The organism is Roseobacter sp. (genome assembly GCF_024639605.1).
Lineage (GTDB): Bacteria > Pseudomonadota > Alphaproteobacteria > Rhodobacterales > Rhodobacteraceae > Roseobacter.
Map to the genome: position 1 here is coordinate 1 of NZ_JAHEHZ010000002.1, position 56069 is coordinate 56069.

Consider the following 56069-nt stretch of genomic DNA (forward strand, 5'->3'; position numbering starts at 1 on the left):
CGGACGGGCAGCGTATCGTCTTTTCGCTGAGCCAGGGCGGTAATACTGATATATATGCGCTCAACCTCAGCGGCGGCGCACCGGTGCGCCTGACCTCGGCGCCCTCGATCGAGACCGCGCCAAGCTTCTCACCCGACGGCAGCCGGATCGTTTTTGAAAGCGACCGTTCCGGCTCCCAGCAGCTTTATATCATGCCGTCCACTGGTGGAGAGGCCACGCGCATTTCCTTCGGTCCCGGGCGATATGGCACACCGGTCTGGTCGCCGCGCGGCGATCTGATTGCCTTTACCAAACAGAACGGCGGGCGGTTTCATATCGGGGTCATGCGCACGGATGGGGGAGAAGAGCGCCTTCTTACGGCGTCTTTCCTTGATGAGGGACCCACCTGGGCGCCCAATGGCCGGGTGATCATGTTCACCCGTGAAACCCAGGGCGAGGGTGGGCGGTCCTCGCTTTATTCGGTTGATATCACCGGTCGGAACCTGCGTCCTGTACGCACCCCGGAGGGCGGATCTGACCCGTCCTGGTCGCCGCTGCTGAAATAAAACGAGGCACAGCTCCCCGTTCCCATGACGGTGGTGCTGTGCTAGGAACTGAGACAATAATAAGAGCAATCAGAGCTGAGAGACACAGAGCATGAAACTGACAACAAAAATCGTTCTTCTGGTGGCCGGCCTTGCGCTGGCAGCCTGTACAAATCCTGACCGCTTCGGTGCAGACGGCGCCGGCGGAGCGGGCGGTATCGGTGGCCCGCTGGTGCCCGGCAGCGTCAATGACCCGACCTCTACGGCATACTTCAACCAGACCGTGGGTGACCGCGTCCTTTTTGCCGTGGACCAGTCTGACGTAACTTCCGAGGGTCAGGTCACTCTTGACGGACAGGCGCAATGGTTGCTGAGCAACACTGATTACACCGCCGTCATCGAAGGCCACGCAGACGAGCAGGGCACCCGCGAATATAACGTGGCGCTGGGCGCGCGACGCGCCAATGCAGTACGTGAGTATCTGATCTCACGCGGGGTGGCCGGCAACCGTCTGCGTACCGTCAGCTATGGTAAAGAGCGTCCCATCGAGATTTGCAGCAACGAGGCCTGCTATGCCAAGAACCGCCGCGCGGTTACGGTGCTGGCCGCTGGTATGACGGGGTGATCTCATGCGCCTGATCGCCGCCTTTTTCGTGTCAGTTGCTTTGCTGGTTCCGGCCGCAGAGGCGCAGGACCGCGAGCAGACCCTGGCGGATATCCGTCAGGAACTGAACGTTCTTTACGTGGACATGCAGAAACTGCGCCGTGAGCTATCGACGACCGGCGCGCCCACCGTGCAGAGCGGCGGCGGAACGGTGCTTGAACGCGTGGCGGCTATCGAGGCGGAAATGCAGCGCCTGACCTCCAAAACCGAAGAGCTGGAATTCCGGATAAACCGGATTGTCGAGGATGGTACCAACCGGATCGGGGATCTTGAATTCCGTCTGGTGGAGCTTGAAGGCGGTGATATCGGCAGCCTTGGTGAAACCACAACTCTTGGCGGAGACAGTGGCGCGCCGCAGGGCGGCAGTTCAGCCGCAGCACCCGTCACCGGCGGGGGTTCAGCGCCGGTAGTTGATCCCGGCACGGGCATGCAGCTTGCCGTGGGTGAAGAAGACGACTTCAAGCGCGCGCAGCAGTCTCTGGCCAACGAAGACTACCGTACGGCGGCAGACCAGTTTGCCAGCTTCAAAGATACCTATCCGGGCAGCCCTCTGGCCGCCGGTGCCGGGCTCGGTCGCGGTGAAGCGCTCGAAAAAACCGGTGATGTGAAAGAAGCGGCCCGGGCCTATCTCGACGGCTTCAGCGCGGATCCCACCGGTCCGGTTGCGGCTGAGGCGCTCTTCCGGCTTGGCCGGTCGCTGGGTGCGCTGGGCCAGACCAACGAGGCCTGCCTGACGCTGCGCGAAGTCGAAGCCCGTTTTCCCGGAAACCCGTCTGTGTCTCAGGCGCAGGCTGAGATGGCTGCACTGAACTGCGGCTGAGCCATGTCCGCTGAGCTTATCAGGGCGGTGCGGGATCACCTGCCGTCCGTTCTGCCCGGCAGGCTTGGGGTGGCAGTATCAGGCGGCAGCGATTCACTGGCGTTGCTGTCCCTTTTGCAGGAAATATGTGCCGGTTCAGCCACCGCGCTTATGGCTGTGACTGTGGACCACGGGTTGCGGCCCGGGGCATCCCGCGAAGCCGCAGATGTGGCGGCGCATTGCGCGCGGCTCAATATTGCGCATGAAACCCTTGTCTGGTCCGGGTGGGATGGCCAGGGCAACACCCAGGATGCTGCCCGTCGCGCGCGCTACGGCCTGATTGCGGGATGGGCGCAGAGGGAAAGTATCCCTGCAGTGACCCTTGGGCATACGCGAAACGATCAGGCGGAAACGGTCCTGATGCGGCTCGCACGGGGTGCCGGTGTCGACGGGCTGTCTGCGATGTCGGCGCGGCGTGAAGCACACGGGGTGGTCTGGCTGCGGCCGTTGCTCGGCACCGGGCGGGACAGGCTCAGAGAATATCTCTCAGGCAAGGGCATCGTCTGGTCAGAGGATCCCTCGAACGATGATGACAGCTATGACCGCATCCGGGCGCGTCGTGCGCTGGAGTTGCTGTCGCCGCTGGGACTTGATCCGCAGGTGCTCTGCGCTGTTGCGGATAACATGCGCAGCGCCCGTGATGCGCTGGACCGGCACCTGATCGACAAGGGGCGCGACATCGTGGCTGTATGCGCCGGGGCGGTCTGCATCGACCGGGCGGGGCTAAGTTCTTTGCCCGCAGAGTCGCGGCGGCGTCTGCTCTCAGGTGCGCTGCGCTGGATCAGCGGTGCGGCATATGCGCCGCGCGCGTCTGCCGTTACGGCCTTTGCGCAGGCGCTCGAAGAAGTCGGAAGTGCGACACTTGCGGGCTGTCATGCACGCCGGGTTAAAGACAGGTTGTGGATTTTCCGTGAATTCCGCGCTGTGGCCGGTCTGGAGACTTCGCATGATGCCTTATGGGATGGTCGCTGGCGGCTCAGCGGGCCGGTTCCGCCAGAGGGTGCAACACTCCGGGCGCTTGGCCATGCAGGGCTGAAAGACTGTCCCGCCCGGCGCACCGCCGGACTGCCGCGCGACCTGCTGCGTGCGTCGCCGGGGCTCTGGCTGGGCGAAAGGCTTCTTTGCGCCCCGCAGGCCGGTTTGCAGGCAGACTGGCAGATCAGCGCAGAAGGCGCGCGGGATGCCTTCTTTGCCGCACTTTTATCGCATTGAAGATGTTGGATGAGTGTCTATCTTAACGACAACAAGATATGATAGAGATGCGCCAACAGCGCAGTAATCAGGAGAATTTCCTTGGGTAACGCACGTAATATCGCCTTTTGGGTCGTATTGTTTCTGCTGATACTGGCATTGTTCAATCTGTTCAGTGGTTCAGGCAATACACTGCAAAGCCGCGAGATCAGCTATTCCGAATTCGTCGATGCCGTCGAATCGGGCCAGGTCAGCAATGTCACCCTTGACGGAGAGCAGGTTCGCTTCCGCCAGGCGGATGGCACCGACTATGTGGCGATCCTGCCGTCTGATGCAGAGATCACGTCGCTTCTCATCGAAAACGACGTGCCGTTGCGCGCGGAACAGCAACAGCAGTCGGGTTTCCAGACCTTCCTGATGTCGCTTCTGCCCTTCCTGCTGCTGATCGGTGTGTGGATATACTTCATGAACCGCATGCAGGGCGGTGGCAAAGGCGGTGCGATGGGCTTTGGCAAATCCAAAGCCAAGATGCTCACTGAAAAACATGGCCGTGTGACATTTGACGACGTGGCCGGCATCGATGAAGCAAAAGAAGAGCTTGAGGAAATCGTAGAATTCCTGCGCAATCCGCAGAAATTCAGCCGTCTGGGCGGCAAGATCCCCAAAGGTGCGTTGCTTGAGGGCCCTCCGGGTACCGGTAAAACACTGCTGGCGCGTGCGATTGCGGGCGAGGCGGGTGTGCCGTTCTTCACCATTTCCGGTTCAGATTTTGTCGAGATGTTCGTGGGTGTGGGTGCGTCCCGTGTGCGCGATATGTTTGAGCAGGCCAAGAAAAACGCACCGTGCATCGTGTTCATCGACGAAATCGACGCCGTCGGTCGTCACCGTGGCGCAGGCTACGGCGGCGGTAATGATGAGCGTGAACAGACGCTGAACCAGCTGCTTGTTGAGATGGACGGTTTTGAGGCCAATGAGGGCGTGATCATCATCGCCGCAACCAACCGTAAAGACGTGCTCGACCCCGCACTTCTCCGTCCGGGCCGCTTTGACCGTCAGGTCACGGTCGGTAATCCGGACATCAAAGGCCGCGAGAAAATCCTCGGCGTTCATGCCCGCAAAACACCGCTGGGTCCTGATGTCGATCTGCGGATCATTGCGCGGGGTACGCCCGGATTTTCTGGTGCGGATCTGGCCAACCTCGTGAATGAAGCCGCCCTTGGTGCGGCACGCGTCGGCCGGCGGTTTGTGTCGATGATCGATTTCGAGAACGCCAAGGACAAGATCATGATGGGGGCTGAACGCCGCTCTATGGTCATGACTGATGCACAAAAAGAGATGACTGCCTATCACGAGGCCGGCCATGCTCTGGTGGGTATCAAGCTGCCGAAATGCGACCCGGTCTATAAAGCGACGATCATCCCGCGTGGTGGTGCGCTCGGTATGGTGATGAGCCTGCCGGAAATGGACCGTCTGAACATGTTCAAAGATGAATGCCACCAGCGCCTGGCGATGACAATGGCCGGCAAGGCAGCGGAGATTCACAAGTACGGACCCGAAGCTGTGTCGAACGGGCCTGCGGGTGATATCATGCAGGCTTCGGGCCTTGCCCGTGCCATGGTGCTGCGCTGGGGCATGTCTGACAAGGTTGGCAATATCGACTATTCCGAAGCGGCCGAAGGGTATTCCGGCAACACGGCCGGTTTCTCGGTCTCAGCAAATACCAAAGAGCTGATCGAGGAAGAAGTTCAGCGCTTTATCCAGGACGGTTATGAGTGGGCGCTGAAGATCATTCAGGAGAACGAGAAAGAGTTCGAACGCCTGGCCCAGGGTCTGCTCGAATATGAGACTCTCACCGGAGAAGAGATTAAACGCGTGATGAACGGCGAGCCGCCCGTGCCGCCGTCTGACGAAGCCGACAAACCGGACAGCGGCTCAGCACCGAGCGTTACCGGTATTCCGAAAGCCAAGATCAAAGGCAAAAAGGCGCCACCCTCAGACGATGGAATGGAGCCTGAGCCGTCAGCCTGATCAACTGGTACGGCTGACAGGACAAAATCAAGGGCCCCGCTCCGGCGGGGTCTTTTCTTTTGCGGCGGTTTCCCGGCAGAGTGAGCCAGACAGCTGACCCGGAGATGTGCCCATGCCCGCCCTGAAACCTACCAGAATAACCGGTACCGTGACATGGCTTGGCCGCGTCACGGATCAGGAAACCGACCTGCGTTCTGAAATCCTGACCGAAGCCAGGCTCAGCTTCGCCGGCCTTGAGGGCGAGATGCACAGCGGAATGACGCGTCCCTCCTGTTCGCGCATGCTCCCACAATATCCGCGCGGTACCGAAATCCGGAATGTGCGGCAGCTGACAATCCTGTCACGCGAAGAACTTGACCTGATCGCTGCGGATATGCAGACCGGCGCGCTTGATCCGATGCTGCTTGGTGCGTCAATGGTGATCGAGGGGATCCCGGATTTTACCCATGTCCCGCCGTCCTCGCGGTTGCAGCTGCCCGATGGTGCCTGTCTGACGGTGGATATGGAAAACCGGCCCTGCACCTATCTCGCGCGCGATATTTCCAAAGATCATCCTGATCTCGGACCGCGGTTCAAACCGGCGGCTAAAAACCGGCGCGGAGTGACGGCCTGGGTCGAGCGGGAGGGACGGGTCGCCGTGGGCGATACAATCACACTGCACATCCCCGATCAGCCGGTGTGGGCTCATCTGCAGGACGCGCGTAGCTGATATTCGTTTCCGAAAAAAACGCCCGAAGCCTTTCCCGCCGCTCACAGTGGCGGAAATGTCGGAATTGCTCTCACCAGAGCGGCCCCGTCCCCTGTATGCAGGAGCGGACAACATCGCCCGTTGCGGGCACTCTCAGGGGATTCTTTCATGGCCTATAAATCCGACATTGAAATCGCACGTGCCGCGTCGAAAAAACCGATTCAGGAGATCGGGGCGAAGCTGGGGATCTCCAGTGACGATCTGCTTCCCTACGGCCATGACAAAGCAAAGGTAAGCCAGAAGTTCATCAACTCGGTCCAGGGAAATGCTGACGGCAAGCTGATCCTGGTGACGGCGATCAACCCCACACCGGCCGGTGAGGGCAAGACCACAACTACCGTGGGGCTGGGTGACGGTCTCAACCGGATCGGCAAAAAAGCAGCCGTCTGTATCCGCGAAGCCTCGCTGGGCCCGAACTTCGGAATGAAGGGGGGCGCGGCCGGTGGCGGCTATGCCCAGATCGTGCCGATGGAAGAGATGAACCTGCATTTTACCGGCGATTTCCACGCGATCACCTCGGCCCATTCGCTGCTCTCGGCGATGATCGACAACCATATCTACTGGGGCAACGAGCTTGAGATCGACACCCGTCGTGTCGTCTGGCGCCGCGTCGTGGATATGAACGACCGTGCGCTGCGCCAGATCACTACCTCGCTGGGTGGCGTGGCCAACGGCTTCCCGCGTGAGACGGGTTTTGACATCACCGTGGCCTCTGAGGTTATGGCGATCCTTTGCCTGTCCAAAGATCTTGCCGATCTGCAAAAGCGCCTGGGTGATATGATTGTGGCCTACCGCCGTGACCGCTCGCCGGTTTTTGCCCGCGATATCAAGGCGGATGGTGCGATGACCGTACTTTTGAAAGACGCGATGCAGCCAAACCTCGTGCAGACGCTCGAGAACAACCCGGCCTTTGTGCACGGCGGTCCTTTTGCGAATATCGCGCATGGCTGCAACTCGGTGATCGCGACGACCACGGCGCTGAAACTCGCAGACTATGTGGTGACAGAAGCAGGTTTCGGTGCGGACCTCGGCGCTGAGAAATTTCTGAACATCAAGTGCCGCAAGGCCGGTCTTTCGCCATCCTGCGTGGTTGTCGTGGCCACCGTGCGTGCGATGAAGATGAACGGCGGCGTGGCCAAAGCCGATCTGGGTGCGGAAAATGTCGATGCGGTGAAGAACGGCTGCGCCAACCTTGGCCGGCATATCGAGAACGTAAAATCCTTCGGCGTGCCGGTGGTTGTCGCTATCAACCACTTTGTCACCGACACCGATGCCGAAGTGCAGGCAGTCAAGGACTATGTCGCGAGCCAGGGATCTGAGGCCGTGCTCTCGCGCCACTGGGAACTGGGTTCGGAAGGCTCGGCAGATCTTGCAACCAAAGTCGTTGAAACCATTGAAAAGGGTGAGGCAAAATTCGCGCCGATCTATCCCGATGAGATGAGCCTTGCCGATAAGATCAATACGATCGCCACGAAAATTTACCGGGCGGATGAAGCCCAGATGGATCAGAAAATCCTCAGCCAGCTCAAAGACTGGGAAGACCAGGGCTACGGCAACCTGCCGGTTTGTATGGCGAAAACGCAGTACAGCTTCACCACCGATCCCACACGACGCGGCGCGCCCGAAGGGTTCGACATTCCGGTGCGCGAAGTTCGCCTGAGTGCCGGTGCCGGTTTTGTCGTCGCGATCTGCGGAGAAATAATGACGATGCCGGGTCTGCCACGCGTACCGTCGGCCGAGAGCATCTGTCTGAATGCTGATGGCGATGTCGAAGGTCTGTTCTGATCGGTTTTCGTCACGAGACAGTGTTCGGAGGGCAGGGCTGCTTGCCCTCCGGCAGATCCACCCGCAAGCTGGCATTGTGATTTACCAAAGGATACCATCATGACCAGACTGATCTCTTTCGTCGCCGCGCTGATCTTTGCCGGGATGGTTGCGGCCGAAGACAGATACGTGGGCTACTATTACCCTGACATCACGTCTGAGGAGACATTTGACAGGGTGATCCGCGCCAGCGAAGGCGCAGGCAAAGCGGTTCGTCTGGATTTCATCAACGTGCTGACCACAGCACAGCTCGAAGCGCCTGAAAGCCCGCGCTTTGTGTTCTTTGCCAAGGGCAGTGACGCCGGCACGCTGATCCTGACGGCCCTCGATGATGACATCTTTTCAAGCATTTACCGGGCCCGTGCCATCATGGCGCAGCTCACGGTGAGCGTGCGAAAAGGCGGATTTTTCCAACAGGAGGATCTGCAATATGTGGCGACATTCTATGATCTGCTGCAGCTGATGCAGTTTGATGAGATGATCATCACGGACGGCGGGACCTGGTCCCACCGGGTCACTTTCACCAGATAACAGGACAACACCATGACCGCCAGGATCATCGACGGAAAAGCCTTCGCTGCGCGCGTGCGCGAAAAGGTCAAAGACCATGTGACGCGACTCAAAGAGGATCACGGAATTACGCCGGGTCTTGCTGTGGTGCTCGTGGGCGAAGACCCGGCCAGCCAGGTTTACGTGCGCTCAAAAGGCAAGCAAACCGTTGAGGCAGGCATGAAATCGGTCGAGTACAAGCTTGATGCCGACACCTCGGAGGAAGATCTGTTGAAAGTAGTTCAGCAGTTAAACGATGATCCTGAGATCCACGGCATCCTCGTGCAGCTGCCCCTGCCAAAGCACCTGAACGAAGATCTTGTGATCGGATCCATAGATCCGGCCAAGGATGTCGACGGGTTTCACATCTCCAACGTCGGGCTCCTCGGCACGGGTCAGAAATCGATGGTACCCTGCACGCCGTTGGGTTGCCTGATGATGCTGCGTGATCACCACGGATCGATCTCGGGGATGGATGCGGTGGTCATCGGTCGATCGAACATCGTGGGCAAGCCGATGGCGCAGCTTTTGCTGGGTGACAGTTGCACGGTCACTATCGCGCACAGCCGGACCAGGGATCTGCCGGAAGTCGTGCGGCGCGCCGACATCGTTGTCGCCGCCGTCGGGCGGCCCGAGATGGTGCCGGGCGACTGGATCAAGCCGGGCGCGACGGTGATTGACGTCGGGATTAACCGGCTCGATGCGCCGGAAAAAGGCGAAGGCAAGACCCGGCTTGTGGGAGACGTGGAATACGAAAGCTGTGCCAAGGTGGCCGGTGCGATCACTCCTGTGCCGGGCGGTGTCGGGCCGATGACCATTGCCTGCCTGCTGGCCAATACGGTTACCGCCTGTTGCCGCGCCAACGGGCTGCCCGAGCCGGAAGGTCTGACGGCGTAAACAGTTTCAGATCAGCGCATTACCGGCACCATAGTGCCCTGAAGCACAGCAATGAGAACTTCCTCGTCCTGCGTGACCGAATGCACGTCTGCGGCAACCACAACCAGCCGGCGACCCGGTTTGATGACCCGTCCGGTGGCACGCAGAAAATCACCCCCGGCAGGTGCGAGCAGGTTGATCTTCATCTCAGCGGTGAGAACTTCCATGTCCTGCGGGATCGTGGTGAGCGCGGCATAGCCCGCAGCACTGTCGCCGATGGAAAACGTCAATCCGGCGTGGCCGTATCCCTGCTGCTGACGGCTGCCAGGCAGTACCGGGGCTGTGATGATCACTTCGCCTGGTGCGATTCCGCTCAGCTGTGCGCCCAGAGTTGTCATCATCGACTGCGCGTGAAAACTCTCATGGATCCGCTGTTTTGCCTCATCCTTCATCGGGTCATTTCCTGTCTTGGCATGGGAACACAGGTCGGTACCGGCCCGGTCAGAATGGCAAGCGCGCCAGGCTGCATCAGACGGCACAGCGTGTCGCTGTAACTGCGCAGTCCGCCGGTATAAGTGCCATAGGCCGGCAGGATCAATCGCTGTGCGTCGCATAAAAAGGCAGGCCGTGTCACGCGGCGTCCGCGCGTCTGCACATGCGCCTTGGGGTGATAGTGGCCTGACACTTCGCCGGTGCCATGCGGTGCAGCGATATGCCGGAAGGTGAGCGGCCCGGTAACGAACTCTGCCAGATGTGTGCCGCCAAAGCCCTGCGGGCCCGGGTCATGATTTCCCTCGATCCAGACCCATTCGCGCCCGGCCTGCAGAGTGGCAATCCACAACTGTTCCTCTTCCGTCAGGGACGTGGCGGCGGTCAGATCGTCAAAACTGTCACCAAGGCAGATGACGCGCCGGGCACGTGTGGCCTCCAGATCGGCACTCAGCCGCAGCAGCGTGTCGCGGGTTTCGTAGGGAGGCAGGTGCTGACCACTGCGCCGGGCCACCCGTTCGGATTTGCCGAAATGAAGATCAGACACACAAAGCAGATCCTCATCCGGCCACCAGAGGGCGCCGGATCCGAGCGCGCGTAATGCAGCACCGGCAAAACGGAAATCGTGATAGTTCATGCTTTGTTCATGGCGCATCTGCCGCCCGGGATCAAGCGGTCAGTAGCCCACGCGCCATTTCGGTTTATCAGAAGGGGGCGGGGTCAGCATGGCAAGTCCGGAGGTCTGCATCAGCCTGGCGGCCTCCTCTGCCAGCAAACGTTCTTCAGCGGCGCCCTTCACCGGCACACGGCCCATTTCCAGCAGCATCGGGGCGGCGAGCGGACTGACGCGGGTGAGGATTTTATGATCGATACGGCCGGCCACGCGCTCTGCCATCTCTTCGATGCGCCCGAAATCCACGAGGCCTCGCAGGGCTTCTTCGCGGGTGATGTCCAGCAAAAGGTGGTCCGGATCGTATTTCAGCAATGTGTCATAGAGAATATCCGAGCTGAAGGTTGCCTGGCGTCCGGTTTTGCGTGCCTGGGGCGTGTTGCGCTGAATAAGGCCCGCGATTGTAGCGCTGGCGCGAAAGGTGCGTTTCATCACGGCATTTCCGGCAAGCCAGGTGTCGAGGCCTTCCCGCAGAGCGTCGAGCTCAAAAAGTGGCGCAGGGTCAGTGAGCCGGTCCAGCCCCCAGATCAGCGTGGCGTAATCCGTAGCAACAAAGCCCAGCGGATTGAGGCCGAGTTCTTCCATGCGTTTTGTCAGCAAAAGCCCCAGCGTCTGCTGGCCGTTGCGCCCGGCAAAACCGTAAATCGCGGTCTGTTCGCGCCCGTCATGCGGAAAGCTTTCGATCAGAAGGCGTCCGGGGCGTGGCAGCTGACTGACCTCGCGCTGCAAAGACAACCAGGCGGCCGTGTGCGCTGGCAATCCGGGCCAGGTCTCCTGCTGGAACATGGCCACGACCCGCGCGCTGAGCTGGGTTGACGTGGCGAATTTCGTTCCGAGGAATGTCGCCACTTTTGGTTTTTTCGCGGCATTGCGGCTGACTTCCACTGTCATTTCGCGCAGACCTTCGTAGCGGACAATCTGACCACCGATCAGAAAGGTATCGCCGGGGCTGAGCGTGGCGGCAAAGCCTTCTTCGACCTCTCCCAGCGGCTTGCCGCCGCGACTGCGCTGAAGCCGGACTTTGAGCGTGTCGGTATCCTGGATCGTGCCGATGTTCATGCGGATCTTCTGCGCCGAACGCGGGTCGCGCAGCTGCCAGAGCCCGTCAGCGGTCTGCATCAGTCGCTGCCACTGGTCGTAAGCGCGCAAGGCATATCCGCCGGTTGCGCAAAAATCGAGGCAGGCGTCAAATTCTGCGCGCGACAGGTCTTTGTAAGCGCCGACTGTGCTCACCTCGACATAAAGCGCGGTTGCATCGAACGGCCCGGCACAGGCGGTGATCAGGATGTGCTGGCATAACACATCGCGCGGGCCGCGGCCCTTTGGCTCCCCGTCCAGTGCACCCTCGCGGACCGCATCAAGTGCAGCAACGCATTCGACAACTTCGAACCTGTTGGCCGGCACCAGCAACGCTTTGGAGGGCGCATTGTAGCGGTGATTGGCGCGCCCGATGCGCTGCACGAGGCGTTTGACGTTTTTCGGCGCACCGATCTGGATCACCAGATCCACGTCGCCCCAGTCGATGCCGAGATCGAGACTTCCGGTGCAGACGATGGCACGCAACTCTCCGCGTACCATTGCCGCCTCGACACGTTCGCGCTGTTGTCGGTCCAGAGAGCCGTGGTGGATGCCGATGGGCAAGCCTTCTTCATTCGCAAGCCACAGATTATGGAAGAAAATTTCTGCCTGTGCGCGCGTGTTATGAAAGACGAGCGTGGTGTTGTGCGCGCGGATCTGTTCAAGAACTGCCGGAATGGAATAGGCCGCATTTCCGCCCGACCAGGGCGGTGCCTCTTTGGTGGTGAGCATCGTGATATCCGGTGCCGGACCGGGGTCCGCGAGCAGCACGGCACAGAGATCAGGATGCTTTGCCAGCATGCGCGCGATGGCCTGCGGATCTTCGACGGTGGCCGAGAGCCCGACCCGGCGCAGATCGGGGCAGAGCCGCTGTAACCTGCCAAGCGCCAGCATCAGCTGATCGCCGCGTTTGCTCTCCGCAAGCGCGTGGATCTCATCCACCACGACCCGCTTCAGACCGCGGAACATTCGCGGGGCATCCTCATAGCTCGTCAGAAGGGCAAGGCTCTCCGGCGTGGTCAGCAGAATATGGGGCGGATCGGCACGCTGACGTTTTTTGCGGCTGGCAGGTGTATCGCCCGTCCGGTCTTCAATGCGGACAGGAAGGCCCATTTCGGTCACGGGCGTTGTGAGATTGCGCTTGATGTCGGCGGCCAGCGCTTTGAGCGGCGAGATATAAAGCGTGTGCAGCCCTTCGTGCGGCAGGTTCGCCAGATCGACGAGAGTGGGCAGAAATCCGGCCAGTGTTTTGCCGCCGCCGGTGGGTGCGATCAGCAGGAGAGCCGGGTCATCCGCACGCTTCAGCATTTCAGACTGGTGCGGGTGCACCGTCCATCCTTTGGACGCGAACCAGTCGGTGAAGGCGGGAGGCAGGGCTTGCATGATACTCAGTTTAGCGCGCCTGCCGCCCGGTGCCAGAGGCGGTGAAAAGACTTTGACCGGACTGGTCGGAGCCTGCCACCGGGATCGTGGTCGGCAAGACTCCGACCGTAAAGAATATCCGTGATCTGTCGTTCATTCCCGGGGGTGATCCGGGCATGACCGGGGGCAGGAATGAAAAGACCCTGCGACGGTGCCGCCAGGTATCAGCAAACGCCGAGTGTGTAACCGGGTTGAGTATCGAAACCGTTTTGTTGGGTAAGGCAGGTGTTCCGGACGGGCGCGGAGAGACAACCAGCAAGCCAGATTTGACAAAGACGGTCCATCCCGGACCGGGGGCAGTGAGCCTAAGGCGCGGGATGGCTTGCGAACGGCAGGTTCATCACCTCTTTCTGCGTGTCAGCCGGGATGGAAATGCCGCTCACCTTTCTGGCGGACGTCTGTGGTCCGGATATGGCAGAGAGCCTGGCGCCGGGGTACCGGTGCAAATGGCACAAAGACGCCGGTTGTGATCCTCATGTCAGGCTGGCGGGGCTTGTCCGAAACGGCTTTCGGTCAGACGACGCGGTCTGTGACGTGCTGACAAGCGGGCTTCTGATGCGACCGGACGGGCTGCCGGGGATGGTTTTGGTGAACCGGTCCCCGCGCAGAGTGTGCGGCTTATTTTACGATATGCTCGTCTTTGACGAACATGTTGGCCCAGGCCCGGTCTGCAAGATCGGGCGACATCTGATAGGGGATGCCTTCGAACTCGCAGATGGAGATCATCTGGTCGATCAGAAAGATCGGCTGGTAGTTGGCATAGATATTGTCAATCTCGGGGTATCTGACCTTCAGCAGATGAACCAGTGTCGCCTCATCCAGCGGCATTTTGCGTTTCTTGGCCACCATCGCGAAGATTTTCAGGAAGTTTTCCTGGTTCGGGCCGTCGATTTTGATTTTGAAGAAGATCCGGCGCAACGCGGCCTGGTCAAAGATTTCATTTGGGTGGAAGTTGGTGGAGAAGATAACGAGCGTGTCAAAGGGCACCTCGAACTTTTCACCTGATTGCAGCGCGAGAATGTCTTTGCTCTCTTCCAGCGGCACAATCCAGCGGTTCACGAGGCTCTGCGGGGGTTCGGCCTGACGGCCAAGGTCGTCCACGATGAAGATGCCACCGGTTGATTTGAGCTGCAACGGCGCCTGATAGGTCCGGGCTGTGGGGTTGTAGACAAGATCAAGCATGTCGAGCGAAAGCTCACCCCCGGTGATCACGGTGGGACGCTCGCATTTCACATAGCGCATGTCGAACCGCGTGGTGCGGCGCAGGGAATGGGGGTCATCCGCTTCCTCTTCGGCGGCGGAATGTACGATGGGGTCATACACAGTGATCACCTGGCCAGCGTACTCGATGGCGCGGGGCACATAGACCATATCGCCCAGAGCGTCGCGGATGCCGTTGGAAATCGAGGATTTGCCGTTCCCGGGGGGGCCGTACATGAGAATGGACCGGCCTGCGGAAACCGCAGGTCCGAGATGATCAAGCAGGCTGTCGGGCAATACCAGATGGCCCATAGCGCCGGTCAGCTGATCGCGCGTGACCTGGATGTTACGTACCGACTGGCGCTTTACCTGTTCGCGATAAACATCGAGCGGAACGGGCATGGCACCGAAATATTCGGACTGCGCCAGAGCGTCGAGCGCGCGTGCTTTGCCCTGTTCGGTAAGCTGGTATCCCATTTCGTTGCCGTTGTTGGCGTTTAGTGTGCCTGTCGCTTCGAGCAGACGCTGGGTGCGCGCAAGATCAACGAGTTCCTGAGTGACCGGGATCGGCAGGCAGATCGCCTTGGACAGATCGCTGACCATATCCACGTTTTTGCGAAACATCGTTTTGAGTACGATATCGCGCATCATAACCGTTGGCAGCCGCATTTCCTCCAGCGTTTTCGGCGGAGGTGGGGCCATCACATTTGCGGTTTGCATATTCATCTGATTTGGGTCCTTGCAGAACAGTCACGTCTCGATTGCGCTCATTTGCGCTTCAGAGTGAACGGTAGAAGGAAAAAATGGCTTAATTCAGGCACCATTTAGTGCTGCAAGGCACAGATACAGGGCGAGTGTAGGGCCAAGCGCCAGCCCCATCGGGAACTTGTTGCCGGCGTCCCAGCTTTTCCAGCCGGGTGCGAGATTTCTAAGCCGCGAGGCGCGCACGAGCCGGTGAGCGGCAAGGGCCGCGACCATCATCACCGCAAAAATCACAGCGACGACAATCGCATCCTGCAGCACCACGTAAGGGGCTGCTGCGGCTGCGAATTTTGCGTCACCGGCGCCGAATGCCCCGACAGCATTGAGCGCGATCCCGGCCAGCAGCACGATGACAAGCTGGGCAAGTTGCCAGAGATAAACGGTGAACCCGTCCAGCACAAAAGGTCCCAGAACAACGAAGATCACCGCCAGGACGGTCACCGCCTTGTTGGTGATCTTCATATAAGCAAGATCCGTCCAGGAAACGTAAAAACAGACGGGCAGAACGAACGGCAAAAACCACAGCGCGGCAAAAGAAGACAGCGCCATAAAAGATCAACCGGTCGTCGTGGTCTGCTCGAGTGCTTCCAGCGCGCGAACGGCAGGCTCAAAATACTGCGGATGGGTGTCGATCGAGTCCTTCAGCAGTGCTTTACCCTGGCTCACGTCACCCTGTTTGATCGCCGCAAGGCCAAGCGTGTGCAGAAGCTGCGCCCGTTCGATCTGATCCATCGGGATAACAGGCAGCGTGTAATCGCGCTGTGTTCCGCGGGCGAGGACAAGGTTGTTCTTTGCGGTAAAGAGCGTCGGATCCTCACGTATCGCTTCGCCAAAGAGGCGCTCGGCCTCTTTGATGTCACCGCGCGACAGTTTGGAATAGCCCCAGTTATTCATGACATTCGCGGGCTTGGTCGTGAGGCCCACAGCGATTTCATAAAAGCTGTCGGCTTTTTTCCACTCTTTGTTACTGTCAGCCACCATCGCTTCGAGCCGGTAGCGGTCAAAGGTCTCGAAGGTCGGCGGAATGGTGTCGAGCACCGTTTCGGCCGTCGCCCAGTCGCCGGAGCGGATCAGGTTGTCGGCATACTGGACGCTGTCGCCCGGGTTTGAGCCCGGGTGCTCGACGACCTTTTTCCAGGCGGGAACGGCTTCAGTGTAGCGTTTGCCACGGGTATAGGACACGGCGAGACCCCGGCGGACATCAATCCGGTCAGGGTTGGTTTTTATCGTGCGTTTGAAGTAATTCACCGCCTCGTCGGGGTCGGCTACAGTCAGCATGATGTCCGAAAGATCTGTTTCGTCGATCACGTTGACGTCCTGAAACGCCCGGTCCACGGTCTCGTCCGGTCCCGGCGCACAGCCTGCTACAATGAGGAGTCCTGCCATAGTGGCAGACAATACGATTGGTCGGCGCATTTTTGCGTCCTTTTTGCTGCTCTTGCCCGTTTCACGGTGACGGCCCGATCGTAAACTCGCTCCGACTGCGCCGCACCAGTGTGAAGTCAGTGGTCTTCTGTGCAACCTGTGTAGCAGAATTTTCGGATTTTGCGAGTGCTAAGCGCAGATTGTCACGGATTGCGATATCTTCGCCATTGCTGAGTGCAAAGGCGCGCTGAAAATACTGTGCGGCTTCGGCGCTGCGTCCGGTCTCCATCAGCACAACGCCGAGATTGTTGAGATCAGAGGGCTGTACATCGGGCTTTGCAATGGCCCGCCGCATCATCTTTTCCGCCTGGCCCAGTCTGCCAAGGCCAAGGTTGGCCGCACCAAGGCCGGACAGGATTTCGCCGTCAATCTCGCCCCGGTCCACAGCGGCGCGGTTAAAAGCTTTGATCGCGAGTTCATACTCGCCCGAAGCCAGCAAGCGGTGCCCCACCTCAACACCGTCTTCTGCTTCAGCGCGGTAATCTACTCCGGGAGCAAATACCCCGTCGCCGGATGCGGAAAGGCCGCCCGTGTCACAGGCGGCAAGTCCGAGTGTTATGGTGGCGATTGCGGCGGGCCCGGAGACCCGCCATAGCCATTTCATCATTGAGGGCCTGACATATTCCCGAGTTGTGTGATGCCATGTGCCGAAGGACCCACAAGAATGACCAGCAGCGGCGGCACGGTCAGCATCATAGTGGCAAGGGTCATCTTGGTTGGCAACTTGTTTGCCGCCTCTTCGGCGCGCATCACACGTTTGTCCCGCATTTCTGCGGCATAAACCCGCAGCGCTTCGGCGATGGATGTACCGAACTGCGCCGACTGGTTCAGCACGGTCACAAAGGACGATACATCCTGCACTCCGCACCGCTCGCCCAGATCATTGAGAACTGTTGATTTGTCTTTACCCGCCTTCATTTCATAGGCGACCACGTCGAATTCCTGGGCCAGAGCGGGATAGGAGGCGTGCAGCTCGCGCGCCACACGGACGATACACTGGTCAAGAGACTGACCGGCTTCAACACAGACAAGCATCATGTCGAGACAGTCAGGAAAGCCGCTGGTGATCTCTTCTTTGCGCATGGCGACACGGCGGGTAACCCAGTAGCTCGGCAGGTAATAGCCTGCAAGGCCCGGGACCAGCGTGTAGATCATCATTTTCTGGGTGCTGAAGCCTTCACCACCCTCAAGCACGTTAAGCCAGACAAAGGCAAGGATCAGACCGGCGATGCCCAGAGCGAACTGAGCAAAGTGGAAGAAACGGACAGAGTCCTGGCTCTGATATCCGGCCTGGCGCAACTGCAGCTGTCGCTTGGTCAGCTCAGCTGCGTCCTTGGGCTCCAGAAAGGAGGCGAATTTCTGCAGCTGTTCGTTACGGCCGCCCTGGCGCAGACGTTTCTGATCGGTTTTTCCGCCTTCCGGTGCCTGAACGGACTTCTTCAGTTTGTCCATCGGGTCTTCGGGCTGCGCCATCATCGCGACGATTGTCATGATGATGATCACGAGGCCCACCGTGCCAAGAAGGATCATGGGACCGAGCGGGCCGAGCAGATCCGTGATCATCGCGTTGAGGTTATTGATCATTTCCATGGAACTGGTTCCTTACACCTTAATATTGGTGAGCACGCGCATCACGACGAGGTTCACGGTGAGCATGATCCCGACGAAAAAGCAGGCGGGGATGAAATAGGGGTGGTCCCTTACGTTGTCATAGTAGCCGGGGTCGGTGACGTTGATGATGATCAGTGCGGCGACCGGGAATCCGGAAAGGAATTTGCCGGACCATTTGGCTTCGGCGGTGATCGCTTTCACCCGGCGGAAGAGCCGGAAGCGCGCACGGATTACTTTTGCCAGACCTGCGAGAATTTCGGCAAGGTTACCGCCCGAGGTTTGCTGAATGGTGACGGCAACGGCCAGAAAGCGAAGGTCCTGCATGTCGAGCCGTTCTGCCATTTCCTTGAGCGCGTCGCCGACGTCACGGCCATAGGCCGCCTCATCTGCGATCATGCCGAATTCAGAGGCCAGCGGATCCTGGATTTCCTTGGAGACGATCTGTACCGCGGAGGAGAAGGGATGACCCACACGCAGCGAGCGCACCATCAATTCCACCGCATCGGGCAGCTGTTCCTCGATCATCGACAGACGCTTGTTAGCCTTGCTGGAGACCCAGTAGTAGACGCCTCCGACACCGAAGCCGATTGCCATCACGATGCGGACCGGCAGGCCTGTGGCCGTGCCCACGGTCAGGCCCATGAAGGCGACGAAAGACAGGATGATCATCACAACGATCAGCTGCCTGGGCGTGAAAGCAATTGCGGCTTTCTGTGCCTTTTCACCCAGCATAGAATAGAGCGGGATGGATTTTGTTTTCATGTGCTGCTGCATTTCTTTGCGCAGTTTTTCCAGCACCTCTTCGCGGCCGGCACCCTTATCAAGCATTTCCAGCCGGCGGTTCACGCGGCTGTTCAGCGAGATCGATTTGCCGAATGTAACGAGGTAGAGTCCTTCGACGAGCGCAAGCACGGCGACAAAAATCAACCCATAAATAATTGGTTCGATTGACATTTTACTGATCCTTACTCGGCGGCGACAGGTTCATAGATGGATGGCGGCAAATCATAGCCCCACATGCGGAACCGTTCCGCGTAGTGCGAGCGAACGCCCGTGGCTGTAAAGTGACCAATGATTTTGTTTTCCGGTGTCAGGCCCACACGCTGGTAGCGGAAGATCTCCTGCATGGAGATCACCTCGCCTTCCATGCCGGTCACTTCTGTGATCGAGGTCATGCGGCGCGAGCCGTCCTGCAGGCGTGATGCCTGCACAATCAGGTTCACAGCGCTTGAGATCTGTGAGCGCACCGCTTTCAGCGGCATTTCGATGCCGGCCATGGCAATCATGTTTTCAAGACGGCTGACACCATCGCGCGCGGAGTTCGCGTGGATTGTGGTCATGGAGCCGTCGTGGCCGGTGTTCATGGCCTGCAGCATGTCGATAACTTCTTCACCACGGGTTTCCCCCACGATGATGCGGTCAGGACGCATTCGCAGCGCGTTTTTCAGGCAGTCTCGCGGGGAAACCTCGCCCTTGCCCTCAACGTTGGGCGGGCGGCTTTCCATCCGGCCCACATGGGTCTGCTGGAGCTGAAGTTCCGCGGTATCCTCAATCGTCAGGATCCGTTCGGCATTGTCGATGAAAGAAGACAGCGCGTTGAGAGTTGTCGTTTTACCCGAGCCGGTACCGCCCGAGACGATGATGTTGAGCCGGGTGGCAACAGCGGCCTGAAGATAAGCGGCCATCTCTTCGGTAAAGGCGCCGAAGCTTACCAGATCGTCAATGCCCAGCTTGTCTTTTTTGAATTTACGAATGGAGACCAGGCTGCCATCCACGGCAACCGGCGGCACCATGGCGTTGAAACGCGAGCCGTCTTTGAGGCGGGCGTCAACGTACGGGTTGGATTCGTCGACCCGGCGACCAACAGCGGATACGATCTTGTCGATGATGCGCAACAGGTGGCGTTCATCTTTGAAATTGATGTCGGTGAGTTCCAGCTTGCCGTCCCGCTCAACAAAGATCTGTTGCGGGCCGTTTACCAGAATGTCGTTGACGGTTTCGTCTTTCAGAAGTGTTTCAAGGGGCCCCAGCCCCGTCACCTCGTCATAAAGTTCAGAGGTCAGCGTCTGCCGGTCCTCGCGGTTCAGAACCACACTGCGTTCTTCGAGGAATTCGCTGGCGATGGCGCTGATTTCCTGACGCAGATCCTGCTCGGAGGCGTGCTCAAGAGCAGAAAGGTTCAGGTTGTCGAGCAATACGCGGTGCATATCGAGCTTGAGCTCTCCCATACGCTCCTTGCGCTTGCGCTCCTTGTCCATCGGCGTGACCTGCGCGGGTGAAACCTGCGCGGCTTTGCGCGTCACGGTTGCCGCCGGCGCAGTGTTCTGGGCCGGCGCGATGGTCGTTACTTTTTCTGCCTTTCCGGCGTCCGGAGCAGCACCCGGCGTGCCGGTAGATTTTTTATATTTTGAAAACATGCAGGTATTCCTTCAAAGGATCAGGCTGCTTTGGCATTGTCGGTGCCGAGCTCGTGAATGGACAGGGCCAGCTTTGCAATTTCCTTGCGCAGGGGGTTCTTGGGAGCGGAGATTGCCAGCGGCAGGCCGTGATCGGCACCCTGGGTTATGGGTTTGCCACCATCGGGCATCTGCAGATCGATAGAGATGCTGAGTGATTCGCCCATGCGCTTGACGCGGCTCTTGCCGGACAAATCAGTAAAGCCGGGCGCGCGGTTCATCACATAGCGCAGCTTTTCCACTGGCAGCTCTTCGGACTGCAGCGCGCGTTTGAACCGCAGTGCGTTCTGAGCCGAGCGCATGTCCATCTCAAGCATGGCAAAATAAACGTGTGCCTGGTTCAGGACCGCCTCGGACCATGACACCAGTGTCGACGGCATGTCGATCACAACATATTCAAAGTGCCGGCGGGCCATCGCCAGAAGACGGTTGATGTCTTCCGAGGATACAAGATCAAGCGGCAGCATATCGGTAGGGGCGGTCAGAACCTGCATTTTGTCCTGAAAGGTCAGCAGCGACTGGCCGAATGTCTCGTCGTCCATCTTTTCGGTGTCAGAGAGCATGTCATAGACCACTTCGCGGCGCGGCAGGTCGAGATAGGTGGCAACTGAGCCATATTGCAGATCGAGATCGAGCAGGCAGACGCTGGGCCCGCCTTCCTTCTTGGCAGTAGCAAGCTCCCAGGCCAGGTTCACTGCAAGTGTCGTAGAACCAGTACCGCCGGCGAGACCGTGAACAACAATGACAGCGCCTTCTTTATGGTTGCCGGATTGCAGGCCAGGACCGCTTGTGGTGGCGGGCAGAGCCGCTTCGGCCGCGCGGACACGCTCGATGGCCTCGGACAGCTCATTTTCCGGCAGAGGGTAGGGGACGAACTCGTCCGCACCCTGGCGCAGCAGCGTGTGCAGCGATGCCGGCGTGACATCTTCGGCAATCAGAATGACTTTGATCCTGCGGGACTTGGCCTGGGTGATGATTTCACCCATCAGAGAGAGGTTCTCCTCATCGGACTCGTCAATCGCAAGGGCAATGAACTCAAGGGCCTGCGCTTCGGGTTGCCCGAAAAAAGCGAGCGCCTCAGCAAATCCGAGATCGCCCCAGTTTTCGCCCAGTGCCAGCTCCATGTCTTCGATCAGGAGATCAAAGTTCTGCACATCGCGACTGACTGTGCAGGCTACGATCAGCGATGTATCGGGTTGTGGCATTGTACTGCTCATTGCCTCGTCGTCCTCTTTGTTCAAAGGGTGGGCGAAGCGTAAACGGGCATATCTTAATTTTGCCCACCATACTCCGGCACAGCCCTCGCCCGGCATCGCCGGACATACGTGTCCCATTGCAGGTAGAGTCGCAGTCAATCTGGGCGAGATTAGGGCTTAATCCGCCCAATTGTTGGGTATCTCGACACAATGATCCCCGGATGCATTGCTTTGTCTGACGGTCCCTCGCACCGCCCGCTCAGGGCGAGATGCTCGCCGGTTGATGCGGATCGCAGTAAGCGACAAGGCGTTGCCGGACAGTGGAGCAGGGGCGTCAGACGGAAAAAGGGCGGATCCGCCGGACCCGCCCTTTGATCTGGTAGCTGCGTCAGACGCTGGCTTAATCGTCGCCGCCGTCCGTTTCGCTGACTGTGGGAGTCTGCGTCGCGCTGCCAACATACTCATTGTAGATGATGTTGGCGTATTTGCCGTCGAGGCGACCATCGCAGTGGACGCGGTAGATTTTGCGGCCCGGCGTGCTGGCCGGATCGAGAACCACAACCGGATCTGCAAGGTGGCTGCCGTATTTGCCGCCTTTGCCGGCACCCAGCCCGTTCGTCTTACAAGCCTGGACCATCATGTTATGCATTGTCGCATCGCCGAAGTTGCCGTTATCAAGCTGGCTGCCAGCAGGATAGGCACAGGCGGAAAGTGTTGCGAGACACAGTCCAAGGACCGTTATGCGGGTTTTGTTTATTGTCACGTGTTTCATCTGATCACTCCATCACGTAGCCGTAGGAACCGCTGAAGTCCTGCTTGGCAACTTCACCTGCTGCGCCGGCATTGCGAATGACGCGGCCGTTGAGAAACAGGTCTGCTTCGCTGGGTGCACGGATCCGGTCAGTAGACAGTGCCAGTGCTTCACCACGTGTCGGCGACACAAGATGGGCTGTGATGATAATCACAAGCTCAGTCTGTGAGCGCTGATAGTCGGCGCTGCGGAACAGGGCACCAAGAACAGGCACATCGCCCAGCCACGGAACCTGTGTTGCAGAGTCGGTGAAGTCATCCTGCAGAAGGCCCGCAATCGCAAAGCTTTCCCCGTCATCCATCTCAACCGTGGTCGAGGTTTCGCGGCGGGTGAAGGCGTCGATCGAGATGCCGTTTGCCAGAGAGACGCCGTTTGCTGTATCGATCGAAGACACCGCAGCGGCAAGCTGGAGGTTGATGGTATCGCCGTCCACGACACGGGGCACAAAGTTGAGCTCAATACCGAAGGGCTTGAATTCAACTGAGATTGTGTCGTTGTCCTGAGCGACCGGGACCGGATATTCACCGCCGGCGAGGAAGTTGGCTTCCTGTCCGGAGAGTGCCACCAGGTTCGGCTCTGCGAGGGTGCGTACAGCACCTTTGCGTTCCAGAGCTTCGAGCAGAACGCCGACTTCGACGGATCCCAGGCTGAAGCCTACGTTAAGTGCGCCCGCCGGAGCACCGCCCGACACGCCACCCACACCGAGGAAGTTGCCGTCTGTGCCGTTGATACCGATCGATGCACCAAGAGATTTCGACACTGTGCGGTTCATTTCGGCAAAGCGGACCTTGAGCTGCACCTGCTGTACACCGCCAACCGTCATCAGGTTGGAGACGCGGTCAGGCGCGTAACGGTTCGCCAGTTCCAGGGCCCGCGAGAGCTTCTGGCTGCTGGACACAAGACCCGACAGCACGATGCCGTCGTTTGCCGTGCGTACTTCGATGCGCTCTCCGGGAAGAATCTGCTGGAGGCGCTCTTTAAACTCGGTCACATCCGGTGCGACCCGGACTTCAACATTGGTAATAAGCTGTCCCGCAGCGTCCAGAAGCGTCAGCGTTGTAATTCCGGGCGCTTTGCCCAGGACATAGATGCTGCGATCCGAAAGCGACGAGATGTCTGCGATACCCGGGTTTGCAATGCTGAGTTCAGCGAAAGGAATTTCGCTTTCAACAACAACCGCCCGGTTCATGGATACGTTAAGTGAAGAGTTAGTTTCCTTCGCAATCACGCGGAGAGTATCAGCGGTTGCTGATCCTGTTCCCGTGAAAGCAACCGGACTAACACTGATGGCCAGCCCGAGAAGGGCCGCTTTCAATATTCCGTTGTTTTTCATGTGACCTGCCCTTTTTGTCACGCCTCGTTTCCGGGTCTTTAAGCCCGCATGTGGATTACTCTGCGTTGGTTTTAGTTTTTTTTCAATAATCAATGGGTTCTGACACACAGCTTATGTGGGTAATTGGCAACAGACAGAACGAGGACAGGCGCCACACCGGGGGTGCAGCGCCTGTATAAGGTCTTGTTTTCGTTTTAATTTGTGCAGGGAATCGGGACCGATACGATCTCTTCACCTTTGCGCTGGCGGATCGCACAGACGCGTTCCTTGGGCGCTGCAACCTTAGGTGCGGCCTTTGTCAGGCCGAGCAGGGAGACCTGATCCACCTCGATGCCACCGACTTCTGTGTCGTCACCGGCGCCGACCAGCGACAGGGAAAGTCGACCTGTGGATTGTGCCTGCGCCAGTGCCGCGACCTGCTCAGGTGTTGCCTGGACGGTGACGGTGCGGGCGATGCGCGCGCCGTTTACTTTATCATCAGACTGGTCCACCGCAATAAGGCGCACGCTGGCTTCGATCAGTTTGGTAACGTCTTCACGACCCTCGCCCACGTTCACAGCACCGGTCCAGTAAACGTCCACGCGGTCACCCGGGCGCAGAAAGCCCGACACGCCGCTGGCCACGTCCACGCGTATGGCAAAGGCGCGCATGCCTTTGTCGAGGCGTGTGGTCAGGCCGATATCCTCACCCGGCTGGGTGATCTTAACCTGCATCAGCGGCTCGCCCGGCTCCATAGGGCGGACAACGAGGCGATGCTCGTCGACACCTTCCGGGAAGAGAACGGCCAGATCGCTGTAGGTGCCCTGAGGAACGGAATCCTGAGGCCAGTTCACAGCACGGATGTTTTCCTGTTTCAGGATGTCACCGTATTTCATCGGATTCTTCGCGACAAATACCGTTTGAGTAGGAACGATCGCCTGTTCCTTCTGTTTCGCAACTGCCAGCTGCTGCTGATACTGACCAATGTAATCCTTGGCCATGTAAACGGCACCACCGGCCAGGGCCACGCCCGCCAAAAGCACCAAACCGAAAATCAATCGCATTGTCTTACCTCGTTCTACTACCCGTTTTGAGCCTGAAAGCGGGTCTGTTTATATCTGCTGTCTGACTGACATCCGATTGTGGCAATTTAAGGATCAACGCATGTCTCAACAGCGGCGTTTTGCGCGGTCCGGCAACAATCGCCGGATGTGCTGCCGGTGCTGTTCCGGGGTCGGATGCGGAAGCGGACACCGGCGCGGGGCATTCCGCCGCCGCTCCGGTTCCCGGTGTCACGTGCCGTTTCAGAATGGCTCGTAATTTGCAAGAAAGTCGCCGGTTTTCTGCGTAACCGCAGTAGATCCGCCGCGCAGTTCGACAACCAGGGTAACTGCAAGCCCCACGACAGCAGCCGTCAGGACAACCCAGTCCACGGCTACAGCGCCGTCTTCGTTTTTTAATACCTGTCTTAACAGTCGTACCATACACCACACTCTTTGTTTAAATATGTGAAACAGGCCGGCAGAAAATGACCGGCGCAACAGAAAAGGGGGGCCGGTTCCGGATGTGGAACCGTGCCCCCCCGATTTTCTGAGACTTCAGGTCCCGGAAGTATTAGCCACCGGTGGTCAGGCCGGTGTTGTCGGTGCCTGCAGCGTTCGCCGGGTCAACACCTTCCATGAAGGTACCTGTGGATTCTGTCAGAGCAGTCGCACCATCTTCGATGGACTGGTAAGCAGCGATCGCCAGGCCAACAACAGCAGCTGTCAGAACAACCCAGTCAACTGTAACCGCACCATCTTCGTCGTTGCGGAAGTTTTCGATAAATTTCATCATAGTATGTCCCTCCAAAGGATCATTGAGATTTCACTTTTTAACCTTGCCGTCCTCGTGACCGTTACTCTCATGTGGTCTGTCCGACTTGGTATGCCGCTATATAGACGCTGGATTGGGGCATGAATTTGACCGCAAATGTGACTTTTGCAGACTGCCGGGGAATATATCCGGAAAAATTTTCAAATCATTGTTTTTACAATAAAATAACCTTTATTCCGCGGGCGCCGGACGCAGTAAGGGGGCGGATTGTGGCGAAATCGCCGTCTTCAGGTGCTGGTTTGACTGGTCTGCGGGCTGTTTCTCTGCGAGACTGACACCAATAACGCGTGAAAAAATCAACGCCGGGCGGTACATATGCGAAATATTCTGGCTTCAGGGCTCTGTGCGCTTCTGTTCACATCAGCCCCGGCACTGGCGGAGAGTCCGCCACCCTTCCCTGAATTCAAATCGAAACGGATCGGAGTGCCCCAGGCGGGCACAAAACGCATCAACGTGCAGATTGACCCGAATGATCAGTTCTTTGACCGGCCTGCTCCGCGCGCGGGGCGCACCAACCCCGAGCCTGTGCCCGAGGGCACTTTGCCGCCCGCACCCGCCGGGCCGGTAGTCGGTGCCTATGGCTGGTTCTGGGATCGTGTCTCGCCGAGTATGCTGGCCTCGGGGCCGGGGCGGCTGCAATCGGCGATGAATATCATCTCCGGGATCGGGCGCGTCCCGCAGCCCCGTTTGCAGCATCTGCAGAGCATCGCGCGCAGCAACGGGCGAGAGATCCTGAAATCCACGATCGGCACCCGGGTGTCACCGGCTCTGGTGCTGGCGGTGATTTCAGTTGAATCGGCGGGCAGGAGTGACGCGGTCAGCCACGCCGGCGCGCAGGGTCTGATGCAGCTGATGCCCGCAACTGCCGCCCGCTTTGGCGTCAAGGACAGCCAGTCGCCCTCCGAGAACATCTCAGGCGGCGTGAAATACCTGGACTGGCTCATGGGCGAGTTCGACGGCGACCCCATCCTGGTGCTGGCCGGATATAACGCGGGCGAGGGGGCCGTGCGCAAACACGAAGGCGTGCCGCCCTATGCCGAGACGCGCGATTACGTGCCCAAGGTGCTGGCGGCTTTTCAGGTCGCGCGGGGGCTGTGCCTCACGCCGCCTGAGCTTGTCACTGACGGATGTGTTTTCGCCGGGCTGAACTGAGCGGTCTCAGACCTTGAAGGCATCTGCCCAGTCGGGATGTTTGCGCCGCTGTGCGTTTACGAAAGGACAAAGCGGCACGATCCTGAACCCTTCGGCGCGCGCGTCCGCCACCAGCCGGGTGACCAGAGCCAGTCCGGCACCGGTACCGCGCAGCGCATCCGGGACACCGGTGTGATCGGCAATGACAGCCTCTGGCGACAGAACCGAGTAGGTCAGATCGGCCTCATGCCCGTTCAGGATGAGGACATATCGCCCCTTGCTGCCGTTCTGTTCGCAGGTGATTTCAAATTCAGACAATGGTGGCTTCGGTGGCGGCACGCAGCTCGTCTTCGGTGACGCCATCGGCGCACTCAACTATCTTCAGGCCGCCCTCGACCACATCCAGGACACCCAGATTGGTAATGATGCGGTCCACCACGCCGGTACCTGTAAGCGGCAGGGTGCATTCGCGCAGCACCTTGCTGTCGCCGTGTTTGTTGGTGTGATCCATGACCACGACGACCCGGCCGACACCGGCAACAAGATCCATTGCACCGCCCATGCCCTTGACGAGCTTGCCGGGGATCATCCAGTTGGCAAGATCGCCGTTCTCGGCCACTTCCATGGCGCCGAGGATCGCCATCGCAATCTTACCGCCCCGGATCATGCCAAAGCTGGTGGCGCTGTCGAAATAGGAGGTCTGCGGCAGCTCAGTGATCGTCTGCTTGCCGGCATTGATGAGATCAGGGTCTTCAGTGCCTTCGACGGGGAAGGGGCCCATGCCCAGCATCCCGTTTTCAGATTGCAGCGTCACTTCGATACCGTCCGGTATATAGTTACTCACCAGCGTGGGAATGCCGATGCCGAGATTCACATACCAGCCGTCTTCAAGCTCGCGGGCGGCGCGGGCCGCCATCTGATTACGATCCCAGGGCATGAGGTTCCTATCCTGACAGGGACGCGCCGGCCGGCACGTCTATTGTGATAAAGCTGCCCGCCGCACCACGCCCGAGCTGCAGCGTGCCCTCCAGCCCTTCGATAAGGCCGTTGATGATGCGGCCACCGACGGTTTTGTCCGAAGGCCATTGCATATCCCGCGGAATACCGGTGCCGTCATCCGAGACGATCAGACGAAGACCACCAGCACTCAGCTGCGACATACGGAATTCCACCAGACCATTATCGAGCCGGTCAAAAGCGTGCTGAAACGCGTTCGTCAGCAATTCGGAGGCGACCAGCCCAACGCGGGTGGCCACTTCGATCGGCACCTCAGCGGGTTCGATCTGGATGCTCATGCGCACGCCCGAGCGGCCTTCGATGTGGCAGATTGCACAGGCGAGCCGTGACATGAAGCTGCCCATGGGAATGGTACCCCGGTTGGACTGGTCATCCGAGAGCTTCATCTCTTCATACAGCAGCTGCAGGGTTTCGATCCGCCGGCTCAGGGCGGCAAAGTCATCAGGCACCGAGGTCGCCGACGACTGCTGCCGGATCATCGAGATGATCATCGACAGATCAGTGTGCACGCGGTTCTGAACTTCCATAAGCTGTTCGTTGACCTTATCAGCCCCGGGCGCGCGCTCGCCCTTATTCAGCACTTTCTGGATGCCCATGAAGTACTGCACACGGCCCTTTGCATCCATGATCGGCGACACCACCAGCCGGTTCATAAAGGGCTCACCGTTCGAGCGGTAATTCAGGATATCAACTGCCACCGTCTCGTCGGCTTCGATATGTTTGCGCAATGCATCGACAGAGGCCTTCTCGGTGCTCTCGCCCTGGAGAAACCGGCAGTTGCGCCCGATGATCGCACTGCGCGGATAGCCGGTTGTCCGGGTAAAGGCCTGGTTGACGTAAACAATCGGGTTGTCTTCAAGATGCGGGTTGGTCAGAACCATCGACACTTCAGCACGCGCAAAGCCGTCAAAGGCCCGGTCATCGAAAAAGAGCTCTTCTTCGCTGATGAGGTCGCTGTCGGCTGAGGTGTGATATGTATCTGCCATCTGGTGATCCGGCCTCAGGCGGCCCGTGTTGTGCGCTGTTCAATGCGCTTTTCATGTGTGCCTTGAATCAGCCGGTGCACATAGATGCCCGGCAAGTGAATACTGTCTGCATCAAGACTGCCGGTTGGCACAATTTCTTCAACCTCGACCACACAGACCTTGCCGCACATCGCGGCAGGCGGGTTGAAATTGCGCGCGGTCTTGCGAAAGACGAGGTTGCCCGTCGGGTCGGCTTTCCAGGCTTTGACAATGCTGAGATCGGCGAAGATACCGCGCTCAAGGATATAGGTCTCGCCGTCGAAGTCTTTGTGCTCTTTGCCCTCTGCGATCACAGTGCCGACGCCTGTTTTCGTATAAAAGCCGGGGATGCCGCAGCCGGCCGCACGCATACGTTCGGCAAGTGTGCCCTGGGGGTTAAACTCAAGCTCAAGCTCACCGGACAGATACTGGCGCATGAATTCCGCGTTCTCTCCCACATAGGAGCTTATCATCTTTTTTACCTGTCGCGTCTGCAGCAGGATGCCGATGCCGAAATCATCCACGCCGGCGTTGTTGGACGCAAAGGTGAGGTCTTTGGTGCCGGCATCGCGGATTGCCGCAAGCAGCAGTTCAGGGATGCCACACAGGCCGAACCCGCCGGCGGCAATTGTCATACCGTCGTGCAGAACGCCATCAAGCGCCTCGGCGGCTGATCCGTAGACTTTCTTCATTGTGCATCCCCAAAAACCGGTGGCTTGCCGGACTTTGCATCGCGTTGCCCGGGCTGTCAATCACGGCTGACAGCTACCTCGTGTTCCGTAGAATACCGTATCGCAGCCCGGGTCCGGGCGCAAAGGGTTTGCGGAAAGAGGACGGCAAACCGGGGCAGGTTCAGCTGCTTTTTGCTGTTTTCTTCGCTGCTGTTTTCTTGCGCGGTGCAGCTTTCTTTCTGCGGGTGCCCTTTTTCGCGGCCTTCTCTTCGATCAGCGCCACGGCGGCCTCGATGCTCAGATCATCAGGCGCTGTTTCTTTGGGGATCGTCGCGTTGATTTTGTCCCACTTAACATAGGGTCCGTATTTGCCTTCCATGATGGAAATCTGGCCACCCTCACCGGGATGTTCGCCAAGATCGCGCAGGGTCTTTGCCGCCGCACCGCGTCCGCCCCGGCTCGCGACCTTTTCCGCCAGCAGTTGCACCGCACGGTTCATGCCCACGGTAAATACCTCGTCAATGCTCTCCAGGTTGGCGTTCGTGCCGCCTCGTTCGGAGGTCGATGCTGCATGCTTGAGGTAGGGCCCGTAACGCCCGATGTTTGACCAGACCGGCACGCCGTCTTCAGGGTGGGGGCCGATCTCACGGGGCAGGGACAACAGCTTGAGCGCCTGCGGCAAACCGACGTCTTCGGGCGGCCAGTCTTTGGGGATCGACTGTCGTGGCGGTTTCTTATTGTCTTCGGTGACTTCGCCGCGCTGCACATAGGGGCCAAAGCGGCCCTTGAAAGCATAAATCTTGTCGCCGGCGTCCTCGCCCAGCAGTTTGCCCTCGGGCGGAATCCCGCTGTCGTCTTCTTCGCCCGGCGGGCCGAACGCACGGGTGTAGCGGCACTCGGGATAATTCGAGCAGCCGATGAACGCCCCGCCAGAGCGCGCCGTGCGCATGCTCAGCCGGCCCGCGCCGCAGTTGGGGCAGAGCCGCGGGTCGCTGCCGTCTTCGTTCGGCGGGAAGAGGTGCGGCTCCAGCACTTCGTTGATCTTTTCCAGCACCTCGGTGATGCGCAGATCGGCTGTTTCGGCAATGGCGGCGGAGAAATCCCGCCAGAAGCGGCGCAGCACTTCTTTATAATCGGCATCCCCCGCGCTCACATCGTCCAGCTGGTCTTCAAGATCGGCGGTGAAATCATATCCCACATAGCGGCGGAAATAGTTTTCCAGAAAGGCCGTCACCAGACGACCCTTGTCCTCTGGGATCAGGCGGTTTTTGTCTTTGCGCACATATTCGCGGTCCTGGATCGTCGTTACGATCGACGCATAGGTCGAGGGGCGCCCGATGCCAAGCTCTTCCATACGCTTGACCAGCGTGGCCTCAGTATAGCGCGGCGGGGGCTGGGTGAAATGCTGCTCGGGCGTGATGGAGCGTTTCTCCATCGCATCGCCCTGATCGATCTGCGGCAGGCGCTTGTCATCGTCATCAGTGACAACATCATCGCGGCCCTCTTCATAAACGCGCAGGAAGCCGTCAAAGAGCACGACCTGGCCCGTTGCGCGCAGTTCAATCTGACCGTCAGCGCTGGCCACATCTACCGTGGTGCGCTCCATGCGGGCAGCTTCCATCTGGCAGGCCAGGGTGCGTTTCCAGATCAGGTCGTAGAGTTTGCGCTGATCCGCGTCTGAGGTTTTCAGATCCTCCGGTTTGGTCAGCATCTCCGTGGGGCGCACACATTCATGCGCTTCCTGGGCGTTCTTGGCTTTGTTTTTGTAGATGCGCGGTTTGTCCGGCACATATTCGCCACCATAGAGGGTTTTGATCGCGTCCCGCGCCGCGGTGACCGCTTCGGGGGCCATGTCGATGCCGTCGGTCCGCATATACGTGATGTAGCCGGCCTCATAAAGCCGCTGCGCGGTGCTCATGGTCTGGCGCGCACCCATGCCGAACTTGCGACTGGCCTCCTGCTGCAGCGTGGAGGTCATAAAAGGGGCGGCGGGGTTACGGCTGGCGGGCTTTGCTTCGACCGATTGTACTTTGAGATCACGCGAAGTGATCGCCTGAACGGCCATCTCCGCCTGAGTCTGATCTGCAATGTCGAAGCGTTCAAGCTTCTTGCCGGCCAGAACGGTCAGGCGCGCCTCGAAATCCTGTCCGCGCGGCGTGCCAAGCATTGCTTTGACTGACCAGTACTCACGGTTGCGGAAGGCTTCGATTTCCATCTCGCGCTCGACGATCAGGCGCAGGGTCACAGACTGTACGCGCCCTGCGGATTTGGCACCGGGCAATTTGCGCCACAGTACAGGCGAGAGGTTAAAGCCTACCAGATAATCCAGCGCGCGCCTCGCCAGATAGGCCTCAACGAGCGGCATATCGACCTGGCGCGGATTGGCCATCGCCTCGGTCACGGCCTTTTTGGTGATCTGGTTAAAGACCACCCGGCTGACGGGGGTGTCCTTTTTGATCGACTTGCGTTTGGTCAGGGCTTCCTGAAGGTGCCAGCTGATTGCCTCGCCTTCGCGGTCGGGGTCGGTGGCGAGAATGAGAGCGTTGTCTTCTTTGAGCGCATCGGCAATGGCTTTGACGTGTTTTTTACTGTCGGAGGCCACTTCCCAGAGCATGTCGAACTCGTTTTCCGGATCCACCGAGCCGTCTTTCGGGGGCAGGTCCCGCACATGTCCGTAAGAGGCCAGAACGGTGTAATCCTTACCCAGATAAGAGTTGATCGTTTTTGCTTTGGCTGGGGATTCGACGACGACGACCGGCATATTACGGGGTACCTCTGAGCGAAAATATCTGATGTCTATGGCCACGTCTGAGGTGGGGTGCAAGCGGATTTTGTCAATCGTGCCTCGTGCAGGCCGTGCCTCAGACGCCCTGGCAGAGCGGCACTGGAGTTGGGTCCTGATGGGTCAGGCGGCTGACCCGCTGGTGCGAAAATAGTGTTCCCGGAAGGCGTCCGGCGGAACCCTGAGCGCGTCGTTCAGTGCACCGTCGCCCGGTCAGCTTGTGCGCGAAACCAGCCCGCCTGCCTGTCGGATGATCTCACCTTTCAGTTCCAGTTCGAGCAGCGCAGGGGCCGCATCTGACGAACGCACTGCGAGATCACGGATGAGCTGGTCTTCAGCCAGCGGCGCCGGGCTCAGCCGGTCGAGGATGCGGCGGTGCAGTTCCGCTGCATGGGCGAGGGCTGCGTTTTTGACCCGGCGTGCGGGAGGGGTCAGTAAGGTCTGCCCTGAGGTCATTGCTTTTCTGCCGGGTGCAGCGGTTTCCCGGGGCATGGGCAGAGGCAGGGGCCGTTGATCAGTATGCGCTGCGATAGGGCCGATGGCTTCAAGAACGTCCCGGGCCGACCGCACCAGGACCGCGCCGTCGCGGATCAGCTTATTGCAGCCCGATGCACGCGCATCAAAGGGGCTGCCGGGTACGGCCAGAACTTCACGACCCTGATCGAGAGCATCACGCGCGGTGATCAGGCTGCCGGATTTTGCAGCAGCCTCCACAACGACCGTTGCCCGGCTCAGCCCGGAGATGATCCGGTTGCGGCCCGGAAAGTGCCGCGCTCTTGGTTGCAGCCCCGGCGGGTGCTCTGACAGACGCAATCCGTGGTCCGCAATATCACGGGCCAGTCCGGTGTTCTCTGAGGGATAGATGATATCCACGCCGCCAGCCTGAACCGCGATTGTCCCGGTAGGCAGTGCTGCCAGATGCGCAGCCGTATCAACGCCGCGGGCCAGGCCCGAGACAATCACATAACCCGCCGCACCCAGATCCGCAGCAAGCGAGCGTGCCATTCTGGTGCCGAGCGAGGAGGCGTTCCGGGCGCCGACCAGAGAGATCATAGGTCTCAGCAGCAGTTCAGGATCGCCGATCACCCATAAAAACGGAGGCGCATCGCTGATTTCCTCAAGAGTGGCGGGATAGGCAGGCGTGCCGGACATTACCAGCCTGGCACCGGCCGCGCGGGCGGCGTTGAGTTCGGCCTGCACAACCTCTGGGGGGCAGACCTCATATTTCTCAACGCCGGCGGCGCGCGCCACCTCAGGCAGCGCGGCCAGCGCATTCTGCGCAGTGCCGTGTTCAGTCAGCAGTCGTTTATACGTCGTTATGCCAACCCGGCGGGAGCGCAAGAGACGGAGCCGGGAGAACTGTTCGTCTTCCGGGGTGGGTGGGAGTGGGGGGTGAGTGGAAGAAGGATTGTGATCCTTTTCATCAGTCATCCGCGGCTCCGTCCTTTGCAGAATCAGGTTTAAGCCGTCTTGGTTAACAACGCGTGAAGAAACTCTGCCCCCGGGCATCGCTATTTATGGGGAGACCAGCGGCGACCCGCAGCCGGGCGGGTCAGGAGGCCGATCCGCCCACCGTCAAACCGCCGATCATCAGCGTCGGCTGGCCCACCCCCACCGGCACCCATTGTCCCGCCTTGCCGCAATTGCCCATGCCCGGATCAAGCGCCATGTCGTTGCCGATGGCGCGGATGTGTTTCAGGGCGGTGGAGCCGTCTCCGATCAGGGTCGCACCGCGCACCGGTGCGCCGACTTTGCCATCCTGCACCCGGTAGGCTTCGGTGCAGGAAAACACGAATTTGCCGTTGGTGATATCGACCTGGCCACCGCCGAAACCGACCGCATAAATGCCGTCCTTGAGGCCGGCGACAATGTCATCGGGAGCCGTGTCGCCGCCCAGCATGTAAGTGTTGGTCATCCGCGGCATCGGCGCATGGGCATAGCTCTCGCGCCGCCCGTTGCCGGTGGGGGCGACCCCCATCAGGCGGGCATTCTGGCGGTCCTGCATATAGCCTACAAGTATGCCGTCCTCGATCAGGGTGTTTTTGCCCGAAGGCGTGCCCTCGTCGTCGACAGAGATTGAGCCGCGCCGGTCCGGGATCGTGCCGTCATCCAGCACCGTGACCCCGGAGCTGGCAATCTGCTGACCCATCAGTCCGGCGAAAGCCGAAGAGCCTTTGCGGTTAAAATCGCCTTCCAGCCCGTGCCCGATTGCCTCGTGCAGCAGAATTCCGGGCCATCCCGGGCCAAGCACAACATCCATCACACCCGCCGGAGCAGGTACGGCACCAAGATTGACAACCGCGACCCGCAGGGCCTCGCGCGCTTTTGCCTGCCAGTCCTGCAGGGCCAGCAACCCGTCGAGCCCCACGCGTCCGCCGCCGCCTGCTGTGCCGGCTTCGCGCCGGCCGTTCTCCTCGACGATCACCGAGACATTCACCCGCGTCATGGGCCGGACATCGCGCACGGATTGCCCGTCCGGACGCAGAATTTCGACCTCTTGCAGGCTGGCGGCAATCGTGGCCGAGACCTGCACAACCCGCGGGTCCAGATCACGGGCAAAGGCATCGATCTCGCGCAGGGTTTCGATTTTTACCGGGAAGGGTGCTCCGGCTATGGGGTCATCGTCGGTATAAAGCTTTGTATTGGTTGCGACTGGCGCATCCGCCCAGGTGCCGCCGCCGTCGCCCACGGCCAGACGTGTGGTTTCCGCCGCCCGCTTTAAAGCGCTTTCCGTTATTTCTGTGGAATGAGCGTACCCGGTGACTTCTCCGCGCACAGCGCGCAGACCGAACCCGGCGCCCGCATCATAACTCGCGGTTCTGAGCCGCCCGTCGTCAAAGACCAGTGCCTCGGAACGGCGACGCTCCAGAAACAGCTCTCCGTCATCGGCACCATCAGTGGCCGCGCGCAGAACCCTCAGAGCCGTTTCCCGGTCCAGCGAATCGTCAAAGGGTGAAAAAGGCGCGTCTGTCATTGGGCTGGTCCTTTGCAAAAAGCGGCTGATTTCCGGCTCAGCGTCTGTTTGACGCAAGCTGAAGCCTTTATCTCGTACACAGAATATGATTGTAAGGATGGCGAATACAACGGGAGGGCTGATGCGCAACTCAGATCCTTACCCACAATGCGCAACAATGATCCAGCGATCACCAATCAGATCAGGACGACACATGAAAAGAATCACATCCCTCGCAGGCTTTATGGCCGGCCTGACAGCGACCGGTGCTTATGCACAGGACAACCTCGAAATCATCGGGAAACCTGTGGACGGGCTGACCGGGTTTCAGCCCGCTGTTACCGAACTGGCGCGCGATATCCACAATCTGGACTGGATGCTGCTGGTGATCATCACGATCATCTCGCTCTTTGTGACGGCGCTCATTGCCTGGGTCTGCATACGCTACAATGCAAAGCGCAACCCGGAGCCCGCGACCTTTACACACCACACACCCGTTGAAATTGCCTGGACGGTCATTCCGATTGTCATCCTCGTGTTCATCGGTGCCTATTCGCTGCCGGTTTTGTTCAAGCAGCAGGAAATTCCTGAGGGCGACATCACGATCAAAGTGACCGGATACCAGTGGTACTGGGATTACGAATATGTGGATGAGGGCTTTGAGTTTTCTTCCTACATGATCGGTGCACCGGCAACCGGTGGCAACAATGCCAAATCGCCCGAGGTGATTCAGCAGCTCGAAGAGGCCGGGTATTCGGAAGATGAGTTCCTGCTGGCAACCGATACATCTGTTGTTGTGCCTGTTGGCAAAACCATCGTGATGCAGGTCACGGCCGGCGATGTGATCCACTCCTGGACGATCCCTGCCTTTGGCGTGAAACAGGACGGTGTGCCCGGTCGTCTGGCGGAACTGTGGTTTAAGGCCGAGCAGGAGGGCATCTATTTCGGTCAGTGCTCCGAGCTTTGCGGTCTGAACCACGCATATATGCCGATCACGGTAAAAGTCGTATCGGAGGAAGCCTATGCCGAATGGCTGGCCGGTGCGAAAGAGGAATACGCCGGTATCCCGCAGACCCGCGTACTGGCATCCAACTGAAGCGGGCCGGGCTGTGCGTGTCACAGCCCCTCGCGCTACCTGCGCCCGAGGCACATGAATGTCTGATGTAAGCTACAACACACCTACCGGGGAATATGATACGCAGCTCGGCGATTATTTCGCCCTGCTCAAGCCGCGCGTCATGTCACTCGTGGTGTTCACGGCGCTGGTGGGCCTGATCGCGGCGCCGGTGCCGGTGCATCCGGTCATTGCCTTTGCCTCGATCCTTTTTGTGGCCATCGGGGCGGGTGCCTCGGGTGCGCTCAATATGTGGTGGGACGCGGATATCGACGCCGTCATGCGGCGCACGGCAAAACGCCCCATTCCGTCAGGCCGGGTGCCTGCGGGCGAGGCGCTGAGCCTTGGGATGGCGCTTTCGGGTCTCTCGGTGATGATGCTGGGGCTTGCGGCAAATCTGCTGTCCGCGGCGCTGCTGGCATTTACCATCTTTTTCTACGCCGTTGTCTATTCCATGTGGCTTAAACGTGCGACGCCGCAGAACATCGTGATCGGCGGAGCCGCAGGGGCCTTCCCGCCGGTTATTGGCTGGGTGATCGCGACAGGCAGTTTCTCTGTCGAGGCCTGGCTGATGTTTGCGCTGATCTTCATGTGGACGCCGCCGCACTTCTGGGCGCTGGCACTCTTTATGAAGTCTGATTACGACGACGCGGATGTGCCGATGCTGACCGTGACCCACGGGCGCAAAGTGACGCGCGCACATATCATCGCCTATACCGTGCTGCTGGCCGTTCTGGCCGTTGGTACGGGCTTTACCGCCATCGGCGGGCCGCTTTATCTGGCGACGGCCGTAGTGCTGAACACGCTCTTTCTGAAAGGTGCTTACGACATCTGGCGCCGGCCTGAAGAGGCCGCGATCAAAGACGGATATATCGTGGAGAAGAAATTCTTCCGCCTGTCGCTCTGGTATCTGTTCGCCCATTTCGGCGCGATCCTGTTTGAAGCGGTGCTGCGCCCCTTCGGTCTGGGAGGCTGGTAAATAATGGCACTGCGTCCTGAACACGAGATCCACACACGCCGCCGCGGACGTAACGTTGGCGTGGGTCTGATGCTTGCAGGATTTGTGGTGCTGGTGCTGGCGCTGACCTTTACCAAGGTCACCAACGGTGCATTTGAGTTACCCCGTGCAGAGGAGCTCACACAGTAATGGCGCTTTCCGGTCCGGCAAAAACAGTGGCACAGACCGTCAGCCTCGTGCTTGTGATGGGGGCGCTGGCCTGGGCATCAGTGCCGTTTTACGACTGGTTCTGCCGGGTGACGGGTTTTGGGGGTGTCACGGGCGTCTCTGAAGTGGCCCCTGATGATGTGCTCGATCAGACGATCAAAATCCGTTTCGACGGCTCTCTGAACAACCGCATGTCCTGGGAATTCAAACCCGTTGTTCGCGAGATGGAAGTGAAGATCGGTGAAACCGGCCTTGCTTTTTATGAGGCCTATAACCCGACCGATCGCCCCATCGCGGGGTCTGCGAGCTATAACGTCACCCCCTATCAGGCGGGCGGCTTTTTCAACAAGATCCAGTGCTTTTGCTTTGAAGAGCAGGTGCTGGCGCCCGGAGAACGGGTGCAGATGCCGGTCACCTTCTATGTCGATCCGGAAATTGTCGATGACCGCGACGGACAGTATATACACACCATCACACTGTCCTATACATTCTACGAAATTGATCTGCCTGAAGGTTATGCCGCGGTAGACGATGCCAACACCAACTCAGACACAAGTCTGAACTGACCAGGATAAGGTAAGGGACGCACACATGGCCCATGAAAAGAACCACGACTATCACATTCTGAACCCCTCGATCTGGCCGTTTCTGGGCGCGCTGGCGGGCTTTATCATGCTCTTTGGTGCGGTGCTCTGGATGCAGGATGTCACGCCTTTCATGTTCTGGATCGGATTTGTGGGCGTGCTTTATGTCATGTTCGCCTGGTGGTCCGAGGTGGTCACCGAAAGCAAGGTGGGCGATCACACGCCCGTCGTCCGGATCGGCCTGCGCTATGGCTTTATCCTCTTCATCATGTCCGAAGTGATGTTCTTTGCGGCCTGGTTCTGGAGCTTTTTCAAACACGCCATCTACCCGATGAACGAATACGTAGGCTCGGAATATATCCCGCCGGAGATTTATCAGGTGGATGCGCTGCACCTGCCGCTGATCAACACGCTGGTGTTGCTGCTGTCGGGCTGTGCGGTGACATGGGCGCACCACGCTCTGGTGCATGAGAATAACCGCAAGGACCTGATCTGGGGTCTGGCGATCTCTATCATCCTTGGCGTGCTCTTCACGGCACTGCAGGCCTATGAGTATTCCTATCTGCTCTATCAGGGATGGGAGTTCGGCGGCGACAAGTTCTTCTCCAACTTCTTCATGGCCACGGGTTTCCACGGCGCGCATGTGATCATCGGGACAATCTTTCTTACGGTCTGTCTGATACGTGCGATGAAAGGGCATTTCACGCCTGAAAAGCACGTCGGTTTCGAGGCAGCGGCCTGGTACTGGCACTTTGTGGATGTGGTCTGGCTCTTCCTCTTCTTCGCCGTTTACATGTGGGGTGTGCCGGGCTGAACCACACGCCTTGCAATCCCGCCAGGGGCACGTAAATAGCCAGCGGCGCGCGCAGCGATGCGCGCGCCTTGTTTTTGGGGAGCGGAGGATAAATGCGACGACTTGCATTCCTGCTGATCTTTGGTCTGGGCGGGGCGGCTCTTCTGGGCGGTCTCGGCATCTGGCAGGTGCAGCGTCTTGCGTGGAAAGAGGCGATCATCGATGAGATCGATGCCGCGATCCTGGCCGACCCGGTCGCTTTGCCCGAAACACCCGATCCGGCGCGCGACGCCTATCTTCCGGTACAGGTCACCGGCACGCTGGGTGCCGGTTACCTTCGGGTACTGGTCTCGAAAAAGCAGGTGGGTGCAGGCTACCGTATCATCCGGCCGATGCTGCATGATACCGGGCCGTTGCTTGTGGATCTCGGCTTTGTCTCCGTGGCTGATGCCGGCGGGCTCAGCATAGAGGAAGGGCCGCCCGTCACCATCACCGGGAATCTGCAGTGGCCGCAGGAGACGGACAGCTTCACCCCGCCGCCTGACACTGATAAAAACATCTGGTTTGCGCGCGACGTCTCCGCCATGGCGGATGCCCTGAATACACGGCCCGTCCTGGTCGTAAGGCGTGACGTGCCGTTTCCGGACAGCCCGCTGACGGCAATGCCGGTGGACACCAGCGCGATTCCGAACGATCACTTGCAATACGCGATCACGTGGTTCTCTCTGGCCGCGATCTGGGTTGCGATGACTGCCTTCTTCCTGCGTCGCGGCTCCGCGGCCAACCGGATCTGACCCCATGCGTTACATCTCGACCCGCGGCACAGCCCCCGTTCTGAATTTTGAAGAGGCAATGCTCACGGGCCTTGCCCGGGACGGCGGGCTTTATGTGCCGGAGACGATCCCGCAGATGACCGCCACCGAAATCGCCGCTCTTGAGGGGCTGAGCTATGAGGCAATCGCTTACCGGGTGATGCGGCCTTTTGTGGGTGATGTATTTACCGACGACGAATTCGAGGGGATCATCGACCGCGCTTATGCAGGTTTTGGTCATGCTGCCCGTGCACCGCTGAAACAACTCGACCAGGGGCATTTTCTGCTGGAGCTTTTCCACGGGCCGACGCTGGCGTTCAAAGACTTTGCCATGCAACTCATCGGCCAGATGTTCCAGACCGCTTTGGGGCGCAAGGGTGAGCGCGTCACGATTGTGGGGGCTACATCCGGCGATACCGGGTCGGCGGCGATTGAAGCGTTCCGCGGGCTCGACAATGTGGATGTGTTTATCATGTACCCGCACGGGCGCATCTCGGAAGTGCAGCGCCGCCAGATGACCACCCCGCAGGAAAGCAATGTGCACGCGCTAGCTATGGACGGGGATTTTGACGCCTGCCAGGCGCGGCTCAAAGATATGTTCAATGACTTTGAGTTCCGCGACGGCGTACGGCTCGCCGGTGTGAATTCGATCAACTGGGGCCGTGTGCTGGCGCAGGTCGTGTATTACTTCTCCTCTGCTGTCGCTCTGGGTGCACCGCACCGATCCGTAAGCTTTACCGTGCCTACGGGTAACTTCGGTGACATCTTTGCCGGCTACATCGCCAAGCGGATGGGGCTGCCCGTCGATCGCCTGGTCGTGGCGACCAATCAGAACGACATTCTGCATCGCTGCCTGTCGGGGCAGGGCTATCACAAGGGCGAGACGGTGCCGTCGATCAGCCCGTCGATGGACATTCAGGTCAGCTCAAACTTTGAACGTGCGCTTTTTGATGCCTATGACCGGGAAGCGCCGGCCGTGGTGCAGCTGATGGACGAGCTGAAAGCAGGGGGCTTTGATGTAAGCCAGGGGGCGATGCAGGTTCTGCAGTCGCATTACAGCTCCGGGCGCGTCTCTGAGGCGGAAACCTCGGCCACGATCACCTCAGAGCTGAAAGCCAGCGGTGAGCTGCTTTGTCCGCACTCTGCGGTCGGTGTCCGCGTGGCTAAGGCGCAGCGCGAGACCGGCACGCCGATGATCACCCTGGCGACTGCGCACCCGGCGAAATTCCCCGATGCGGTTGAGCAGGCCTCGGGCATCCGCCCGCCCTTGCCCCCGCGCATGGCTGACCTGTATGAACGCAGCGAGAGGGTGAGCAGGGTGCCGGATGATCTGGAGGCTCTGAAGGGGTTTATCAGGGAGACTATCTCAGCGTGACATTAGAACAGCACCGTTTGGCCAACGGGTTTCGTATCGTGACCGAACATATGCCGGGTCTCGCCTCGGCCTCCGTCGGGGTCTGGGTAACCGCCGGCGCGCGTCATGAAAAGCCCGGACAGAACGGCATCGCCCATTTCCTCGAGCATATGGCGTTCAAGGGCACCAAGCGGCGATCGGCGTTGCAGATTGCGGAAAGTATTGAGGATGTGGGAGGCTATATCAATGCCTACACGAGCCGTGAGGTAACGGCCTATTATGCACGTGTGCTGGAAAACGACGTGCCGCTGGCGCTGGATGTAATCTCGGATATTCTGCTGAACCCGACGCTCGAAAAGGCGGAGATTGAGGTTGAGCGCGGCGTAATTCTGCAGGAGATTGGTCAGGCTCTGGACACCCCCGATGACGTGATATTTGACTGGCTTCAGGAAGAGGCCTATCCCGATCATCCGATGGGCCGCACGATCCTGGGACCGGCGGAACGGGTTTCGGCCTTTACCCGGGCGGATCTGAAGAAATTCATCACCCAGCACTACGGGCCTGAGCAGATGATCCTGGCAGCGGCCGGTGCCGTTGATCACGAGGCGATTGTCCGGCTTGCCGAAGAGCTCTTCGGAGAGATGGAAGTGCGCCCTGCTGCCACAGTGAAGGCCGCGCAGTTTGCCGGTGGTGAGCGGCGGCAGGTCAAAGCGCTGGAGCAGGCTCATTTTGCGATGGCCTTTGAGAGCCCCGGATACCGGGACAATGCGATCTACACAGCTCAGATATATGCGTCCGCCCTTGGCGGGGGTATGTCCAGCCGGCTCTTTCAGGAGATCCGCGAAAACCGCGGGCTGTGTTATTCCATCTTTGCTCAGGCCGGGGCCTACGCGGATACCGGCATGACCACGATATATGCCGGCACCTCGGCGGCGCGGCTGTCGCAACTCGCGGAGATCACCATCGACGAGATGAAACGCGCGGCGAGTGACATGTCGCCGGCTGAGGTGGCCCGCGCGCGGGTGCAGATGAAAGCGGGTCTGCTGATGGGGCTGGAGAGCCCGTCCAACCGCGCCGAACGTCTGGCGCGGCTGGTGCAGATCTGGGACCGGGTGCCGCCACTTGAGGAAACCGTAGAGCTCATTGATGCGGTCACGACCGGGGATGTGCGCGAGTTTGCTGAAGGTATGGCCTCTGCTGCGCCTGCGGCCATGGCGCTTTATGGTCCGGTTGAAGACGCGCCGACGCTTGAGCGGTTGCAGGAGCGCCGGGCGGCCTGATGCTGCGCGGCTTTCGCAAACTGAAGATAGAAACGGAGCGGATGACGCTGCGCCCGCCGGTGCACTCGGATTTCCGGGCCTGGTCGGTGCTGCGCGCGCAAAGCGTTGACTACCTGCGGTCATGGGAGCCGAGCTGGGCGGATGATCATCTGACACGCAAGGCCTTTACCAACCGGGTCTACTGGGCACAGAGGTCGGTCTCGGGTGGCACGGCCCTGCCGCTTTTCCTGATCCGACGCAGCGATTCTGTGCTGCTGGGTGCCATTACGCTCGACAATATCCGGCGCGGGCCTGCTCAGGCCGGCACGCTGGGATACTGGACCGGCGAGCCCTTTGCGCGCCAGGGCTATATGCGTGAAGCGATCACAGCACTTGTACATCACGCTTTTACGCGGCTCGACCTGAGCCGGATCGAGGCGGCATGCCTGCCGGAGAACGCGGCCTCCCGCGGATTGCTGGAGACCTCCGGGTTCAAATATGAGGGTGTGGCGCAAAGCTATCTGCAGATTGACGGGCGCTGGCGTACGCATGTGCTTTATGCAGCCCTGCGCGGCGACAGGCGTGGCAAAGCCGCGGCCTCCTGAGACCTTCGTGTTAAACTGAGCGGCTGCGCCGCGCGACAGGCCCCGGTCCCTTTCCTGCGGAACGGGACCAGGATGCGCCTTCGGCGCGCGCACTTTTGCCGTAAGATGAGGCAGTTGACCGCAGGATTTGTGCGGCGACGGGGTCAGGGTGCTGATTTTACTTCGGGGTGCGCTATTGTCTTTAACGACAGGGGGAACTGACCATGCTGATCCGCGCATTCATTTTGCTGTTGTTATCCGCCGCCGGCATTTCTGCGCAGGAGCGCACGCCGAGCCATTGTGTGGCGCTTGCACAGTCCGCGCCGGGACTGGAATATGTGCAGCCTGCAGCCCTCGGGCCCGTTCCGTCAGAGACGGTCAGATTGCATTATATCAATCACGCCAGTTTCCTCATCCGCAGCCATGGCGGGCTGAATATGGTGACCGATTACACCGGCTACACCGGCACGCTGCCCTGGATCCCGGATGTGGTGACGATGAACCATGCGCATGACACGCACTGGACGGCTTTTCCCGATCCTGCAATTCCGCATGTGCTGCCGGGCTGGGGTGAGTTTGGTGCGGGCATCGATCATCGTCTGGATCTGGGCGAGGTGCTGGTACGCAACGTCTCCACCGATATCCGCTCGCAGTTTTCAGATCTCGAGACCGAGGGCAATTCGATTTTCATTTTCGAGATGGCAGGGCTTTGCATCGGGCATCTGGGGCATCTGCATCACGAACCGGATGCAGAGCAATATGCCGCGATCGGGCGGCTCGATGTGGTGATGGCACCGGTGGACGGGGGCTATACACTGGATCTGCCGACGATGACGCGGGTGCTCAAGAGGTTGCGCTCCTCCGTTGTGATCCCGATGCACTGGTTCTCTCTTTATGCGCTGGATGAGTTTCTGGCCGGCATGTCGGATGAGTTCACCGTGATAGACACCGGCGCGCCGTCTCTGGAGATTTCGCTGGATAAACTGCCCTCGCGGCCCACAATCATGGTGTTGCGGCCGGAATACCTGAGCGAATAGGCAGGCTACCCGCTTGCATATCGCCACCGGAAAGGGGATCAGGTTTTATGACCCTTATTTCAGCTGACACAGAGTTTGCGGCGCGGCTCAAGGCGCAGTTTTCCGATGATATCGTTGCGGATACCGAGCCGCGATACCTTGAAGAGCCGCGCGGCACCTGGCAGGGGCGGCCGACGCTGGTGGCAAAGCCGCGCAACGTTGAGGAGGTGGCCGGCCTCATCCGTGCAGCGTCTGAGGCGCGGGTTCCCGTCATTCCCTATGGCGGCGGCACCGGTCTGGTGGGCGCGCAGATATCGCCTGAGGGGCCTTTGCCACTGATCCTATCGCTGGAGCGGATGACGGCAGTGCGCGCGGTCTGGCCCGAAGAGAACGTCCTGATCGTTGAAGCCGGTGTGATCCTTGCCGACGTGCAGGCGGCCGCGCGTGACGCCGGCCGGCTTTTTCCATTGTCGCTGGCGGCGGAGGGGACCGCGCGCATCGGCGGCAACCTTGCCACGAACGCAGGCGGTACCGGGGTGCTGCGCTATGGCAATACCCGCGATCTTTGTCTGGGCCTCGAGGCGGTGCTGCCGGACGGGCAGATCTGGCACGGGTTGCGGCGCTTGCGAAAAGACAACACCGGTTATGACCTGCGTAATCTCCTGATCGGGTCTGAAGGAACGCTTGGTGTGATTACGGCGGCGGCGATGAAGATGTTTCCGCAGCCTCACGACATCGGGACTGCAGTATTTTCTGTCGCCTCTCCGGCGGCGGCGCTCACGTTGCTCTCGATGGCACGTGAGCGGCTCGGAGATATGGTCAGCGCGTTTGAGCTGATCAGCGGACAGGGGCTGGCCTTTCTCCGACAGGAGCTGCCTGAGATAAGGCAACCCTTTGAGGCGGCCCCGGACTGGTCTGTTCTTATCGAGGTAGGCGTAGCGGCCGGTATGAAAGCGCAGTCTGCACTTGAGGACCTCTTTGAGCACGGTCTTGAAAAGGATCTGGTCATCGACGGCGTGATTGCCCAGAGCGCGCAGCAAAGCGACGCTTTCTGGTCAGTGCGCGAGCATATCCCGGAGGCCAACAAACGCATCGGTGCAGTGGTCTCCAGCGATGTTTCCCTGCCGCTCGGTGCACTGGCTGACTTCATCAAAGCCGGCCCGGCACGCATCGCGACGGTCGGGGAATTCCGGATCAACTGTTTCGGACACATGGGTGACGGCAACCTGCACTATAATATTTTCCCTGTGGAGGGGCGCAGCAAGAAGGATCATCTGGGTGACCGTGAAAATGTGCAGCGGGCAATACATGATCTGGTGCATGAGTTTGACGGCTCCTTCAGCGCGGAACACGGAGTGGGGCGGCTGAAGGTAGGTGATCTGGAACGCTATGGCGATCCTGCGAAGCTCTGTGCGATGCGGGCGATCAAACATGCGCTTGATCCGCTGGGGATTATGAACCCGGGTGCCGTGCTGCGCGCATAAGGCTCAGGCCGCAGATTGTGCCGGTACAGCGCTGCGCTGATATATGAGCAGACAGCCCAGTGCGCATGCAATCATCACGATACCGCAAAGAAAGGCGGCACCGGCATCGGCTGCCTTTTCCGCAAAATGGCCGCCGATGGCCGGCGCACTCATCATCGCGACATAGTATATGGTGAAAAAGACGCCCATTCCGAGCGCCCGGGCCGGCGGTGCAAGAACTTTTGAGGGCAGGGTCATCACGGGACCTGCCGCCAGGCCGGCGATCAGACCGGCAATACCATACGCGGGCAGCGCGAGGGCGGGGGGGACGACGGGCAGGATAAGCAGACACAGAGCAAAGCTCAGCAGGCTGGCAAAGATGATGGCGACCGTGCGACCGGTCCTGTCGGCAAGAAGGCCGCCTGACGGAACGCCGATGGCCAGCGTGAACATGAAAAAGCTGATGACCGGGCCGGCGGTGGCCGCGGTCATGCCCCGTTCGGTCAGCAGCAGCGGTCCGAATGCAAACACCATCGCGCAGCCGGCGTTGTACAGGGCCCAGACGCCACCGGCGGCGAGCAGTGGCGTCACGGGCAACCGCCGCGAGGGCGCGCCGGCAGCCACAGCAGCAGACGCGCCGGCAGGCCGGTATATCACCGCCAGCGCCACGATTGCCACCGCGATGATCGTGATGACCCCGGTGTCAGCGAGTACGAGGCCGCCACCTGCCGCAAGCACCGGCAGAATGAGCAGCGCCAGCGCAATCCCCGCGGGCCATGAGCAGATAAAAATCCCCATCGCGGTGCCGATCTCCCGGCCCTCAAACCAGTCGACCAGCATCTTTGTCATGATTACGTTGATCACTACACCGCCGACGCCCGCCAGGACCCGACCGGCCGCGATCAGGTTCCAGTCGCGGGCAAAGGTGATCATCACGGCACCGGCCAGCATCAGGCCGAGGCTGGCCATCGTGACTCGCTTATCTCCGAAACGGGCGGCAATCGTTCCACCGGGGATTGCCACAAAGATGCCTGGCCCGAGATAAAGGCCGATCAGAATGCCCAGATCGGCAATGCTCAGCAGATAGCTGTCAACGAGCTGCGGCGAGAGTGCCGCGACAGACTGATACTGAAACGCCATCGCCGTGCGGGCGAAAAACAGAACGGCAAGAATGTTCCAGCGCGATGTCATATGGTGTATCTTCCGGATGAGGCAGGACTGGCAGGCGCGGCCATATCACAGACCTTCAAAAGCGCAGAGCGCATGTACATCCATGCCCATCGCCTCAAGTCTCGCCCGTCCGCCAAGCTCCGGCAGATCGATGATAAATGCGCAGGATACGATTTCTCCGCCCAGCCGTTCGATTAGTTTTATCCCCGCTTCGGCGGTGCCGCCCGTGGCCAGCAGATCATCTACCACCAGTATTTTCTCGCCGGCCTGGATTGCATCGTCGTGGATCTCGACAATCGCCTCTCCGTATTCAAGCTTGTATTCCTGACTGATGGTGGTGCCGGGGAGCTTGCCCTTCTTGCGGACCGGCACGAAACCGACGGAGAGCTGATGGGCGATTGCGCCGCCCAGAATGAACCCGCGCGCCTCCAGCCCCACGACCTTGTCGATGTCGATCCCGGCATAGGGGTGCAGCATCTGGTCGATGGCCATCCGGAACCCGCGCGGATCGGCAAAAAGCGTTGTCACGTCGCGGAACATGATCCCCTCATGGGGGAAATCGACGATGGTGCGGATGTAGTCCTGAACGGTTTTCATGAGGTGTTTATTCCTTTTCAGGCTGCGCGGCGCAGCGTTGCGGTGAGCGCGCCCATTGCAATGAGTGTGGCCCCGCCGGCGCGGGTGACCCAGGTGATGACAGAAGGCCGCGCGATCAGGCCGCGCAGCCGGTCGGCCAGCAATGCATAAGCCAGCACGTTGAGTGCAGCGAGCCCCACGAAGGTGCTGATGAGAATGGCGAACTGCGGCAACAGCGGCGCATCAGGCCGGATAAACTGCGGCACGAAGGCGATGAAAAAAGCGATGGATTTGGGGTTCAGCGCTGTGACAGTCGCTGTGTGCCCGAAAACGCTGCGCGGGTTCACGTCCTTTGCCGGGGCGAGCCCGCCAGACGGGGCGGACCGCATAAGCCGGATGCCCAGCCAGACCAGGTAGGCAGCGCCCGTCCATTTGAGCAGGCTAAAGGCTGTGGCGGAGGCCAGTACCAGCGCCCCCAGGCCGACCAGCGAGGCGGTCATTGCGACAAGGTCCCCCAGCGCCACGCCAGCAGCAGAGGCAAGAGCCACACTGCGCCCTTTTGAAAGTGCATAGGACAGCACCAGCAGAACGGTCGGCCCGGGGATCAGCAAAAGGGCGCTCGAGGCGGCCACAAAGGTCAGCCATATATCGAGGGGCATTATGTGCGTCTCCTGGTGTCAGGTCCGGGGCCAGTCTTGCGCAAGATCAGACCCTTTGACAATGTGAAGCGTGACCACCCGGTGCAGAAACGAATAAAAGAAGGCGGCATCGCCGCTGTGTGAATTAATGTCATCGGACAGCGGGATAACCACCATTCAGAGCGCTACTGGTCTCACCTTGCGGGGCTCATGCCGGTATCTGAGAGCCATGGCAGCAAAATCCATGCAACGACATCGGGTGAGAGATCAATGGCAGAGGGTATGTGTGCGTACCGGAAAATAGTAATGGCACAGTTTGCTGACCGCGCAGCCGCCGAAAGCCGGCTTGCGGTTTCAGAATACAACGTACTGTCGGCTCCCCGGCAGAGCGCGGCGCATTCCGACCTCGCCATTGTGGATGGCATCGTCTAGAGCACACGCCCTGCAACAGCGTCGAGTTTTGAAACTACTGCGGGGTCACGCGCATCGGACTGCGTCAGGATCGCATACTCAAGGGCCCGGTCACAGCCGTGCGGGCAGGGCGCGCGGTCAGCCCCCAGCAGGCCCGGCAGGCGACGCACCAGATCCCGGGCTTTGCCCGCATTTCCCATCAGCGTTTTTATGATATCGCTCACATCAACCTCGCCGTGCTCAGGATGCCAGCTGTCGTAATCTGTGATCATAGCGACTGATGCATAGCAAAGTTCGGCCTCCCGGGCGAGTTTGGCCTCTGGCATATTGGTCATACCAATTACGTCCGCGCCCCAGCTTTCGCGATACATTTTTGATTCCGCCAGGGTCGAGAACTGCGGGCCCTCCATCGCCAGATAGGTGCCGCCATTGTGCACAGTGATGCCGGCATCCTGCGCGGCCGTCAGGCAGGCCGCCCCCAGACGCGGGCATGTCGGGTGCGCGACCGACACATGGGCCACGCAGCCGGTGCCGAAGAATGATTTTTCCCGTGCGAAAGTGCGGTCAATGAACTGATCGACAATGACAAAATGCCCGGGGGCCATCTCTTCACGGAATGACCCGCAGGCGGAGACCGAAATCACGTCGGTGACGCCGAGGCGTTTGAGGGCGTCGATGTTTGCGCGATAGGGCACAGTTGTCGGGCTGTGCACATGGCCCCGGCCGTGCCGCGGCAGAAAAGCCATTCCGACACCGCCCAGTGAACCGGTCAGCACCGCGTCGGACGGCGCGCCCCAGGGTGTGTCAACAGAAGTCCAGGCGGCGTCTTCAAGGCCCTCGATGTCATAAATGCCCGAGCCGCCGATCACGGCGATTTTTGTCTCTGTCATAGTGGTCTCCTGATGGCCTGTCCGCAGATCGTGGCGCTGTTCCGGCGGGAATTCAACATGGTGAAGTATGAGAAATGTCACCCTGTCATCAAAGAGATGTGAAAGGTGCGCGCGGTGGCCCGGGGTGCGCCGGCCGGTGACAGATTTTCAGGGCGACGTGTTTATTTGAAGAGAGTAACGATTGTCTCGCTGCGGGCAGTTTCACCGGATTTTTACCACGATGCATCATACCGGTACTGTGCCGCGGGGGTTTTCATTTCGCATCAAACAGTCTAGGCAGCGCGCAACGCAAGGCCTGAGTGCCTGACCCCCTCCCGCTCAACGACACCACGAGGAGCCATGCATGGCTAAGACGACGTTCCGTTCTTTTGCAAAAAATCTTGACGTTACGGATCTGCGGTGGGCGCCGAAAGAAGGACTTACGCCTGCTCGGCTGCGTATTGAACTGCTCTCGGGACTGACCGTTGCGCTGGCGCTGGTGCCCGAAGCTGTGGCCTTTGCATTTGTTGCGGGTGTGCACCCGCTGGTCGGGCTTTACGCAGCGTTTCTTGTTGGTCTGATCACCGCGCTCATCGGGGGCCGCCCGGGCATGATTTCGGGGGCCACGGGTGCGCTTGCGGTTGTGATGGTGGCGCTGGTCGCAGAACACGGTGTGGAATATCTTTTCGCCACTGTGGTGCTGATGGGGCTTTTGCAGGTCTTCGCCGGGGTCATGCAGTGGGGAAAGTTCATTCGCCTGGTGCCGCATCCGGTGATGCTGGGTTTTGTGAACGGGCTCGCGATCGTTATTTTCCTGGCGCAGATGAGCCAGTTCAAAGTGCCGGGAACCATGGAAAACACAGGCCACGGCCTGGGGGGCGGTGAATGGCTTTCAGGCGGCCCGCTTGTTCTGATGCTGGTTCTGGTGGCCGCGACGATGGTGATCATCTGGATCATGCCGCGCATCACCAAGGCAGTGCCTGCGCCGCTTGCGGGGATCGGTATTGTTGCAGCGGTGGTGATCGGTTTTGGTCTGGACGTTCCGCGGGTCGGCGATCTGGCATCCATTCAGGGTGGCTTGCCGCCGTTCCATATACCTATGGTGCCGCTGACTTTTGAGACCTTCGAAATCATTCTGCCCTATGCGGTGATCCTCGCCGCCATTGGTCTGATTGAGAGCCTTCTGACGCTGAACCTGGTGGGAGATATGACCAATCAGCGCGGTGGTGCCAGCCAGGAATGTATCGCTCAGGGTGTGGCCAATACAGTGACTGGTTTCTTTGGTGGAATGGGTGGCTGTGCAATGATCGGCCAGTCGATGATCAACGTGAAATCGGGTGGCCGGACACGGGTCGCGGGTATTGCCGCGGCGGTGTTTCTGCTGCTCTTTATCCTCGTGGGCTCATCGGTGATCGAACTTATTCCCCTCGCGGCTCTGGTCGGTGTCATGTTTATGGTGGTCATCGGCACCTTTGCCTGGAACTCGCTGACCATCCTGCGCAAAGTTCCGCTGACGGATGCATTTGTGATCCTGCTGGTGACGGTGGTGACGGTGATGGAAGACCTCGCTGTCGCGGTGGTCGTCGGCGTGATCGTGAGCGCTCTGGCCTATGCCTGGAACAATGCGCGCCGGATTTATGCCAAGACCTATACAACCCCGGAAGGTGCCAGAGTTTATCAGGTGCAGGGGCCACTCTTTTTCGGATCCAGCGAAGGATTTTCGGAATTATTCGACGTTCAGGGTGACCCGTCAGAAGTAATCGTCGATTTCGCCGACAGCCGGGTGGTGGATCAGTCAGCACTGCAGGCGATCGAGGCGGTGGCCGGCAAGTATGAGGAGGTCGGCAAGCGGTTACAGCTGCGCCATCTGAGCCGGGACTGCCACCGCTTGCTGGCCAAAGCAGGCCACCTGATGATCGACAGCGATGATGATCCCGACTATGCGCTGGCGGTTAATTATCAGGTGCGCACAGGCATTCTGGGCGGTCACTGACGTCGCGCGTCGCTCTTGCGCTGCCGCGCAAGACGCCCCGCCCGCCGTCCCGTGGTCAGGTCGCGCTGCGCGGTGCCTGACGGGTCAATGCTTCGATGTCAGCTGACATAAGCGCGTCCTGTGACGCGGTAATCCGGTCTGCGGGCCAGTCCCACCAGGCCAGTGCGTTGAGATGTGTTATCTCATCCGGCTCAAAGCGCATGCGGACCACTTCGGCAGGATTTCCTGTGGCGATGCAATAATCGGGCAGCGTCCCCCGCACGACAGAACCTGCGCCCACGATCACTCCGTTTCCGATGCGCGCGCCGGGCATCACCATCGCGCCATATCCCAGCCGGACATCATGGCCGATCACAGTGTCGCGCCGGTCCGGCTGATAGCCGTCGCGGCTGTCTGCGTCAAAGACAGGGAAGGGGAACGTGGTGATACCGCTGGCGTCATGGCTGGCGGATGCGGTGATAAAACGCACACCATGGGCGATCTGGCAAAAGCGGCCGATTGTGAGTTTTTCGGTGGAGAACGCAAAGAGATAGGGGGCGAGATGCGTCGCCCAGTCGTCAGGTGGATCGAAATCCGAGGCATAGGTGAAATCACCGACCTCAAACTGCGGATGGTCGATCACACGCGCCAGAAAGACGGTGCCTTTGTGTGGCGTGCCGTCAGGGAGCAGGATGGGGTATGTTTCTGCGCGGTCAATCATCGGGCCTCGAGAGATTAAAGACCTCTCGGACAACTGTATAATCGCGGTAACCCATGCGGGACAGAGGCTGATATGTAGTGACGTCAAATCGCCCGTCGACGATCGCATCGTCGCGCATGTGCACGCCGACAACCTCGCCGAAGACCACGAAATTGCTCTCTCCTTCCATTTGTACGATCTGTGTCATCCGGCATTCAAGCGAGGCCGGTGCTGATGCCACCCGTGAGCAGGCAATTTCGGAGCATTCGGCCGGTGTGATGCCGGCGTGCTCAAACTCATCGGTTTCGCGCGGCAGCATTGCCGAGGAAAGGTTCATCACATCGCGCATCGCATATTCTACGATGTTGACGCAAAACACGCCCGTTTCGCGGATGTTGCCGACGCTGTCTTTGGTGTCGCCACGGTCCTCTTTTGATGATGTAGACGCAAACATGACCTGCGGCGGGACATAGGCCACGGCATTAAAAAACGAATAGGGCGCGAGGTTATTGCGGCCCTGTGCATCGCGCGTCGAGATCCATCCGATGGGACGTGGTGTCACGATGGCGTTGAACGGGTTGTGGGGCAGGCCGTGTCCGTCAGCGGGGCGGTAGAACATTGTGGGCTCCTGATCGATTGCCCGCCGTGTAACGCACCTGTCTGACGGGGACCAGTTGAAAACCCGGGCCGGGCAAGGCATAGCGGCTCGCGTGTATGATGTGATGACAGAGACCGCGCAGGACTGGCATGAGGTCGAAGCGCTTTTTGATCTGTGCTTTGCGCCCGGGCGCGAGGCGCTGTCGTCTTACCGTCTACGCGATGATATTCCCCCGGTTCCCGGGCTGAGTCTCGTGGCGCGCGACAAGGATGGTATCCTCGCCGGGGCAATCCGCTACTGGCCGGTCATGGTCGGAAAGGCGGAGACGCTGCTGCTTGGGCCGGTGGCCGTGCACCCGACCCGGCAGGGCGAAGGTCTGGCTGCGGTCCTCATCCGCGAGTCGCTGGGGCTGGCTGTACTGCGGGGCTGGTCGCGGGTGATGCTTGTGGGCGACGCTCCGTATTACAGCCGTTTCGGCTTTCACCAACTAGAGGGGGTGACGATGCCTCCGCCCACCAATCCGGAGCGGGTGCTGGGCCAGGCGCTGCTTACCGGTGCATGGGACGGGGTGCAGGGTGAGGTCGCGCGGTGGCCCGGCAATTGATTTTGAGGTAATGCTGCCCATCTTCTTTGTGTGAAGGAGAAAGTGATGGATGTGACGGTGCACAGCGGGCCCCCGGTGGATGTGGAGGCTGAACTCGACGCGCTTGCCGCGCGATACAAGGGTGCCTCCGGTCTGGGGATCGAGTTGCTGAATATGATCGGTGGCAGTGCGGAAAACGTGCTTGACCGGCTGCCAAAGCCGGTGCGTGCTGGTCTTCAGGACGCGACAACCGCGGCTCTGACCCAGGCGATGAAGGCTGCAAATTCCAGCCGCGGTGTTGTCGCGGACCAGAAAAGCTGGCTCAATTCTGCGGTGGGTGCTGCGATGGGCGCGGTCGGCGGAATGGGCGGATTGCCCACAGCGCTGGCGGAGCTGCCGGTGACGACGACGTTGCTGCTGCGGGTCATTCAGGGAGTGGCTGCCGAAGAAGGCTTTGATCCTGAAAGTGAAAGTGTTCAGTTCGACTGTATCACCGTTTTCGCAAGCGCCGGACCTCTGAAAGAAGATGACGGTGCGGACCTTGCCTTTCTGTCAACGCGTATCGCGCTATCGGGCCACGCGGTGCGCGGCATCGTTGCCAAAGTGGCGCCGCGTCTGGCGACCGTTCTGGGTCAGAAGCTGGCCGCACAGACGGTCCCGGTGCTGGGTGCAGTGGCCGGTGCGGCGACGAATTACGCCTATACCAGCTATTATCAGGAGGTGGCGCACGTCCATTTCGGGTTGCGTCGACTTGCCATCGAGGCGGATGTGCCGCTGGAAGAACTGGCCGAAAAACTCCGGCGCAGAATAAGCAAAAGAGCGCTGGCCTGACGCGCGTCGCGAACCTGCCCCTAGTGGCAATACGAGGCACGCAGGGTACATCTTGTGCCGGACGGTTGTATTACTTGGCAATCTGACTAAGTTCTGGCATAGTTATCTGAAGCGGAGATAACAGAAAATTAACAGTTTTACAGACAGAGTTCGCTTAAGCGAGACATGATCAAACAGCTCCCCATTTCCGTTTCAGGATCGCGCAAATATGACGTGCGGTCCCAGTTTGCTGCGTTGTGCTACCGCATCCGTAAAGACAAGATTCAGATTTTGCTGATCACCTCGCGCGGCACCCGTCGCTGGATTGTTCCCAAGGGCTGGCCAATGCACGGGCTGACCCCGGCGCAGACCGCCGCTCAGGAAGCATGGGAAGAGGCCGGCGTGCGCGGTCAGTCGGACGGCCGGTGCCTCGGTATTTACTCCTACAGCAAGGAAACTGACGAAAATGGCCATTTTCCCTGTCTTGGGATGATCTTTGCCGTCGAGGTAAGCTCAATCGCTGATGAATACCCCGAAGCGGGCGAACGCGAGCGCCGCTGGGTGTCGCGCAAAAAGGCCGCCAAAATGGTGGATGAGCCTGAACTGGCACGTATTTTGCTGGATTTTGATCCGCGGCGCCCGATCTGAGGCGACTTGACCCGGAGAGGTTTGCGCCCCATCTCTTCGGTAACTGCAACGTCCTTAGGAGACCGTTCTCGAATGATCAGCTACACGCTGAAATGTGATCAGGGACACCGCTTTGACAGCTGGTTTCAGTCAGCGGGCGCTTATGAAACGCTGCGCGCGGCGGGGCATCTGTCCTGCGCGGAATGTGGCTCTCATGGCGTGGAAAAGGCAATGATGGCGCCCCGGGTTGCATCGGCCGATACGCCCGAGAAACCCGACCTGAATACCCCCGACAACGAGACAACCCTGAAAATCGCAAAACTGCGCCGCTATGTAGAGGAAAATGCAGATTACGTGGGCGCGGGTTTTGCCAGCGAGGCGCGGTCAATGTATCTTGGCGCAACGCCGGAGCGGGCGATTTACGGCGAAGCGAATGCTGCGGAAGCCAGACAGCTGATCGAGGATGGCGTGCCGGTGGCGCCACTGCCATTTCTTCCGGGTAAGAAGGCGAACTGAGAAATGACAGTAGTAATTACCGGCTCAAGCCGCGGGATCGGCGAAGGGCTGGCCCGGGCTTATGCCGCGCGCGGCACAGACGTGATCGGGACGACGCGCGATGGCGGCTGGCATCTGGATGTGACCGATGCAGCATCCGTTGAGCGCTTTGCCGGATCGCTGGGGGACCGGCCGGTTGATTTGCTGGTGTGCAATGCCGGGGTCTATCTTGATAAAGGCCATGTGATCGGCGAGGGGTACCAGCCGGAGATCTGGGCGCGCAGTTTTGCCGCGAATGTTACCGGCGTGTTTCTGACGATCGAAGCCTTGTTACCGGCATTGCGCCGCGCGAAAGCCGGAAAGATTGCGATCATATCGTCTCAGATGGCCTCGAGTGAACGCGCGCCCGGAGGCAGCTATGTGTACCGGGCCTCCAAGGCTGCCGTGCTCAATCTGGGACGGAACCTTGCGGCTGACCTCGCACCGGAAGGCATCGCTGTCGGTATTTATCATCCCGGCTGGGTGAAAACGGATATGGGCAGTATGTCGGCCGATATAACTGTCGAGACTGCCGTGGCCGGTCTGATGGCGCGGTTTGATGGGCTGAACATACAAACAACGGGATGTTTCGAGACCTGGGATGGTCGTGCGCATCCATACTAAGCTTTCTGCACAGGTTTGAATGAGTGGCTGAACAAAAGGCCCGCAGCCGGCCCTGCCGGGGTGCCCCTATACTGCATCCTGAGAAATCACGCCTCCGGAAACGCGTGAGACTTGTGATCTGCGCGGTCTGCGCGTAAACCGCGCCCGACTGGTCTGGGGGATGCGGGATATGCCTGTTCTTGTGATGAAATTCGGTGGCACTTCGGTGGCCACCCCGGACCGCATCAGGCGCGCGGCAAAGCGCGTGGGCGTCGAGGTTTCAAAAGGCTATGATGTCATCGTCATCGTTTCGGCCATGTCCGGCAAGACCAATGAGCTTGTGGGCTGGGTGAATGAAACCTCCCCTCTTTATGATGCGCGCGAATACGATGCGGTTGTCTCGTCAGGCGAGAATGTCACGGCCGGCCTGATGGCGCTGACACTGCAGGAGATGGACGTACCCGCGCGCAGCTGGCAGGGCTGGCAGGTGCCTGTCCGCACCACGTCCGCCCATTCCTCCGCGCGCATCGAAGAGATCCCCACAGACAACATCAACAGCAAATTTGCCGAAGGGATGCGGGTGGCCGTCGTCGCCGGTTTCCAGGGCGTGAGCCCGGAAGGACGTATCACCACCCTGGGGCGCGGCGGATCAGATACGACAGCAGTGGCCTTTGCTGCGTCCTTCGGAGCGGAGCGCTGTGATATTT

Annotated in this window: 57 protein-coding genes and 1 pseudogene (1 of these 58 running past the window's edge); 29 read left to right on the forward strand and 29 right to left on the reverse strand. The window is 59.7% G+C overall.

The features are described 5' to 3' along the window. From tolB to folD, 9 genes and pseudogenes are all read left to right on the forward strand, one after another. Positions 1-545, forward strand: a pseudogene (tolB, locus tag Q0M35_RS00450) (Tol-Pal system protein TolB); the annotation flags it as partial. A 91-nt stretch (positions 546-636) separates the two neighbouring features. Then, positions 637-1149 (forward strand): peptidoglycan-associated lipoprotein Pal, encoded by a 513-nt coding sequence (gene pal / locus Q0M35_RS00455; protein ID WP_295311098.1) that lies wholly within the window; start codon positions 637-639, stop codon positions 1147-1149. Between the two features lie 4 nt (positions 1150-1153). After that, complete coding sequence (gene ybgF / locus Q0M35_RS00460) at positions 1154-2008, forward strand: tol-pal system protein YbgF (RefSeq protein WP_295311100.1); 855 nt, start codon at positions 1154-1156, stop codon at positions 2006-2008. 3 nt (positions 2009-2011) lie between these two features. Further along, a complete protein-coding gene (tilS, locus tag Q0M35_RS00465; RefSeq protein ID WP_295311102.1) occupies positions 2012-3259 on the forward strand; it encodes a tRNA lysidine(34) synthetase TilS in 1248 nt (415 codons plus the stop codon). A gap of 81 nt (positions 3260-3340) precedes the next feature. Beyond that, positions 3341-5266 (forward strand): ATP-dependent zinc metalloprotease FtsH, encoded by a 1926-nt coding sequence (ftsH, locus tag Q0M35_RS00470; RefSeq protein WP_295311104.1) that lies wholly within the window; start codon positions 3341-3343, stop codon positions 5264-5266. Positions 5267-5378: 112 nt separating this feature from the next. Beyond that, positions 5379-5975: an MOSC domain-containing protein gene (locus Q0M35_RS00475; protein WP_295311106.1), complete on the forward strand. Its 597-nt coding sequence runs from the start codon at positions 5379-5381 to the stop codon at positions 5973-5975. Between the two features lie 147 nt (positions 5976-6122). Continuing rightward, positions 6123-7799, forward strand: a complete 1677-nt coding sequence (locus Q0M35_RS00480; protein ID WP_295311108.1) for a formate--tetrahydrofolate ligase — start codon at positions 6123-6125, stop codon at positions 7797-7799. Positions 7800-7898: 99 nt separating this feature from the next. Further along, a complete protein-coding gene (locus Q0M35_RS00485; RefSeq protein WP_295311110.1) occupies positions 7899-8369 on the forward strand; it encodes a hypothetical protein in 471 nt (156 codons plus the stop codon). Between the two features lie 12 nt (positions 8370-8381). After that, a complete protein-coding gene (gene folD, locus Q0M35_RS00490) occupies positions 8382-9284 on the forward strand; it encodes a bifunctional methylenetetrahydrofolate dehydrogenase/methenyltetrahydrofolate cyclohydrolase FolD (RefSeq protein ID WP_295311112.1) in 903 nt (300 codons plus the stop codon). A gap of 11 nt (positions 9285-9295) precedes the next feature. On the opposite strand, the gene Q0M35_RS00495 is transcribed toward folD, so the two are convergent. The 16 genes from Q0M35_RS00495 to Q0M35_RS00570 form a co-directional block, all read right to left on the reverse strand. Continuing rightward, positions 9296-9715 carry a PaaI family thioesterase gene (locus Q0M35_RS00495; protein ID WP_295311113.1) on the reverse strand — a complete coding sequence of 140 codons (420 nt, stop codon included), beginning with the start codon at positions 9713-9715 and terminating at the stop codon, positions 9296-9298. Then, positions 9712-10389: a ligase-associated DNA damage response endonuclease PdeM gene (gene pdeM / locus Q0M35_RS00500; RefSeq protein ID WP_295311115.1), complete on the reverse strand. Its 678-nt coding sequence runs from the start codon at positions 10387-10389 to the stop codon at positions 9712-9714. The genes Q0M35_RS00495 and pdeM overlap by 4 nt, the downstream gene beginning before the upstream one ends. A gap of 39 nt (positions 10390-10428) precedes the next feature. After that, positions 10429-12882, reverse strand: a complete 2454-nt coding sequence (locus tag Q0M35_RS00505; protein ID WP_295311117.1) for a ligase-associated DNA damage response DEXH box helicase — start codon at positions 12880-12882, stop codon at positions 10429-10431. A 657-nt stretch (positions 12883-13539) separates the two neighbouring features. Then, entirely contained in the window at positions 13540-14847 is a 1308-nt protein-coding gene (locus tag Q0M35_RS00510) for an ATPase (protein WP_295311119.1), read from the reverse strand. Between the two features lie 87 nt (positions 14848-14934). After that, a complete protein-coding gene (locus tag Q0M35_RS00515; protein WP_295311121.1) occupies positions 14935-15432 on the reverse strand; it encodes a prepilin peptidase in 498 nt (165 codons plus the stop codon). Positions 15433-15438: 6 nt separating this feature from the next. Continuing rightward, on the reverse strand, positions 15439-16299 hold the full coding sequence (locus Q0M35_RS00520; protein ID WP_295311123.1) for a tetratricopeptide repeat protein: 861 nt from the start codon (positions 16297-16299) through the stop codon (positions 15439-15441). A 31-nt stretch (positions 16300-16330) separates the two neighbouring features. Further along, positions 16331-16915 carry a tetratricopeptide repeat protein gene (locus tag Q0M35_RS00525; protein WP_295311124.1) on the reverse strand — a complete coding sequence of 195 codons (585 nt, stop codon included), beginning with the start codon at positions 16913-16915 and terminating at the stop codon, positions 16331-16333. Next, positions 16912-17898, reverse strand: coding sequence for a type II secretion system F family protein (locus Q0M35_RS00530; protein WP_295311126.1), 987 nt, complete (start codon positions 17896-17898; stop codon positions 16912-16914). Before Q0M35_RS00530 ends, Q0M35_RS00525 begins: the two co-directional genes overlap by 4 nt. 12 nt (positions 17899-17910) lie before the next feature. Further along, the gene (locus tag Q0M35_RS00535; protein ID WP_295311128.1) at positions 17911-18873 is read right to left on the reverse strand and encodes a type II secretion system F family protein; all 963 of its coding nucleotides are present in this window, start codon (positions 18871-18873) and stop codon (positions 17911-17913) included. 11 nt (positions 18874-18884) lie between these two features. After that, entirely contained in the window at positions 18885-20336 is a 1452-nt protein-coding gene (locus tag Q0M35_RS00540; RefSeq protein ID WP_295311130.1) for a CpaF family protein, read from the reverse strand. A gap of 20 nt (positions 20337-20356) precedes the next feature. After that, the gene (locus Q0M35_RS00545) at positions 20357-21592 is read right to left on the reverse strand and encodes an AAA family ATPase (protein ID WP_295311131.1); all 1236 of its coding nucleotides are present in this window, start codon (positions 21590-21592) and stop codon (positions 20357-20359) included. A gap of 379 nt (positions 21593-21971) precedes the next feature. After that, a complete protein-coding gene (locus Q0M35_RS00550) occupies positions 21972-22343 on the reverse strand; it encodes a hypothetical protein (RefSeq protein ID WP_295311132.1) in 372 nt (123 codons plus the stop codon). 4 nt (positions 22344-22347) lie between these two features. Then, entirely contained in the window at positions 22348-23715 is a 1368-nt protein-coding gene (locus Q0M35_RS00555) for a type II and III secretion system protein family protein (protein WP_295311134.1), read from the reverse strand. A 194-nt stretch (positions 23716-23909) separates the two neighbouring features. Next, positions 23910-24758: a Flp pilus assembly protein CpaB gene (gene cpaB, locus Q0M35_RS00560; RefSeq protein ID WP_295311136.1), complete on the reverse strand. Its 849-nt coding sequence runs from the start codon at positions 24756-24758 to the stop codon at positions 23910-23912. Positions 24759-24998: 240 nt separating this feature from the next. Then, positions 24999-25178 (reverse strand): hypothetical protein, encoded by a 180-nt coding sequence (locus Q0M35_RS00565; protein ID WP_295311138.1) that lies wholly within the window; start codon positions 25176-25178, stop codon positions 24999-25001. Between the two features lie 130 nt (positions 25179-25308). Continuing rightward, on the reverse strand, positions 25309-25530 hold the full coding sequence (locus tag Q0M35_RS00570) for a hypothetical protein (RefSeq protein WP_295311140.1): 222 nt from the start codon (positions 25528-25530) through the stop codon (positions 25309-25311). Positions 25531-25884: 354 nt separating this feature from the next. Here Q0M35_RS00570 and Q0M35_RS00575 point away from each other — a divergent pair, with 354 nt between their 5' ends. After that, positions 25885-26721, forward strand: a complete 837-nt coding sequence (locus Q0M35_RS00575; RefSeq protein WP_295311142.1) for a lytic transglycosylase domain-containing protein — start codon at positions 25885-25887, stop codon at positions 26719-26721. Between the two features lie 6 nt (positions 26722-26727). Here the strand turns inward: Q0M35_RS00575 and Q0M35_RS00580 are convergent, their stop codons facing one another. The 7 genes from Q0M35_RS00580 to tldD all read right to left on the reverse strand — a co-directional run bounded on the left by Q0M35_RS00580 (position 26728) and on the right by tldD (position 35148). Further along, entirely contained in the window at positions 26728-27018 is a 291-nt protein-coding gene (locus Q0M35_RS00580) for a GNAT family N-acetyltransferase (protein ID WP_295311143.1), read from the reverse strand. Continuing rightward, positions 27011-27637, reverse strand: coding sequence for a 3-oxoacid CoA-transferase subunit B (locus Q0M35_RS00585; protein WP_295311145.1), 627 nt, complete (start codon positions 27635-27637; stop codon positions 27011-27013). Before Q0M35_RS00585 ends, Q0M35_RS00580 begins: the two co-directional genes overlap by 8 nt. A 7-nt stretch (positions 27638-27644) precedes the next feature. Then, on the reverse strand, positions 27645-28703 hold the full coding sequence (locus Q0M35_RS00590) for a PAS domain-containing protein (RefSeq protein WP_295311147.1): 1059 nt from the start codon (positions 28701-28703) through the stop codon (positions 27645-27647). 14 nt (positions 28704-28717) lie between these two features. Next, the gene (locus Q0M35_RS00595) at positions 28718-29413 is read right to left on the reverse strand and encodes a CoA transferase subunit A (RefSeq protein WP_295311148.1); all 696 of its coding nucleotides are present in this window, start codon (positions 29411-29413) and stop codon (positions 28718-28720) included. Positions 29414-29573: 160 nt separating this feature from the next. Beyond that, entirely contained in the window at positions 29574-32153 is a 2580-nt protein-coding gene (gene topA, locus Q0M35_RS00600) for a type I DNA topoisomerase (protein WP_295311149.1), read from the reverse strand. Positions 32154-32387: 234 nt separating this feature from the next. Further along, complete coding sequence (gene dprA, locus Q0M35_RS00605; protein WP_295311151.1) at positions 32388-33605, reverse strand: DNA-processing protein DprA; 1218 nt, start codon at positions 33603-33605, stop codon at positions 32388-32390. Between the two features lie 121 nt (positions 33606-33726). Continuing rightward, positions 33727-35148, reverse strand: coding sequence for a metalloprotease TldD (gene tldD, locus Q0M35_RS00610; protein WP_295311153.1), 1422 nt, complete (start codon positions 35146-35148; stop codon positions 33727-33729). A 193-nt stretch (positions 35149-35341) separates the two neighbouring features. On the opposite strand from tldD, the gene coxB reads away from it, so the two are divergent. The 11 genes from coxB (at position 35342) to Q0M35_RS00665 (ending at position 45292) form a co-directional block, all read left to right on the forward strand. Continuing rightward, complete coding sequence (gene coxB, locus Q0M35_RS00615) at positions 35342-36223, forward strand: cytochrome c oxidase subunit II (protein WP_295311155.1); 882 nt, start codon at positions 35342-35344, stop codon at positions 36221-36223. Positions 36224-36281: 58 nt separating this feature from the next. After that, positions 36282-37220, forward strand: a complete 939-nt coding sequence (gene cyoE, locus Q0M35_RS00620) for a heme o synthase (protein WP_295311157.1) — start codon at positions 36282-36284, stop codon at positions 37218-37220. Positions 37221-37223: 3 nt separating this feature from the next. Further along, positions 37224-37388, forward strand: a complete 165-nt coding sequence (locus tag Q0M35_RS00625) for a cytochrome C oxidase assembly protein (RefSeq protein WP_169639789.1) — start codon at positions 37224-37226, stop codon at positions 37386-37388. Then, the gene (locus Q0M35_RS00630) at positions 37388-37972 is read left to right on the forward strand and encodes a cytochrome c oxidase assembly protein (protein WP_295311160.1); all 585 of its coding nucleotides are present in this window, start codon (positions 37388-37390) and stop codon (positions 37970-37972) included. Before Q0M35_RS00625 ends, Q0M35_RS00630 begins: the two co-directional genes overlap by 1 nt. 25 nt (positions 37973-37997) lie before the next feature. Beyond that, positions 37998-38804 carry a cytochrome c oxidase subunit 3 gene (locus Q0M35_RS00635; RefSeq protein WP_295311162.1) on the forward strand — a complete coding sequence of 269 codons (807 nt, stop codon included), beginning with the start codon at positions 37998-38000 and terminating at the stop codon, positions 38802-38804. A 92-nt stretch (positions 38805-38896) separates the two neighbouring features. After that, positions 38897-39577 (forward strand): SURF1 family protein, encoded by a 681-nt coding sequence (locus Q0M35_RS00640; RefSeq protein WP_295311164.1) that lies wholly within the window; start codon positions 38897-38899, stop codon positions 39575-39577. A gap of 4 nt (positions 39578-39581) precedes the next feature. Continuing rightward, complete coding sequence (thrC, locus tag Q0M35_RS00645; protein WP_295311165.1) at positions 39582-40970, forward strand: threonine synthase; 1389 nt, start codon at positions 39582-39584, stop codon at positions 40968-40970. Beyond that, positions 40967-42229, forward strand: coding sequence for a pitrilysin family protein (locus tag Q0M35_RS00650; protein ID WP_295311167.1), 1263 nt, complete (start codon positions 40967-40969; stop codon positions 42227-42229). Before thrC ends, Q0M35_RS00650 begins: the two co-directional genes overlap by 4 nt. Beyond that, positions 42229-42813, forward strand: a complete 585-nt coding sequence (locus tag Q0M35_RS00655; RefSeq protein WP_295311169.1) for a GNAT family protein — start codon at positions 42229-42231, stop codon at positions 42811-42813. The genes Q0M35_RS00650 and Q0M35_RS00655 overlap by 1 nt, the downstream gene beginning before the upstream one ends. A gap of 203 nt (positions 42814-43016) precedes the next feature. Next, positions 43017-43829 carry an MBL fold metallo-hydrolase gene (locus Q0M35_RS00660; protein ID WP_295311171.1) on the forward strand — a complete coding sequence of 271 codons (813 nt, stop codon included), beginning with the start codon at positions 43017-43019 and terminating at the stop codon, positions 43827-43829. A 47-nt stretch (positions 43830-43876) separates the two neighbouring features. Then, positions 43877-45292, forward strand: a complete 1416-nt coding sequence (locus Q0M35_RS00665; protein ID WP_295311173.1) for an FAD-binding oxidoreductase — start codon at positions 43877-43879, stop codon at positions 45290-45292. Positions 45293-45295: 3 nt separating this feature from the next. Here the strand turns inward: Q0M35_RS00665 and Q0M35_RS00670 are convergent, their stop codons facing one another. From Q0M35_RS00670 to Q0M35_RS00680, 3 genes are read right to left on the reverse strand one after another with little or no spacing between them, the layout of a single operon-like run. Further along, positions 45296-46462, reverse strand: coding sequence for an MFS transporter (locus Q0M35_RS00670; protein ID WP_295311175.1), 1167 nt, complete (start codon positions 46460-46462; stop codon positions 45296-45298). A gap of 45 nt (positions 46463-46507) precedes the next feature. After that, positions 46508-47038, reverse strand: coding sequence for an adenine phosphoribosyltransferase (locus Q0M35_RS00675; protein WP_295311176.1), 531 nt, complete (start codon positions 47036-47038; stop codon positions 46508-46510). A 17-nt stretch (positions 47039-47055) separates the two neighbouring features. After that, entirely contained in the window at positions 47056-47676 is a 621-nt protein-coding gene (locus Q0M35_RS00680) for a LysE family transporter (protein WP_295311178.1), read from the reverse strand. Positions 47677-47808: 132 nt separating this feature from the next. On the opposite strand from Q0M35_RS00680, the gene Q0M35_RS00685 reads away from it, so the two are divergent. Then, the gene (locus Q0M35_RS00685) at positions 47809-48087 is read left to right on the forward strand and encodes a DUF1330 domain-containing protein (RefSeq protein WP_295311206.1); all 279 of its coding nucleotides are present in this window, start codon (positions 47809-47811) and stop codon (positions 48085-48087) included. On the opposite strand, the gene Q0M35_RS00690 is transcribed toward Q0M35_RS00685, so the two are convergent. Continuing rightward, positions 48084-48956: an S-methyl-5'-thioadenosine phosphorylase gene (locus tag Q0M35_RS00690; protein WP_295311179.1), complete on the reverse strand. Its 873-nt coding sequence runs from the start codon at positions 48954-48956 to the stop codon at positions 48084-48086. The two genes, Q0M35_RS00685 and Q0M35_RS00690, sit on opposite strands and share 4 nt — an antisense overlap. 343 nt (positions 48957-49299) lie before the next feature. On the opposite strand from Q0M35_RS00690, the gene Q0M35_RS00695 reads away from it, so the two are divergent. Beyond that, entirely contained in the window at positions 49300-50928 is a 1629-nt protein-coding gene (locus Q0M35_RS00695) for a SulP family inorganic anion transporter (RefSeq protein ID WP_295311181.1), read from the forward strand. 55 nt (positions 50929-50983) lie between these two features. Here the strand turns inward: Q0M35_RS00695 and Q0M35_RS00700 are convergent, their stop codons facing one another. Together Q0M35_RS00700 and Q0M35_RS00705 are read right to left on the reverse strand one after the other, a co-directional pair. Continuing rightward, complete coding sequence (locus Q0M35_RS00700) at positions 50984-51628, reverse strand: CatB-related O-acetyltransferase (RefSeq protein WP_295311183.1); 645 nt, start codon at positions 51626-51628, stop codon at positions 50984-50986. Further along, positions 51621-52226, reverse strand: coding sequence for a flavin reductase family protein (locus tag Q0M35_RS00705; protein ID WP_295311185.1), 606 nt, complete (start codon positions 52224-52226; stop codon positions 51621-51623). Before Q0M35_RS00705 ends, Q0M35_RS00700 begins: the two co-directional genes overlap by 8 nt. Before the next feature lie 103 nt (positions 52227-52329). Between Q0M35_RS00705 and Q0M35_RS00710 the strand changes: the two genes are divergently transcribed. From Q0M35_RS00710 to Q0M35_RS00735, 6 genes are all read left to right on the forward strand, one after another. After that, a complete protein-coding gene (locus Q0M35_RS00710) occupies positions 52330-52809 on the forward strand; it encodes an N-acetyltransferase (RefSeq protein ID WP_295311186.1) in 480 nt (159 codons plus the stop codon). Positions 52810-52854: 45 nt separating this feature from the next. Beyond that, a complete protein-coding gene (locus tag Q0M35_RS00715; RefSeq protein ID WP_295311188.1) occupies positions 52855-53619 on the forward strand; it encodes an EcsC family protein in 765 nt (254 codons plus the stop codon). A gap of 165 nt (positions 53620-53784) precedes the next feature. Beyond that, on the forward strand, positions 53785-54246 hold the full coding sequence (locus Q0M35_RS00720; protein ID WP_295311190.1) for an NUDIX hydrolase: 462 nt from the start codon (positions 53785-53787) through the stop codon (positions 54244-54246). A 72-nt stretch (positions 54247-54318) separates the two neighbouring features. After that, positions 54319-54741, forward strand: a complete 423-nt coding sequence (locus tag Q0M35_RS00725; protein WP_295311192.1) for a DUF1178 family protein — start codon at positions 54319-54321, stop codon at positions 54739-54741. Between the two features lie 3 nt (positions 54742-54744). Continuing rightward, entirely contained in the window at positions 54745-55383 is a 639-nt protein-coding gene (locus tag Q0M35_RS00730; RefSeq protein ID WP_295311193.1) for an SDR family oxidoreductase, read from the forward strand. A 169-nt stretch (positions 55384-55552) separates the two neighbouring features. Then, on the forward strand, positions 55553-56069 hold the start of the coding sequence (locus tag Q0M35_RS00735) for an aspartate kinase (RefSeq protein WP_295311194.1). It continues 722 nt past the right edge of the window; the window shows 517 of its 1239 coding nt (coding positions 1-517); its start codon is at positions 55553-55555; its stop codon lies off the right edge, out of view.

Excerpts from the sequence above, each read along its gene's own strand:
- pal (WP_295311098.1), top strand. The coding sequence starts at position 637 with ATGAAACTGACAACAAAAATCGTTCTTCTGGTGGCCGGCCTTGCGCTG.
- ybgF (WP_295311100.1), top strand. The coding sequence starts at position 1,154 with ATGCGCCTGATCGCCGCCTTTTTCGTGTCAGTTGCTTTGCTGGTTCCG.
- tilS (WP_295311102.1), top strand. The coding sequence starts at position 2,012 with ATGTCCGCTGAGCTTATCAGGGCGGTGCGGGATCACCTGCCGTCCGTT.
- Q0M35_RS00475 (WP_295311106.1), top strand. The coding sequence starts at position 5,379 with ATGCCCGCCCTGAAACCTACCAGAATAACCGGTACCGTGACATGGCTT.
- Q0M35_RS00480 (WP_295311108.1), top strand. The coding sequence starts at position 6,123 with ATGGCCTATAAATCCGACATTGAAATCGCACGTGCCGCGTCGAAAAAA.
- Q0M35_RS00485 (WP_295311110.1), top strand. The coding sequence starts at position 7,899 with ATGACCAGACTGATCTCTTTCGTCGCCGCGCTGATCTTTGCCGGGATG.
- folD (WP_295311112.1), top strand. The coding sequence starts at position 8,382 with ATGACCGCCAGGATCATCGACGGAAAAGCCTTCGCTGCGCGCGTGCGC.
- Q0M35_RS00495 (WP_295311113.1), bottom strand. The coding sequence starts at position 9,715 with ATGAAGGATGAGGCAAAACAGCGGATCCATGAGAGTTTTCACGCGCAG.
- pdeM (WP_295311115.1), bottom strand. The coding sequence starts at position 10,389 with ATGAACTATCACGATTTCCGTTTTGCCGGTGCTGCATTACGCGCGCTC.
- Q0M35_RS00505 (WP_295311117.1), bottom strand. The coding sequence starts at position 12,882 with ATGCAAGCCCTGCCTCCCGCCTTCACCGACTGGTTCGCGTCCAAAGGA.
- Q0M35_RS00510 (WP_295311119.1), bottom strand. The coding sequence starts at position 14,847 with ATGAATATGCAAACCGCAAATGTGATGGCCCCACCTCCGCCGAAAACG.
- Q0M35_RS00515 (WP_295311121.1), bottom strand. The coding sequence starts at position 15,432 with ATGGCGCTGTCTTCTTTTGCCGCGCTGTGGTTTTTGCCGTTCGTTCTG.
- Q0M35_RS00520 (WP_295311123.1), bottom strand. The coding sequence starts at position 16,299 with ATGCGCCGACCAATCGTATTGTCTGCCACTATGGCAGGACTCCTCATT.
- Q0M35_RS00525 (WP_295311124.1), bottom strand. The coding sequence starts at position 16,915 with ATGATGAAATGGCTATGGCGGGTCTCCGGGCCCGCCGCAATCGCCACC.
- Q0M35_RS00530 (WP_295311126.1), bottom strand. The coding sequence starts at position 17,898 with ATGGAAATGATCAATAACCTCAACGCGATGATCACGGATCTGCTCGGC.
- Q0M35_RS00535 (WP_295311128.1), bottom strand. The coding sequence starts at position 18,873 with ATGTCAATCGAACCAATTATTTATGGGTTGATTTTTGTCGCCGTGCTT.
- Q0M35_RS00540 (WP_295311130.1), bottom strand. The coding sequence starts at position 20,336 with ATGTTTTCAAAATATAAAAAATCTACCGGCACGCCGGGTGCTGCTCCG.
- Q0M35_RS00545 (WP_295311131.1), bottom strand. The coding sequence starts at position 21,592 with ATGAGCAGTACAATGCCACAACCCGATACATCGCTGATCGTAGCCTGC.
- Q0M35_RS00550 (WP_295311132.1), bottom strand. The coding sequence starts at position 22,343 with ATGAAACACGTGACAATAAACAAAACCCGCATAACGGTCCTTGGACTG.
- Q0M35_RS00555 (WP_295311134.1), bottom strand. The coding sequence starts at position 23,715 with ATGAAAAACAACGGAATATTGAAAGCGGCCCTTCTCGGGCTGGCCATC.
- cpaB (WP_295311136.1), bottom strand. The coding sequence starts at position 24,758 with ATGCGATTGATTTTCGGTTTGGTGCTTTTGGCGGGCGTGGCCCTGGCC.
- Q0M35_RS00565 (WP_295311138.1), bottom strand. The coding sequence starts at position 25,178 with ATGGTACGACTGTTAAGACAGGTATTAAAAAACGAAGACGGCGCTGTA.
- Q0M35_RS00570 (WP_295311140.1), bottom strand. The coding sequence starts at position 25,530 with ATGATGAAATTTATCGAAAACTTCCGCAACGACGAAGATGGTGCGGTT.
- Q0M35_RS00575 (WP_295311142.1), top strand. The coding sequence starts at position 25,885 with ATGCGAAATATTCTGGCTTCAGGGCTCTGTGCGCTTCTGTTCACATCA.
- Q0M35_RS00585 (WP_295311145.1), bottom strand. The coding sequence starts at position 27,637 with ATGCCCTGGGATCGTAATCAGATGGCGGCCCGCGCCGCCCGCGAGCTT.
- Q0M35_RS00590 (WP_295311147.1), bottom strand. The coding sequence starts at position 28,703 with ATGGCAGATACATATCACACCTCAGCCGACAGCGACCTCATCAGCGAA.
- Q0M35_RS00595 (WP_295311148.1), bottom strand. The coding sequence starts at position 29,413 with ATGAAGAAAGTCTACGGATCAGCCGCCGAGGCGCTTGATGGCGTTCTG.
- topA (WP_295311149.1), bottom strand. The coding sequence starts at position 32,153 with ATGCCGGTCGTCGTCGTCGAATCCCCAGCCAAAGCAAAAACGATCAAC.
- dprA (WP_295311151.1), bottom strand. The coding sequence starts at position 33,605 with ATGACTGATGAAAAGGATCACAATCCTTCTTCCACTCACCCCCCACTC.
- tldD (WP_295311153.1), bottom strand. The coding sequence starts at position 35,148 with ATGACAGACGCGCCTTTTTCACCCTTTGACGATTCGCTGGACCGGGAA.
- coxB (WP_295311155.1), top strand. The coding sequence starts at position 35,342 with ATGAAAAGAATCACATCCCTCGCAGGCTTTATGGCCGGCCTGACAGCG.
- cyoE (WP_295311157.1), top strand. The coding sequence starts at position 36,282 with ATGTCTGATGTAAGCTACAACACACCTACCGGGGAATATGATACGCAG.
- Q0M35_RS00625 (WP_169639789.1), top strand. The coding sequence starts at position 37,224 with ATGGCACTGCGTCCTGAACACGAGATCCACACACGCCGCCGCGGACGT.
- Q0M35_RS00630 (WP_295311160.1), top strand. The coding sequence starts at position 37,388 with ATGGCGCTTTCCGGTCCGGCAAAAACAGTGGCACAGACCGTCAGCCTC.
- Q0M35_RS00635 (WP_295311162.1), top strand. The coding sequence starts at position 37,998 with ATGGCCCATGAAAAGAACCACGACTATCACATTCTGAACCCCTCGATC.
- Q0M35_RS00640 (WP_295311164.1), top strand. The coding sequence starts at position 38,897 with ATGCGACGACTTGCATTCCTGCTGATCTTTGGTCTGGGCGGGGCGGCT.
- thrC (WP_295311165.1), top strand. The coding sequence starts at position 39,582 with ATGCGTTACATCTCGACCCGCGGCACAGCCCCCGTTCTGAATTTTGAA.
- Q0M35_RS00655 (WP_295311169.1), top strand. The coding sequence starts at position 42,229 with ATGCTGCGCGGCTTTCGCAAACTGAAGATAGAAACGGAGCGGATGACG.
- Q0M35_RS00660 (WP_295311171.1), top strand. The coding sequence starts at position 43,017 with ATGCTGATCCGCGCATTCATTTTGCTGTTGTTATCCGCCGCCGGCATT.
- Q0M35_RS00665 (WP_295311173.1), top strand. The coding sequence starts at position 43,877 with ATGACCCTTATTTCAGCTGACACAGAGTTTGCGGCGCGGCTCAAGGCG.
- Q0M35_RS00670 (WP_295311175.1), bottom strand. The coding sequence starts at position 46,462 with ATGACATCGCGCTGGAACATTCTTGCCGTTCTGTTTTTCGCCCGCACG.
- Q0M35_RS00675 (WP_295311176.1), bottom strand. The coding sequence starts at position 47,038 with ATGAAAACCGTTCAGGACTACATCCGCACCATCGTCGATTTCCCCCAT.
- Q0M35_RS00680 (WP_295311178.1), bottom strand. The coding sequence starts at position 47,676 with ATGCCCCTCGATATATGGCTGACCTTTGTGGCCGCCTCGAGCGCCCTT.
- Q0M35_RS00690 (WP_295311179.1), bottom strand. The coding sequence starts at position 48,956 with ATGACAGAGACAAAAATCGCCGTGATCGGCGGCTCGGGCATTTATGAC.
- Q0M35_RS00695 (WP_295311181.1), top strand. The coding sequence starts at position 49,300 with ATGGCTAAGACGACGTTCCGTTCTTTTGCAAAAAATCTTGACGTTACG.
- Q0M35_RS00700 (WP_295311183.1), bottom strand. The coding sequence starts at position 51,628 with ATGATTGACCGCGCAGAAACATACCCCATCCTGCTCCCTGACGGCACG.
- Q0M35_RS00705 (WP_295311185.1), bottom strand. The coding sequence starts at position 52,226 with ATGTTCTACCGCCCCGCTGACGGACACGGCCTGCCCCACAACCCGTTC.
- Q0M35_RS00710 (WP_295311186.1), top strand. The coding sequence starts at position 52,330 with ATGACAGAGACCGCGCAGGACTGGCATGAGGTCGAAGCGCTTTTTGAT.
- Q0M35_RS00715 (WP_295311188.1), top strand. The coding sequence starts at position 52,855 with ATGGATGTGACGGTGCACAGCGGGCCCCCGGTGGATGTGGAGGCTGAA.
- Q0M35_RS00720 (WP_295311190.1), top strand. The coding sequence starts at position 53,785 with ATGATCAAACAGCTCCCCATTTCCGTTTCAGGATCGCGCAAATATGAC.
- Q0M35_RS00725 (WP_295311192.1), top strand. The coding sequence starts at position 54,319 with ATGATCAGCTACACGCTGAAATGTGATCAGGGACACCGCTTTGACAGC.
- Q0M35_RS00730 (WP_295311193.1), top strand. The coding sequence starts at position 54,745 with ATGACAGTAGTAATTACCGGCTCAAGCCGCGGGATCGGCGAAGGGCTG.